The sequence below is a fragment of the Allobosea robiniae genome, assembly GCF_900102525.1.
GTDB classification, from domain to species: domain Bacteria; phylum Pseudomonadota; class Alphaproteobacteria; order Rhizobiales; family Beijerinckiaceae; genus Allobosea; species Allobosea robiniae.
Map to the genome: position 1 here is coordinate 274,211 of NZ_FNBZ01000002.1, position 55,683 is coordinate 329,893.

The window sequence follows — 55,683 nt, forward strand, 5'->3', positions numbered from 1 at the left end:
ACCAGCAGGATCGGGCAGGGCGTCTCGGCCATGATCCGGCGCGTCGCTTCGATGCCGTCCATCTCCGGCATGTTCAGGTCCATCAGGATCAGGTCGGGCCGATCGCGCCGGCAGGCCTCGACCGCCTCGCGGCCGTTCATGGCGATCCAGGCGACCTCGTGCTCTGCCGTGGAAGCGATGACGCGTCGCAACAGCTCGACCGCCATCGGCAGGTCGTTGACCAGACCGATTCTCATGAAACGCCCCCACAGCGGATGCCCGGATTCATGGCTCGCCAATCAGGTCGACGACCGCATGGATCAAAGTTTCGTCGTGGAAGCTCCCCTTGGTCAAATAGTAATCCGCTCCGGCATCGAGGCCGCGGCGGCGATCCTCCTCGCGGTCCTTGTAGGAAACGATCATCACCGGCAGGTTCCGCAGGTTGGGGTCGCGCTTGATCAGGGTGACGAGCTCGATGCCGTCCATGCGGGGCATGTCGACATCGGTGACGACGAGGTCGAACGGATCGGAGCGCACCGCGTTCCAGCCGTCCATGCCGTCCACGGCGACCTCGACCTCGAAGCCGTGATGGTCGAGCAGCTTGCGCTCCAGTTCGCGCACCGTCAGCGAATCGTCGACGACGAGGACGCGCTTGCGCCGTTTCTGGCCGGCGCGCGACACGCTGCGTTCCAGCGTCCTGAGGCGCCCGCCCGAGACCAGCTTGTCCATCGAGCGGATCAGGTCCTCGACATCGAGGATCAGGACCGGCGAGCCGTCGTCCATCAGGGCGGCGGCGCTGACATCCTTGACCTTGGCGAGGCGCGGATCGAGCGGCCGGACCACGAGCTCGCGCTCGCCGAGAAAGCGGTCGACCACCAGCGCATAGAGATTGTCGCCCTCGCCGACGACGACCGTCGGCAACTCCGCTTCGCCGATTGCGGCTTCGCCCCGGCCGAGAACCTCATGGGCAGTGACGAGACCGACCTGCTGCTCGCCATGGCGGAAATGCGGGCGGCCTTCGAGCAATTCGATCTTGTCGCGCGGCAGCCGCAGGGCGCGGGCGATCGTGGCGAGCGGCAAGGCATAGGGCTCGCCGTCGATCTCGACGAGCAGGGCGCGGATCACCGAGAGGGTCAGCGGGAGCTGAAGCTGGAAACGCGTTCCGATGCCGGGCTCGGAGGCGACGGTGACCTGGCCGCGGACCTGCCGGACCATCGCCTGCACGGCGTCGAGGCCGACACCGCGGCCGGAAATGTCGCTGACCGTCGCCTTCATCGAGAAGCCGGGCAGGAAGAGGAATTCGAGCAGCTCCTCCTCGCTGAGGTCCCAGACGGTTTCGGCCATGGTCAGACCGCGGGCGAGCGTCGCCTGGCGGAGCGCCTCGATATCGATGCCGCCGCCATCGTCCGAGACGATGATCTGGAGCAGGCCGGCATTATGCCGGGCTTCGAGCCGGACCAGGCCCTCCGCTGACTTGCCGGCGGTGCGGCGCTGCTCGGGCGCCTCGATGCCGTGATCGACCGCGTTACGAAGGAGATGGCCGAGGGGCGCGTCGAGCTGGTCGAGGATATCCCGGTCGATGCTGGTGGCGCCGCCGACGATGTCGAGGCGCACCGTCTTGCCCAGTGCGCGACCGATATCTCGGACATTGCGCTCGAAATGCCGGACTCCGTCCTCGAAGGGGCGCATCCGGCTTGCCAGCGTCTCGTCGTAGAGCCGGTTGGCGAGATCGGTCGCACGCCGGTCGACCGTGTCCATCTCGTCGAGACGCTGGGCGAGGAGCGCCTGGCCCTCAGCGAGCTTGAGCTGTGCGGTCGCCAGTGCCTGTGCCGCCCTGCCGGCGCCATCGGCGGGCATTGCGGCCTGCAGGTCCTCGAAGCTCTTGGCGAGCTCGGCCTGGACGCGCCGCAGCCGCAGCAAACCGTCATTGAACGGGCGCAGCCGGCGCGCCGACATCAGCGATTCACCGGCAAGGCCGAGCAGGCGGTTCAGGCTGTCGGCGGTGACCCTGACCATGCGCTCGCCGGTCGCGGAATCTCCGATCGGCGCAGGCGTTTCGGGGAGGGCAGCAGGCTGGGGAGGCGGCTCTGCGCCGGGTGCCATGCCGGCCGGGTTGGCGTCTGGATCGGATGCGCCCGGCGAGGGTGCGTCGCTCGTCTGGGAAGCGCCGCGCAAGGTCTGTGCGAAGGCCTCGATCCGTCCTCCGGTCTGAGTGTCCGGCTCCCCTGATCCGGAAGCGATTTCGCCGAGCAGGTCGATGCCGGCGAGCAGCGCGTCGATATGCCTGCGGTTCAGCCGGATCTTGCCGTGCTGGGCGGCGACGAGGCATTCCTCCATCTCGTGCGCGACCTGCACGGCCGGCGCGAGATCGATGATGCGGGCGGCGCCCTTCAGCGAATGGGCGGCGCGCATGCAGGCTTCGAGATGGACGGCGGCGGCCGGATCACGTTCCAAAGCAAGCAGGCCGGTCGTGAAGGCCTGCGACTGCGCCGCAAGCTCCGCCCGGAACAGTTCGAGCATCGAGAGGTCGCTGAGATCCTCGCCGCTCATGCGATGCTCCGGTCGATCAGGTCGAGCAGGCGCTTGGCATCGAGGCAGCCGACCGCGCGTCCGTTCCACGGGATCATCGTCTCGACGACGCTGGCCGCCGCGCGGCCGACCGTCGCCGGCACCGCGCCGCGCTCATGGGCGCGATAGGCGTGCAGGCCATGGACTTCGTCGACCTCGAAGGCGACGTGCCTGGTCTCCTCGCCGGTGACGACGAGGCGCGGGAAGATCGCGATCCGCTCGGCGCCGCGCGTTGCGGCCGCGGCTCCGATGCCGAGCAGAGCGGGCAACGAAACGCAGATGAGGAGTTCACCCCGGACATTGACGATGCCGCGGACAGCCTCGCTGCGGCGATGAGGCAAGGAATGGACCGGGCGCGGCTCGGCGATCTCGCGGCAGATCCCCGTCGGGAGGCCGAGCCATTCCTCGCCGATGCGGAAGATCAGAACGCTGTCGACCTCTTCGCCTTCGGGCCCCTTCTCGTCGGGCCTGGCGAAATGTCGTGTCCATTCGTCACGATAGCCCGGCGGTAAGGGACGATCGAGCAGCTTGCGGGCGATCTGCGCATGGGTCGGGCAGTTACGACAATGGAGATGCTCGTCCAGCTCCGGGCAGGAGCGGTCGCCGCTGACGCCGATCTCGCGCCAGCATTCGGCGATGTCGTCGGTCGTCATCGGATCGGTATCGGCGGACATCAGGTGCCGCTCCGCTTCGTCAGCCGGTCGAGCCGGTCGGCCAGGGCCTTGGCGCCGCTATGATCGCCTCGTCGCTGCTGGAGCAGTCTGAGCTGGGCCAGAGCCCGCTGGTGGTCCGGGGCGAGATAGAGCGCCTTGCGGTAGTTCCGCATGGCGTCCTCCATCGCATCGGCCGCGTCATGGGCAAGCCCCAGCCAGTAGAACGCATCCGGCGAGGGGCCGAATTCGGCGATATGGCGCTCGGCGGCTGCGCTCACCTCGGCGAGGCGCCCGGCATCGGCGGCGCGCTCGATCCCGGCCAGGCTGGCTGCTGCCCGATCCGACGCGGGCGCGGACGGCGCGGCGAGCGGCGCCTTCTGGGCGAAGGGACGTGGCGTCGGCGGCGGTGCGGCCGGTTTGGCCTGGAGCAAGGGGGCAGCCTTCGCCGGAGCCGGCGGCGGCTTTCGCGCAGCCGGCGGTTCGGCGGGTTTCACGCGAGCGGCCTGTGCCTTCACGAACGCGAATGCTCGCGGAAAGCGTACCGATGCGAAGCCGAGCAGGGGCGGCAGGCCGGATTCGGCCGGGCCGACCAGCAGCAGACCGTCATCGGCCAGCATCTGCCGGAGCCGGATCAGCGCCGCACCTTGTGTCTCGCGGTCGAAATAGATCAGCAGGTTTCGGCAGAAGGCGACGTCATAGGCCTCCTGGCCGGCATTCGTTGCCGTGGCCAGCACATTGCCGAGGCGGAAGCGGACGTGCCGGCGGACGATGTCATGTGGTCTGAAACCACCGTCACAGGCCTCGAAATAGCGATCGCGAAAGGCGATATCGGTGCCGCGGAAGGAATTCTTGCCGTAGATGGCGCGCTCGGCATGGACGAGGTTGCGGGTGCTGATGTCGATCGCATCGATCTGGAAGCTGCCATCCGGAAAGCCGGCATCGAGAAGGGCCATCGCGATGGAATAGGGCTCCTCGCCGGTCGAGCAGGGCAAGCTGAGCAGCCTCAGCGGGCGATTGCCGGTCCGGTGCTCGCGCAGATGCCTGACCATCGCACCGAAGGCCTCACGATCGCGAAAGAACCAGGTCTCGGGGACGATGACCGCGTCGACCAGTTCCTGCCGCTCGGCCGGGCTCTCGGTCACGAAGGCCCAGTAAGCGTGAAGGTCGGGGATGGCGCAGGCGGTCATCCGCCGCTTGAGGGCATGGCGGATCACGGAGGCGCCGACCGTCTCCATGCTCAGGCCGATGGTTTCCCTGAGCAGCTTCTCGAAATCCCGGATCGGAGCGGTCTCGTCCATCACGGCTCTGCCGCTTGCTGACGGAACAGGATGTCGCGGATTTCGGGCGTGAGCAGGGCCTCGCCCCGGACCCATTGGATCAGGCCGCGCTCATCGCTGGCGACCGGGCCGAGATAGGGCGGCATGCCGGCCTCGACGCCGGAGGTGGTGAAATCCGCCGCATCGCGCGCGATGGTCTCGACCGCCTGCTCGACCAGCAAACCGAGAAGGTCGTCGCGGCCGGGACCGGAGGGGTAGCGCAGGAGGATGATGCGGGTGCTCAGGCGCGGCTCGGCCGGGCGCCCAAGCGCCAGCACTGCGAGATCGATGACCGGCACCGGCCGGCCGCGATAGCTGATCGCGCCGGCCACCCCTGCGGGCGCGCCGGGCAATTGCTTGGTCGCGAGCAGCGGCAGCACGGCCTCGACCTGCCCGGTCTCGAGCACGTAGCGATCCCGCCCCAGCTGGAACATCAGAAACAGCATCGTGCGGTTCCGTTCCGCCCTTCCTGTCAGGCGCGCAGCTTGAAGCGCGAGATCGAGCTGCGCAGCCCGTTCGAGACCTGGTTGAGCTCGTCGATGGCGAGCGTCGACTGCTGCAGGGATTCGACCGTCTGCTGCGCGGCCTCGCTGAGCTGGGAGAGCGCCTCGCTGATCTGGCCGGCCCCGGTCGCCTGCGCCTGCATGCCTTCATTGGCACCCTCGAAGCGCGGCACCAGCCCCTGGACCTGCTCGATGATCTCCGAGAGCTGGCCGCCGACCTGCTGGACCTCCTGCATGCCGCGCCGCACCTCCTCGGAAAACTTGTCCATGCCCATCACGCCGGCGGCGACGGCCGACTGGATGTCCTTGACCATCTGCTCGATGTCGTAGGTCGAGACGGCGGTCTGATCGGCGAGGCGGCGGATCTCGGTCGCGACCACCGCGAAGCCGCGGCCATATTGCCCGGCCTTCTCGGCCTCGATCGCGGCATTGAGCGAGAGCAGGTTGGTCTGGTCGGCGACCTTGGTGATGGTGGTGACGACCTGGTTGATGTTGCCGGCCTTCTCGCTGAGGATCGCGAGCTTGGCGTTGATCGCGCCTGCGGCCTCCATCACCTGCCGCATCGTGCTTTCCATGCGCGCGAGCCCGGCCTGCCCGCCATTGGCGAGCGTCGCGGTCTGCTCGGCGACGGCGGAGACCTCGTCCATCGTGTGGGCGAGTTCGTTGGAGGTGGCGGAGATCTCCTTGGCAGTAGCGCCGATCTCGGTCGTGGTGGCGGCGATCTCGTTGGCGGTCGCCTGCTGTTCCTTCGAGGTCGCGGCAACCTCGGTGATCGAGGTGTTGACCTGGATGCTCGACTTCTGGATCTGGCCGATCAACCCGGCGAGATCGTCGGCCATGGCGTTGACGCCGTCGGCGACCGTGCTGAATTCGTCGCGCCGGGCGAGCGTCAGGCGCTCGCTGAAATCGCCGCGCCGCATCGTGTCGACGATGCCGAGCAGCTTGCCGAGCGGCACCGTGACGGCCCGGAACAGCAGATAGCCGCAGAGAATCGCGAGGATGAATGCGATCACGAAACAGACGATCAATCCGAGCTCGGCCGCCTCGACGATGGCGACGATCTTGCGGGTCGAAGCATCGGCTTCGGCCTTGTTGAACGCGATCATGGCCTTGGCCACGGACTGAATCCGGGCTGCGATCGGGTCCAGGTCTCGCTTCGCTGTTGCGCTCTGGTTGAGTGCCGGTTCATTGGCGCCTGAGAGCCTGCCCGCTGCGATGATCGGGTCCGCAGCCGCGGTGAACTGGTCGAAGAGGTCTTTGAAAAGCGTGTGATTCTTCCGGTCTTCAGCGGTGGTGACGGCTGCGTCGTAGCTTCTGAGAAGCCCGCGCATGGCTTCGCGATTGGCGGCGACGGCTTCCGCGACCTGTCGCTTCTCCTCCGGGGTGTCGGCCAGCACGAACTCGCGGATCAATCCGCGCGTCTCCGTCCAGCTCGCCAAGAGCTGCGCGCTGATATCGAGGCCGGGAATGGTCTTGGCCTCGACCTCGATGGCCTGCCGCTGGGCCTGGAGGAACCAGAGATAGCTGGCGCCGGCCATGGCGGTCATCACTGCGAGGATCGCAGCGAAGCTGATCAGGATGCGGCGGCGTATCGTCAGGCTCTTCATCGCTCAATCCATCGTTGCGGCGCGCCGGTCGCTTCGGGCTGCTGCATGAGCCAAATCGTTCGCAGATCATTGTTAGCGAGGAGTTATTGCGTCTCCGTTGCGGAAACGCTTCGCAATGATAGCTGTGCAGCGTCGCGGCCGTGCCGTCAGGCGCTGCGGGCCTGCGGCAGGAAACGTTCGGCCGCGAAGGGCGCAGGGTCACACAGGGGCGGCGCGCCGGTCATCATTTCCGCGAGCAGGCGGCCGGTCGCGGGTCCTAAAGTGAAGCCGTGATGGGCGTGGCCGAAAGCGAACCAGAGGCCGCGATGGCGTGGCGCCGCTCCGATGATCGGCAGCATGTCGGGCAGGCAGGGACGGGCGCCGCGCCAGGGCTCGGCATCGAGGCGGCGGCCCAGAGGCACGATCTGTCGTGCGATGCGCTCGGCCCGGTCGAGCTGCCAGGAATCCGAGGGCTCGTCGCGGCCGGCGAGCTCTATCCCGGTGGTCAGACGGATGCCACGCTGCATCGACGTCAGCACGAAACCGGCCTGGGCATCGCAGAGCGGATGCCGCGGCGCGGCGCCGTGGGCGCTGTCGTAATGCATGTGGTAGCCGCGCTTGAAGCCGATCGGGAAGCGATAGCCGAAGCGCTCGATGAGGTCGCTGGACCATGGTCCCAGCGCGACGACGGTCTCCGGCGCGCGCCATTCCGCGCCGTCCACTGACAGGCGCCACTGCCCGTCCTCCTGATGCAGGCCGGTCGCGTCGGCCGGTTTCAGCAGGCCGCCGCGCGCGACGAAGAGTGCTGCATAGGCGCGCGTCACCGCGCCGGGGTCGCTGACCGTGACCGGGTCACGCCAATGCACCGCGCCGGCAACGCTGCCGGCGAGCAGGCCGGGCTCCAGGCGGCGCAGCGCGGCGTCATCGAGCAGATCATAGCTGAGGCCGTAGGCAGCCAGTTCGGCCGCCCCACGGGTCGCCAGATCGAGGCCTTTCTGCGTGCGGTAGAGCTCGATCCAGCCTTCGCCGCGCATCAGGGCCTCGGTGCCGGCCGCTTGCGTCCAGCGCCGGTGCTCATCGATGCAGCGCTCGATCAAGGGCAGGATGGCGCGGCCGAGCCTGTCGAGCCGGTCAGGGGCCGAGTTCCACCAGTAGCGCGCGAGCCAGGGCGCCATCCGCAGCAAGGCCGCCGGGCGGTAGCGCACGGCGATCGAGCGGTTCGAGGCGAGGCTCGCCAATGTCGCGAGATCGCGCGGGAAGGCATAGGGCACGACGGAGGAGCGCTCGATCAGCCCGGCATTGCCATGGCTGGTCTCGGCACCCGGCTCGCCGCGATCGACGAGCAGCACGCGCCGCCCACGCTCCTGCAGATGCAGCGCCACGCTGACGCCGACGATGCCAGCGCCGAGCACGATCACATCGGCCTGTCCTGTCGCGGTCGTCATCGTCGCTGGAATCCGTCGCATCTGCCCCAAGCCGGGCATAGCGGAAGCGAGCCTCACTTGAACAGGTTTTGCAAGAAAATAAAAACTGTTTGACAGCTTGAAAGAAAAATTTCTTGATCTCCTGAAGCGCGGGAGTGCCGATGTCGCAGACGCTTCGCCAGAGATTGCAGGCTTGCCTCGCCAGCGGCTCGAAAGCCGACAAGGCGCTGGCGAGCTATATGCTGGCGCAGATGCCGAGCCTGCCCTTCGAGACGGCGGCGAGCCTGGCCGAGAAGGTCTCGCTCAGCGAGCCGACGGTCGGGCGCTTCTGCCGGACGCTCGGCTACAGGAGCCTGAAGGACCTCAAGGCCAGCCTCGCCGAGGAGATCGGCGACAGGCCCTGGCTGATCAGCGACCGCCTGCGCGATTTCCAGCAGCGCAGCCTTGCCGGCGACGATCAACTGGCGCGCAGCCTCCAGCTCGAGATCGCCGGTCTCGTGCGCATCTATGAGCTCGCCCAGAGCGAGGAGTGGAAGCGAGTGGCCCGCCGTCTGGCGACGGCGCCTTCCGTCCATGTCACGGGATTCCAGACCGAGCGCGGCCTCGCGCAATACCTCGCCAACCAGCTCCAGTATCTGCGCGACGGCGTGCATCTGGCCGATCTCGCGGCAGGCAATTTCTCGGAGTTGCTGCTGTCCGGGGAGGAGGGGCGCTGCCTCGTGATCTTCGAGGCGCGGCGCTATTCGCGCATGGCCAAGGTGCTGGCCGGGCAGGCCAAGGCAGCGGGCATCAGGACCACGCTGATCACCGATTCCTTCTGCGACTGGGGGCAGGGGCTCGTCGACGAGATGCTGGTCGTCTCGACCGAGTTCAACCTGTTCTGGGACTCGACCGCGCAGATGGCGAGCCTCAGCAACCTGCTGATCAACGCGGTCTTCGTCGAGCTCGGCCCGCAGGTCGAGACGCGCCTGAACCGGATGGCCGCGCTCTACGGCCATTTCACCGGCCATGCCGGGGACAGTTCCGGCCCGCTCGACTGACGGCCGGGACCTAAGCCGTTCGCAACATCTCGAAAACAAAGGGGAAGCGGGATGAAGACGATGATCAAGGGGAGCCTGCTGGCGCTGGGCCTGTCGGCGCTCGCCGCCACGACGGCGCTGGCGCAGGAAGCCACGTTCGTGATGACCGCGCGCCTTGTCGGCGCGCCGACCTACAACCCGATCAAGGCGACGAAGCTCAACACGGCGACGACGCTGATCTTCGACCGGCTGGTGGTGCAGGATGCCGACCAGAGCTTCCACGGCCAGCTCGCGACCTCCTGGGAAACGAGCCCGGACGGCATGCTCTGGACCTTCAAGCTGAAGCCCGGCGTCAAGTTCCACAATGGCGAGCCGTTCAACGCCAAGACGATCGAATGGTGGGTGCCGCAGTTCAAGGGCACCGAGAACGCCTTCACCGTCGAGGCCGTCGACAAGGTCGAGGTGGTCGACGACCTGACCGTGCGCTTCCAGATGAAGCACCCCGACCCGAACCTGCTGTTCAACCTCGCCAGCTCGTTCATGTGCGTGCCGGAGCCGAAATCCTACGAGGCGCTGGGCGACAAGTTCGGCGTGACCGAGGCAATCGGCACCGGCCCCTACAAGATGCAGCAGTTCACGGTCGGCCAGCAGACCGTGCTCGTCCGCAATGACGACTACAAATGGGCCTCCGACCTCTCGAAGAACCAGGGGCCGGCCAAGTTCAAGAAATTGACCTTCCGCGAGATCGGCGAGGAATCGACCGCCTATCTCGAACTCAAGACCGGCGGAGCGGATCTGCTCGTCAATGTCCCCACCGACTTCCTGCCGCGCATCCAGGCCGACAAGGCGGTGAAGCTCGTGACCATCCCCGGCAACGAGCTGGTCTACATGCCGATCAACACCAGCGTCGAGCCGTTCACCGACATCAAGGTGCGCGAGGCGACCGCCTTTGCCGTGAACCAGAAGGAAATCCTGACCAGCCTCTACGGCGGCAACGGCGCCGTCGCCGACACCTTCCTGATCTCCTCGCTGAAGGAGGCGCAGGTCGATCCGAAGTACAAGATCTCCTACGATCCGGAGCGCTCGAAGAAGGTGTTCGAAGCAGCCGGCTGGAAGCCGGGACCCGACGGCATCCGCATCAAGGACGGCAAGCGCCTCGAGGTGAAGCTCTGGGCCCAGAACGGCACCGAGTTCAAGCGCCTCGCCGAGATCGTCCAGGCGCAGCTCAAGGCCGTCGGCATGCAGGCCGAGATCAGCATCATCGATGCCGGCTCGATCAATGCGCAGTACCGCAAGAAGACCGAGCACCAGCTCGCGGTGCGTGCCTATCAGTGGACCAATGCCGATATCGTCGACTGGTTCTTCGCCGCCAAGCGCGCGGGCTACCCCAATGTCTCGATGTTCAACGATCCCGAGGCGGAGAAGTTCAACGACATCGCCATGAACAAGTCCAAGACCTGGGACGAGCGCGTGGCGAACTTCACCAAGTACCACGAGTACGTGCTGTCGCAGTATCCGTTCGCGCCGATCTACCAGCCGGTGCAGAGCGTGGCCTATGGCAAGCGCATCACCGTGCCGGAGACGATCCGCGGCACCGGCTTCTACGGGCCGACCATGCTCGACATCGCGCCGGCGAACTGAGCCGGGACGACGTATCACGCGGGAGATCGATCCTTGCTGCGCTTCGCGATCCGGCGCCTCGCCATGCTGGTGCCGGTCTTCCTCGCCGTCTCGCTGGTGATCTTCATGATCATCCATCTCGTGCCGGGCGACCCGCTGGAGCATCTGATCCAGGTCGGCTCGTCGCCCGAGCAGCGGGCGCAGATGATCGCGCGCTACGGGCTGGACCAGCCGCTGCTGGTCCAGTACGGGCGCTGGCTCGCCAAGGTCGTCACCGGCGATTTCGGCGACGCCATCGTGATGCGTCAGCCGGTCTCGCATCTCATCGCCGAGAATATGCCGCATAGCCTCGCGCTCGGCGGCACGGCGCTGCTCTTCTCGACGGTGGTCGGGATCGTCACCGGCGTGCTCGCCGCCTCCTTCCGCGACAGCCTGTTCGACCGGGCGGTGATGGGCTTCATCCTGCTGGGGTCGACGCTGCCGAGCTTCTGGCTGGCGCTCCTGATGATCCTGATGTTCGCCGTGCAGTTCGAATGGTTCCCGGTCTCGGGCGCGCGCACTTGGGACGCGCTGGTGCTGCCGGCGCTGACCATCGGCATCGGCGGCACGGCGTTGATCGCCCGCGTCACCCGCGCCGCGATGGTCGAGATCTCGCAGCGGGATTTCGTGCGCGTCCTACAGGCCAAGGGCGTGCCGTTCTGGCGCATCCAGCTCCGGCACGTGCTGCAGCAGGCGATGCTGCCGGTGATGACCATTTTGGGCCTGCGCATCGGCTGGATTCTCGGTGGCGCGGTCACGGTCGAATATGTCTTTGCCCGGCCGGGGCTCGGCTCGCTGCTGATCACGGGCCTGGGCCAGCGCGACTATCCGCTGGTGCAGGGCTGCCTCTTGATGCTCGCGATTGCGGTGATGCTCGGCACGCTGATCGGCGACCTCGCCCAGGCGGCGCTCGATCCGCGCCTGCGTGAAGCGATGGGTGCGCGATGAGCCGCAAATCCCTTGCTGGCCGCATCCTCCGCTCGCCACGCGGCGCCATCTGCGCGCTGTTCCTGCTCGCGCTCGTGCTCTGTGCGATCTTCGCGCCCTGGATCGCGCCTTACGATTACGCCGCGCAGAAGCTCTCCGTGGCCAACACGCCGCCCTCGGCTGCGCATTGGCTCGGCACCGACGAGTTCGGGCGCGACCTGCTCTCGCGCATCATCCAGGGCGCGCGCACCTCGCTCAGCGTCAGCGTGCTCTCGATCGCCTTGTCGGTGCTGATGGGCGCGACGCTGGGCGCCGCTGCAGGCTATTTCGGCGGCATCTTCGACAGGATCGTCACCGTCTTCGTCGACCTGACCTGGTCCTTTCCGGACATCCTGCTGGCGCTGATCCTGATCGCGATCCTTGGACCCGGACTGCATTCGACCGCGATCGCCATCGCGATTGCCTATCTCGCGCAGTTCACGCGGCTGACGCGGGCGCAGGTGATGGCGCTGAAGGGCGAGCTCTTTGTCGATGCGGCAGTGACGGCCGGAGCACGGCCGGCGCGCGTGCTCTTCCTGCATCTCCTGCCCAATGCGATGACGCCGGTCATCGTCGCCGGCATGCTGGCGACGGGCGATGCCATCGTGCTCGAAGCGACGCTCGGCTTTTTCGGGCTGGGCGCGCAGCCGCCGGTCCCGAGCTGGGGGGCGATGATGAGCTCCGGCACCGCGCAGATCTTCATCGCGCCCTGGATCATCATCTTCCCCGGCCTCGTCATCGCCACCACCGTCATCGCCATCAACCTGTTCGGCGATGTGCTGATCGAGGCGCTCGATATTCGCCGCCCGCTGCGGGACGGCTGACGACCACCATCGGACAAAGAGAGAAAACCGCGAGGAACGCCATGAGCTTCACCGTTCTGACCGCCGAGTTCTCGCATGAGAGCAACACCTTCAGCCGCTGCCCGGCCGATTACGCCGCCTTCACCGATCGCGGCATCCAGCTTGGCGATGACGCGATCGCTGCGCGAGCCGAGGCCAACACGCCGATCGCCGGCTTTCTCGATATCGGCCGCCCGGCAGGGTGGAAGGTCATCCACGCGATCAGCGCCGCCGCCCAGCCTTCCGGGCCGGTGACGCGCGATGCCTTCGACCGCATCGCCGGCGTGATCGTCGAGACCGCGAAGGCGCATGCCGGCAAGATCGACGGCGTGCTGTTCGGCCTCCACGGCGCCATGGTCACGGAGTTCTGCGAGGACGGCGAGGGCGAGTTGCTGGAGCGGGTCCGCGCCGTGCTCGGGCCTGACGTTCCGATCGGCATCACGCTCGATCCCCATGCCAACGTCACCCGCAAGATGACCGATCTCGCCAATATCGTCGTCTCCTACAAGACCTACCCGCATGTCGATGTGCGCGAGACCGGCAAGCTTGCGGCCGGCATCATGCAGCGGACCATGAAGGGCGAGATCAGGCCGGTGACGCTGCGGGCCGAGCGGCCGATGCTGGAGGAGGTCAATGGCGGGCGTACCGATATCGGCCCGATGGTCGAGCGCATCGCCAAGGCCAGGGCCTATGAGAAGGAGGCGAATGTCTTCGCCGTCAGCGTCAATGGCGGCTTCGGCAATGCCGATATCCACGAGGTCGGCCCGACCGTGCTCGTCACCTGCGACGGCGAGCGCGAGAAGCATCAGGCCTTCGCCGAGGCGATGGTCGAGGACATGTGGCAGCGCCGCTTCGAGAAGGTCACGGAATTCCTCTCGGTCGAGGACGCCGTGGCTGAAGCGAAGTCCTACGTCGCGGCCTCCGGCCCGCTGATCATCGCCGACTACGCCGACAATCCCGGCGGTGGCGGCTATGGCGATGCGACGGGCCTGCTCAAGGGCATGATCGCAGCCGATCTCAAGGATGCCTGTTTCGGCCCGATGGTCGATCCGGAGGTCGCCGCTGAACTGCGCAAGGGCAAGCCGGGCTCGACGGTCTCGGTCAAGCTTGGCGGCAAGGTCGATCCCGAGATCGGCGGCGGGCCGCTTGAGCTGACCGGCACGCTCGTCAGCGTCAGCGACGGCGATTGGGTCGGCGACGGCCCGATGATGGGCGGGTTGCAGGCGAGCTGGGGGCCCTGTGCCGTGCTGCGCGTCGGCGATGTCGAGATCCTCGTCACCACCATCCGCGCTCAGATGAACGACCTGCAGCAGTTCCGCGCCTTCGGCATCGACCCAGCCGCGAAGCGTGTTGTCGGGCTGAAGTCGATGCAGCATTTCCGCGCCGCCTTCGAGCCGATCGCTGGCAAGGTCATCGTCTGCGACAGCGGGGCGCTCTGCACCCCGGATCTCAGCAAGCTGCCCTATCGCCGGGTGCGCCGGCCGCTCTACCCGCTCGACAAGGTGGCGTGAGGCCGCGAGCAGACCAGTGAAATTGACAGGGCCGGCGCGGCGACGCGCCGGCCCTGTTCGCATCGGCGCGGGAGTGCGGTACCCTATCTAAATTTTGAGATTCGATTGCCCTGCGAGAGGCCCGATGTCCATCCGCTTCGATGAGATTGGCAAGCGCCTCAAGGCCTATCGGCTGGGGCGTGGGCTTCCGGCGGAGGACGTCGCGGAGAGCCTGGGAATTTCGCGGGCGGCCGTCTACCGGATCGAGAGCGGCGGCGTCGTCAAGATCGAGACGCTGGAGCGGCTGGCTGCCGTGCTGGAGACGACGGTCGCGTCGCTGCTCGGGGCCGGCGTCGAGTATTATTCGAGCCCGGTCAGCTATTTCGAGCGCATGCGGCAGATCGAGGAGCAGTCCGACCAGGTCGTCGCGCATTTCCCGCCGCTTTCCTACCTGCTGACCTCGGCGGCCTATTCGGACTTCCTCCGGGCGACCCTGATCGAGGCCCTGCCGGCCCATCTCGCCGACCGCGACGGGGCTGTGGCCGAGATCGACGCGATCATCGCAATCCTCGACGAGCGCAAGGCGACCCGAAAGCGCCGGCGGCTCAGCGTCGTCAACTTCGTCAATGTGCTGGAGATCGAGCGCTGGCTGAAGCTCGGCATCGTCGGCCGTTTCAGCCTGCCGCCGGAGGAGCAGGCGCGCCGGCGCCGTGCCGCCCGCCACGAGGTCGAGCACCTGATCGCGCTGATCGAGGCCGAGCCTATGGGTGTGCAGATCGGCCTGATCGAGGAAACGCTGCCCAATATCACCTTCCAGCTCTTCCGCAGCGAGGAACGGACGCTGCTCGGCCTGAGCCCGTATCGGCTGGGCGGGGAACTGCCGAATGTCCGCTCCGGCATCGCCATGCTGACCGCCGACGAGCAGCCGGTGCGCCTCTACGAGCAGTTGAGCGAAGACCTCTGGAGCCGCGCTCGCAAGGGCGGCGAGGCCGGCGCCGCGTTGCGGGCGGTGGTCGAGCGATCGGGCATCGCGCTGGGCTGATTTTCCGGTTTGCACCGAAACACGCGGTCATCGCGGATATTCGCTTCGCTGCGTCCGGGATGACCCGCGTGGAAGAGAACCGGAGGCTTCCGGTCGACGCCGCATTTTCTATCTGTCGCAAAATTGAGATTTGATCTTGTAATTGAGATTTAGCTGTGCGACGGATTCGCATGGCGCCGGGCGCGGCTATGGTCCGGCGGCTTTCAGAATTCTCGTGGCGGGGCCGGAGCCCAGGACCACCAAGCGGCGCGCAAAGCGCCCCGAGAATGAGGGCCCGAGGCCCGAACTCATGAGCATGATCTGCGCAGGGGCGGACGCGCGCGCGTCCGCCGGCTCACTGTTTTCCGGTGCCCGGCGACGGTTCGAGACAACAAAAAGGGGACGTCATCATGAGCGATATCCAGGCATCGAGCGCGGGCTCGATCGAGGGCTCCGGCCCGACCGAGGTCGACGGCAAGGCTCGCAAGGCCTTGTGGGGGGCGGCGATCGGCTATGCGATGGACGGGTTCGACCTTCTGATCCTCGGCTTCATGCTGCGGGCGATCTCGGCCGACCTCCAGCTCAGCCAGGCCCAGGCCGCCTCGCTGGTCACCGCGACGCTGGTCGGCGCCGTGCTCGGCGGCATCGGCTTCGGCATGCTGTCGGACCGGATCGGCCGCGTCCGCGTGCTGACCTGGACGATCGTCCTCTTCGCCGTCTTCACCGGCATGTGCGCCTTGGCGCAGGGCTACTGGGACCTGCTGATCTACCGCACCATCGCCGGCCTCGGGCTCGGCGGCGAGTTCGGCATCGGCATGGCGCTGGTCGCCGAGGCCTGGCCGGCCTCAAAGCGGGCGCGCGCCTCCTCCTATGTCGGCCTCGGCTGGCAGGTCGGCGTGCTCGCCGCGGCAATAGCCACCCCGATCCTGCTGCCCACGATCGGCTGGCGCGGCATGTTCGCCATCGGCATCCTGCCGGCGGTCGCGGCCTATTTCATCCGCCACTCCCTGCACGAGCCCGAGGTCTTCGTCGCCCGTTCGAAGGACCGGCCGAAGGAATCGGCGCTGCGCCTCTTGGTCAAGGACCGCGAGACCGCCAAGCTCAGCCTCGGCATGGTCATCCTCTGCTCGGTCCAGAACTTCGGCTATTACGGCGTGATGATCTGGCTGCCGAACTATCTCGCCACGCGGTTCGGCTTCGCGCTGACCCAATCGGCGGTGTGGACCGCGGTAACCATCGGCGGCATGGCGCTCGGCATCTTCGCCTTCGGCCATATCGCCGACCGGATCGGGCGGCGCCCCGCCTTCTTCGGCTACATGATCGGCGCCGCCGTCATGGTCGTGGTCTATTCGCGGTTGACCGATCCGATGCAATTGCTCGTCGCCGGCGCGGTGATGGGCTTCTTCGTCAACGGCATGCTCGGCGGCTATGGCGCGCTGATCAGCGAGCTCTTCCCGACGGCGGCCCGCGCCACCGCCCAGAACGTGCTGTTCAACATCGGCCGCGGCGTCGGCGGCTTCGGCCCGGTCGTCGTCGGCGCCATCGCGGCGGCTTACGGCTTCCAGACCGCCATCGCGCTGCTCGCCGCACTCTACATCCTCGACCTCCTCGCCATGTGGCTCCTCATCCCCGAGAAGCGCGGCGCGGAATTGACGTGAGGCAGGCATGAGCCAGCAGCCCATCATCGCGGCCGGCGGGTGTTCCGCCGGCTGGAAGCCGAGCATCGTCGCCGAGCTGGCGCGGGTCGTGCGCCACGCGGCGGTCAATGCCGAATACCGCCATCTCGTGCTCGATTGCAGCGAGGAGGCGGCTGCGGCGCAGCCCGGCCAGTTCTTCCAGTTGCTCTGCCCGCATCCGGTGGGCGAGCAGCCCTTCCTGAGACGGCCGATGAGCCTCTATGGCGCCGATCCGGACAAGCGCCAGGTCGAGTTCCTCTACAAGGTCACCGGGGCGGGTACGCGCGGCCTCGATACGCTCGAGCCGGGCGACAGCCTCGACATCATGGGCCCGCTCGGCACCGGCTTCACGCTGGACGAGAGCATGAGCCATATCATCGCCGTCGGGCGCGGGGCGGGGCTTGCGACGCTCGCACCGCTTGCCGCCGCGGCGAAGGCGAAGGGGATCAAGGTCACCGCCATCCTCAGCGCAAGGCGGCCGGAATTGCTGGTCTCGGTCGATCTGTTCCGGAGCAAAGGCGCGGAGGTCATCGCGGTCACCGATTCCGAGCAGACGAGCGGGCCGGCCAATGTCGAGCGCATCCTGCGCCGCGAGATCGCCGAGGGGCGCTGCGATGCCTTCTTCACCTGCGGGTCGAGCCGCCTGATGCGCGTGCAGCAGCGTCTCGCCCGCGAATTCGGCCTGTCCGGACAGGTTGCGATGGAGCAGCAGATGGCCTGCGGCATCGGCCTTTGCTATTGCTGCGTGCGCGACTTCAACGTCGATGGCGAGATCGTCAACCGCCGCGTCTGCTGGGACGGGCCGGTCTTCGACCTGATGGAGGCGCTGCCATGAACGCCGCCGCCGTGAGGCCTGCGATCGATCTCTCGGTGAAGGTCGGCGGGCTCACCCTGCGCAATCCCGTCATGCCGGCCTCGGGCACCTTCGCCGAGGGGCTGGAGAAGGTGATGGACTTCAACCGGCTGGGCGCCTTCGTCACCAAGACGATCACCCGCGAACTGCGCGCCGGCAATCCGCTGCCGCGCGTGGTCGAGCGGCCCGGCAGCCTGATCAACGCGATCGGCATCCCCTCCAAGGGCGTGCCCTATTTCATCGAGAAGACGATGCCGCATTACGCGGTCTACGACACGCCGCTCGTCGTCTCGATCTCTGCGCCGACGGCGGAAGGTTTCGCCAGCCTCGCAGCCGAACTCTCGATCCCCGGCATCGCCGCGATCGAGGCCAATATCTCCTGTCCGAATATCGAGGAGGACGGCAAGGCCTTCGCCATGCGGGCGGAATCGACGGAGAAGGTGACGCGCGAACTGCGCCGGGCGACCGATCTGCCGCTCTGGGTCAAGCTCACGCCCAATACCGGCGACGTGCCGGAGGTGGCGCGCGCGGCGGAAGCAGCCGGCGCCGATGCTGTGGTCGTCGCCAACACCATCCTGTCGATGGCGATCGACCTCAAGACCTTCAAACCCTGCCTCGGCAACATCATGGGCGGGTTGTCCGGTCCGGCGATCAAGCCGATCGTGCTGCGCCAGGTCTTCCAATGCGCCAAGGCGGTGTCGATCCCGGTGATCGGCTGCGGCGGCATCTCGACCGCCGAGGACGCGATCGAATACATGCTCGCCGGCGCCACCGCCGTGCAGGTGGGCACCGCGACCTTCCTGCAGCCGGCAGCGATGACGACGATCATCGACGGGCTGGAGACGTTCTGCCTGCACCGCGAGATCCCGCGCGCCGCCGACCTGATCCGCGGTGTCGTGATCGAGGAGGCGGACGAACCCGAGCTCTCCTGGCTGGACCCGGTGTCATGAGCGTCGCCGCGATCGAACGCCCGAACGGCTTCGTCGGGAATGTCGAGGACCGGGCGCTGGCCGAGGCATTGTTCGATGCGCTGAAACAGGCGACCGGGGACGGCATCGGCATCACCCGCGAGGCCTATGGCCCCAAGGAGAGCGAGGCGCTCGACATCGTCGAGGCGCGGGCGCGCGAATTGGGCCTCGCGACCGAGCGCGATGCCGGGGCCAATCTGGTGGTGACGCTCGAAGGCAGCGAGCCGGACCTGCCCTTCCTCGCCTGCGGCTCGCATCTCGATTCGGTGCCGCAGGGCGGGAATTTCGACGGTGCGGCCGGCGTCATCGCCGGACTTGCCGTCATCGCCGGCTTCCGGGCCGAGGGTTTCGTGCCGCGCCGGACGATCAAGGTCTATGGTCTGCGCGGCGAGGAAAGTTCGCGCTTCGGCCGGGCCTATATGGGTTCGAGCGCGCTGTTCGGGAAACTCTCGGCCGCCGATCTCGCGGCGAAGGATGCAAGGGCCGGGCGCACGCTGGCGCAATGCATGGCCGATGTCGGCGTCGATATGGGCCGCGTCAGCAAGGGTGAGCCATTGCTCGACCCCACTGCGGTCTTCGCCTGGATCGAACTGCATATCGAGCAGGGGCCGGTGCTGGTCGCGCGGGATTTGCCTGTCGGCATCGTCACCGGCATCAGGGGCAATATCAGGCATCGCACGGTGGAATGCGTTGGCGAGGCCGGCCATTCCGGCGCCGTGCCGCGCTGGCTCAGGCGCGATGCGGTCTTCGCCACGGCCGAGCTCATCACCCATCTCGACCGGCACTGGCGCACGTTGCTGGAGCGCGGGCGCGACGTCGTCGTGACCTCCGGCGTCTTCGGCACCGATCCGCAGGAGCATGCCATTGCGCGCATCCCCGGCAGGGTGAACTTCTCCTTCGAGGTGCGCAGTCAGAGCCGCGAGACGCTGGAGGCCTTCTACGACCTGTTCCTCTCGGAATGCGGGATGATCGGCGAGGAGCGCGGCGTGGACTTCAAGCTCGACCGCCGGCTGGAGGCCGAGCCCGCCGTGATGGATGCGGGCTGGATCGCCAGGCTCAAGAGCGCGGCGCGCGATCTTGGCCTGCCGGACGAGGAGATCCCGAGCGGGGCAGGGCATGACTCGGCGGTTTTCGCCAATGCCGGCATTCCCAGCGCCATGCTCTTCGTGCGAAACGAGCACGGCTCGCACAACCCGCACGAGGCGATGGAGATCGATGATCTCCTGGCCGGCATCGCGGTGATGCGGGCGGCGATCCGGGAGGCGGTGCGATGACGGTGACTCAGGCGATCCGCCCCGAGCGGGAGATCAGCCACGCGGTCGCGCGGCTGCTGCTGCGCGCCGGCGCCGTCCATGTCAGCCGGCAGCAGCCCTTCGTGCTGGCGGCCGGCTGGGCGAGCCCGGTCTATGTCGATGTCCGCCTGTTGCTCGGCGAACCGGACCTGCGCCGCGCGGTCACCGAACTGGCGGCTAGGCATCTCCGCGCAGGCTTTCCGGATGGCGGCTTCGATGCGGTCGTCGGTGCGGAGACGGCCGGCATTCCCTTCGCCGCCTGGCTTGCCGACGCGCTGGACCTGAAGCTTCGCTATGTCCGCAAGCGCCCGCTCGGCGTCGGCCGCAATGCCCAGGTCGAGGGCGGGCCGGTCGATGGCTTGCGCGTCCTCCTGATGGACGATCTGACCACCGATGGCGCGAGCAAGCTCAATTTCGTGCGCGGCCTGCGCGCGGCGGGGGCCGATGTCGGCGACGTGCTGACGATCTTCTATCATGACGCCTTCCCCGGAGCCGGCGAGCGCCTGACCGAGGCGGGACTGAGCCTGCATGCGCTGGCGACCTGGGCCGATGTGCTCGCGGCGGACGACGAGAATCGGCTGGCGCGCGAGGATCGCGCCGAGATCGAGCGCTTCCTCGCCGATCCCGTTGCCTGGTCGATGCGCCATGGTGGCCGTGCCAGCCTGACGCCGCGCCTCTGAGAGGAGGGCGGCAGGCCGCCGGCCCATGCGGTGAGTGCAATGCCGTGACGCCGGCTTATGAAATTGTGCGCGGGCCGGCGATCATCTAGAGCCTTCAACCGCGTCACGAGGCAGGAATCGGCCTGCCGGAGACGCCGCGGGACTAAGCCCAGATGACCGTCAGCGCGCCGACTGCCTCCCTGCCGCAACGCGCCATGATGCCGGTGCTGATCGCGCTGAGCTTCACGCATCTGCTCAACGACATGATCCAGTCGCTGATCCCGGCGATCTATCCGATCATCAAGGAATCCTACCGGCTCGATTTCGGCCAGATCGGCCTGATCACGCTGACCTTCCAGGTCTCGGCCTCGCTGCTGCAGCCGGCGGTCGGGCTCTACACCGACAAGCATCCGATGCCCTATTCGATGGTGGTCGGCATGGGCTTCACGCTGTCCGGCCTGATCGGCCTCGCCTATGCCGGCAGCTACGGCTTCCTGCTGCTCTCTGCGGCCTGCGTCGGCATCGGCTCCTCGATCTTCCATCCCGAGGCGACGCGGATGGCGCGTAACGCCTCCGGCGGGCAGCACGGGCTGGCGCAGGGCATCTTCCAGGTCGGCGGACAGACCGGCGGGGCGCTCGGGCCGCTGCTGGCGGCCTTCGTCATCGTGCCGCGCGGGCAGGGCAGCCTCGCCTGGTTCTCGGTCGCCGCGCTGGTCGCGATGATGCTGATGGTCTGGACTGCCGCGAGCTACGCGCGGCTCGACAAGGCGAGGCCCCCGAAGGCCGCAGCGGCTGCGGCACCGGCCCGTCCGGGCAAGCGCTCCGTCGCCTTCGCGATCACCATCCTGATCATCCTGCTGTTCTCGAAGAACGCCTATTCGGCGAGCTTCACCTCGTTCTACACCTTCTACCTGATCGGCAAGTTCGGCATCTCCGTGCAGAATTCGCAGGTGATGCTGTTCCTGTTCCTCGGCTCCTCGGCGGTGGGCGCATTGGCCGGCGGCATGCTGGGCGACCGGATCGGCCGCAACAAGATCATCTGGTTCTCGATCCTGGGCGCACTGCCATTCACGCTGATCCTGCCCTATGCCGACCTGTTCTGGACCGGCGTGCTGACGATCCTGATCAACCTGATCATGTCGAGCGCCTTCGCCGCGATCCTGATCTATGCGCTGGAATTGCTGCCCGGCCGCGTCGGACTGGTCGGCGGCTTCTTCTATGGGTTGTCCTTCGGGCTCGGCGGGCTCGCCGCAGCGCTGCTCGGCGAGTTCGCCGACATTCTCGGCATCGAGATGGTCTACAAGATCTGCTCGTTCATTCCGCTGATGGGCCTGCTCGCCTGGTTCCTGCCGCGCCTCAGCGAGGGCACGCGAGGCGCCAGGGTCGGGCATTAGGCGGCTCGTGTCGTCATGCTCGGGTTCGACCCGAGCATGACGCTAAGGGCAATGCCCCTCAGAGCGCCAGCTTGCCGGCCTTGGCGGCGGCATAGCGCTCGTTGACCTTCTTCCAGTCGACCACGTTCCACCAGCCCTTGAGGTAATCGGCGCGGCGGTTCTGGTACTTCAGGTAATAGGCGTGCTCCCAGACGTCGTTGCCGAGCAGGACCATCTGCTTGTCCATGATCGGGCTGTCCTGGTTCGGCTTGCCGAGCAGGGCGAGCTTCCCGGCCTTGTCGACCGTGACGAAGACCCAGCCGGAGCCGAAGACGCGCAGACCCGCCGCCTCGAAATCCGTCTTGAACTTGTCTAAGCCGCCGAGATCGCGCGTGATCGCCTCGGCGACCTCGCCGGTCGGCGCACCGCCGGCAGCCGGCGCCATGATCTCCCAGAACATGCTGTGGTTGGCATGGCCGCCACCATTGTTGCGGACGAGGGTGCGGATGCTGTCCGGGAGCTGGCCGAGATCGGCGATCAACTCTCCGACCGAGGCCTTGGCGATGACGCCATTGTCCTTGGCCGCATTGTTCAGCGCTGCGACATAGGCGGCGTGGTGGCGGTTGTAGTGGATGTCCATGGTGGCTGCGTCGATATGGGGCTCCAGCGCATTGGCCTCATAGGCGCGCTTCGGCAGCGAAAACGGACCGGCCGGTGCTGCCGGCGCGGCGGCCTGCGCCCAGACCTTCGGGGCGGCAGCGACGGCGAGCGCTGCGGCACCCAGGCCGATCAGGTTGCGGCGGGAGACGGCGGACATTGCGGTCATGAAATTCCTCCGGAAAGCGTTGGGGCGTGTCGGCTTCCTGCTCAACGCGCGTGTCCCGTTGCGGGTCCGTCGTCGATCGCTCCGACTATAGCACGGCCCGGCGCAGCGGTTGACCCAAGGGCAACATCACAATCCCGGCGCCTGTATCGAAAGTGGTAAACCGTCCGATCGCGCTCTTAACCGGCGATTTACCGCGTTTCTCTACGGTTCTGGCAAGAAATCCTCCCGGGTTGAAGGGGCGCCCCGCCATGCATGCACTGGCTCGCAAGCTCGACCTGCCCGTTGACGAGGCAGGGCAGGACCTTGCCGGCGAGCCGACAGGGGTCGGTGCGGAGCGCGCGGTGCGCGAAATTGCCGCCCGTTTCGGCAAGCTCAGTGCCGAGATCACCGATATCGCCGGGCGCGTCGGCGACGTGACGCAACAGTTCGACCAGCAGACGGCGGGGCTGCGTCGGGTGGTCGGCGCGGTCGAGCAGGTGTCGCAGGCGAACAATGCGATCCGGCAGGCGGCCGAGGGTGCGCAGGCTGCCGCGTCCGGTGTCCGCAACGGCCTCGAGCGCGTGACCAAGTCGGTGCGGCTCGGGCTCAATGCAGCGCAGGCTGATATCGAGACTCTGTCGCAGGAAGCCCAGTCGATGTCGCAGGTGCTGGCGCAGGCCGTCGGCGATGCACACAAGGCGCGGGCGTCGAGCGATGCGATCCAGTCGATCACCCGCGAGATCCAGCTCCTGTCGATCAATGCCGGCGTCGAGGCGGCGCGCAGCGGCGAGGCCGGCAAGGGCTTCGCGGTCATCGCCGCCGCCGTGAAGGCGCTTGCCGAGCAGACCCGCGCGGCGACGGCGGCGAGCGCCGCGCAACTCGACCTGCTGGTCAAGGCGGTCGATGCCGTCGCCCGGCGCAGCCAGGAGAACGCGCAGACGGCACAGCGCGCGCAGGCGGGCAGCCAGACTATCTCGCTGCAGATCGGCGAGTTTGACAGCTTCGGCCGCTCCGTCGTCGAACTGATCGGCGAGATCGAGGCCGTATCACGCCCGACCCGGGAGAATGCCGAGGCCTGCGCCAAGGCCGGGCAGGACCTCGCCGGCCTCGTGGCCGGGGTCGATGCATCCACCGACAATCTCGAGCAGGCGGGGCAGCGCACCGAGGCGCTGGTCGCGATCAGCGAGGGCATCCTCGGCTCGATCGCGGCCTCGGGCGTGCGGACGGCGCAGTCGGAACTGATCGCGACCGTCATGGAGACGGCCAGCCGGATCAGCGGGTTGTTCGAGGGGGCGCTGGCGCGCGGAGAGATCGGGCTCGCCGAGCTGTTCGACGAGACCTACCGGCCAATTCCGGGCTCGGACCCGGTCCAGCACATGACCCGTTTCGTCGCCTTGACCGATCGGTTGCTGCCGCCGCTGCAGGAGGAGCTCCTGACCTCGAACGGGCGGATCGTGTTCTGCGCGGCGGTGGACCGCAACGGCTTTCTGCCGACGCATAACCGCAAATATGCGCAGGCCCAGGGCTCCGATCCGGTCTGGAACAACGCCAATTGCCGCAACCGGCGGATCTTCGACGACCGGACCGGCCTCGCCGCCGCCCGCAACCGCAAGCCCTTCCTGCTGCAGAGCTACCGGCGCGACATGGGCGGCGGGCAGTTCCTGGTGATGGAGGATCTGTCGGCGCCGATCATGGTCAAGGGCCGGCACTGGGGTGCCTTCCGCTTCGGCCTCAAGGTTTAACGCTTCGTCCGTGCCTGCCCTGTCGAGTTGAGTGAGCGAGTTCCCGAGTCAGCGCCATGCATATCGCGCCATCCTTCCCCAACCTGTCGGTTCTGCTCATCGATCCGAGCCCGCATTACCGCCGCATCGTGCGCACGATGCTGTATCAGGCGCAGCTCAACCGCATCTTCGAGGCGGCCGATCTCTCATCGGCGGCTTCGACCTTCATCCAGAAGCAGCCGAACATCGTCATCCTCGACTGGGACATGCCCGAGGGCAACAGCATCAAGTGCCTGGCGGCGATCCGCTCGTTCAAGACCTCGCCCTTCGCCAAGGCGCCGGTGCTGGTGATGATGGAACGGCCGGACAGGCGCTCGGTCGTCCAGGCCGCAAAGCTCGGTGCGCATGAGATCATCACCAAGCCGATCTCGCCCAACAATCTCTGGCTTCACCTGTCGGGCGTCATCAACGTGCCGCGAAAGTACCGGGAGGCGACGGGCAAGATCACGCTGGTGCCGCGCGCGATCAGCAACAACATGTTCTGACGCTCGTGGCTGGGCACCGCAATTGCCACGAAAGCGCCAAGAGTATTGATAGGCGCGTCCCTATTTAGCGAAGTTTTTACCAGTTTGCCGCGATGCTCCAGGCGCAATCCTGGGTCGCCCTCCATGCTCATCACCGTCTCGCTTCCCCCTTTCCTCGGCCGCTCCGAGGCTGCGACGTTCCGCAACCAGCTTCTGGTGGCACTGGAACAGCGGGAAAGCATCGCCGTCGAATGCGCCGAGGCGGGCGCCTTGCCCAGCCTCTGGATCCAGCTTCTTCATTCCGCAGCCACCAGCGCCGCCGAGCGGGGGCTTTCGGTCACGCTCAAGGCGGCTTCCGAGGAATGCCGCGAATCCTTGCGGGCGATCGGCTTCGATGCCGCTCACAGCGCTCTCGTTCTGGAGTGACAGGCATGAAAATCCTGGCGATCGACGATACCAAGACTTTGCTCAGTCTGCTCAGCCTGACGCTGCGCAATGCCGGCCATGAGGTGGCCGAGGCCGAGAACGGCGAGGACGGCCTCAACAAGTTCGAGCAGTTCAAGCCCGATCTCGTGATCACCGACCTGAACATGCCGATCATGGACGGCATCGAGTTCACCCGTGCCTGCCGCTCGCGCCCGGCCGGGCAGAACACGCCGATCATCGTGCTGACCACGGAGAACGGCGCCGAGATCAAGGCGGAAGGCCGCCGCGCCGGCGCCAGCGCCTGGATGGTCAAACCTTTCGAACCCAACACGCTGCTCGGCCTCGTCGCGCGCTACCAGAACTGAAGGTCGGCCGATGGATCCGTTGGCAGAACTCAAGCAGACCTTCTTCCAGGAATGCGAAGAACTCCTCGGCGCGCTGGAGCAGAAGCTCCAGGCCCTCGACGAGGGCTCCGTCGATCCCGAGGACGTCAATGCCGCCTTCCGCGCCATTCATTCGATCAAGGGTGGCGCGGGTGCCTTCGGCTGCACGGAGCTGGTCGGCTTCGCGCATGTCTTCGAGGCCTCGCTCGACCATCTGAGATCCGGCCGCGTCGCCGTCGAGGATGCGCCCTTTACGCTGTTCCTGCGCTGCGCCGATGCCGTTGCCGATCTCGTCTCGGCCGCCCGCAACGACGAGCCCGCGACCGAGCGGCCGGATCTGCTGGCCGCGCTTGAGCAGGTCGGCAAGGAGCCGCAGCCGCCCATCGCCGCGGCGCCCCCTCCCGCTTCTGATCCGGTAGCTCCTGCCGCCGACAACGACGCACCCATCGGCATCGCCGCGCTCGGGAACCTGCTCGCCATGGTCGAGGCGAAGACGGCGGCGCCGGCCGCTGCCGCCGACGATGGCTGGGACGACGAGCCCGCTGCAGCCTCTGCCCCTGTCGCGGGCAAGCCAGGCCGCGACGTGCAGTTGCGCATCGCGCCGGAAACGGACCTGTTCCGCCGGGTGATCGAGCCGCGTGTCGTGCTCGGCTCGCTGCCGGCCGCCGACATTGTCTCGATCCGTTGCGACATGAGCCAGGTGCCGCCGCTGGAAAGCCTCGATGTCAGCGATTGCTGGCTGCGCTTCGACGTGGCCTTGCGCACCGAATTGTCGATCGAGGACCTGCATGGCCGCTTCGACTTCAGCCTGGCGAACGAGGAATTCGAGATCACCTTCGCCGAGGAGGCCGTGACCGAGGCCCTTCCGGCGAGCGGGCCGGAGGCGGCTGAGCCCGAAGTCTCCAGCGCGGTTGCCGCCGACCTCTCGGCGATCCTGGCCATGCTCGGCCCGGCACCGGAAGCGGCGAACGAGCCCGATATCAAGCCCGAGCCGGCCCCGGTTGCCGTCGCTGCTCCGGTCGTCGTCGCCGAGCCGGCGGTCGCCCGCGCTGCGCCGCGTGCTCCGGCGGCTCCCGATGCCTCCGCACGGCAGCGCCAGGCGGTCAGCGTCCGCGTCGATCTCGACCGCATCGACAAGCTGATGAACCTCGTCGGCGAGATCGTCATCACCCAGTCGATGCTGGTCGAATGCGTGCGCTCGCTGCCCTACGACGTTCATGCCAAGACCGCCGAGGGCATGCTGACCCTGTCGCGCCAGACGCGGGAGCTGCAGGACCATGTCATGGCCGTGCGGGCGCAGCCGGTGAAGGCCGTGTTCCAGCGCATGCCGCGGCTGGTGCGCGAGCTCGCGCAGACGCTGGGCAAGGAAGTGCGTCTCGTGCTCGAAGGCGAGAACACCGAGGTCGACAAGACGATCATAGAGGAACTCGCCGATCCGCTGACCCATATGATCCGCAATTCGATGGATCACGGATTGGAGACGCCTGACGAGCGCATCGCGGCGGGCAAGCCGCGCGAGGGCACGATCAGGCTCATCGCCGAGCATCGCGCCGGCCGCATCGTCATCTCCGTCACCGATGACGGGCGTGGCATCGGCCGCGACCGGCTGCTCGCCAAGGCACGCTCGCGCGGCCTCGTCGGCGCCGACGAGCGGCTGCAGCCGGAGGAGATCGACCAGCTCATCTTCGCCGCCGGCCTGTCGACGGCCGAGGTCATCAGCGACGTGTCGGGCCGCGGCGTCGGCATGGACGTGGTGCGCCGCAACGTCGAGTCGCTCGGCGGGCGCATCAGCGTCGATTCCGAGCCGGGCCGGGGCTGCAAGTTCACGCTCGCCCTGCCGCTGACGCTCGCTGTGCTCGAAGGCATGGTGATCCGCTGCGGCGACGACCGCTACGTCATCCCGATCGCCTCGGTCATCGAGACGCAGCATCTCGCCTCGACGCCGATCGAGCGTCTGCCCTTCGGCCAGGAGGTGCTGCGCTGGCGCGGCGAGGTCACGCCGCTCTACCGGCTCGGCGACGTGATGGGTTCGATGGGCACCACCAACGAGAACATCGTCATCATCGCCGAGACCGAGCGCGGCAACAATGTCGGCATCGCCGTCGACGAGATCGTCGGCCAGCAGCAGGTCGTCGTGAAGAGTCTCGAGGCCAATTACGGCGCGGTCAACGGCGCCTCGGCGGCGACGATCCTCGGCGACGGCCTCGTCGCCCTGATCCTGGATATCGACTCGATGCTGCGGCTGGCCGCTTCCGCCAGCCGCTCCCCCCAATCTGACCTCAAGATGGCTGGATGACCATGAGCCTCCAACTCGGCGAAAAGCACTTCTCGTCGGCGCAGCCGGAATCGGCGGCGCGCCGCATCGTGACCTTCAAGGTCGGCGACCGTACCTTCGGCATCGATGTCGGCATGGTTCGCGAGATCAAGGGCTGGCAGGCGACGACGCCGCTGCCGCATGCGGCCCCGCATGTGCGCGGCGTGCTCAACCTGCGCGGCGTCATCCTCGCGGTCTACGATCTGCGGACCGCGATCGGGCTCGGTGCCACCGACGCCACCGCGACCCATGTCATCGTGGTCGTCGATGTCGAGGACAAGACCGCCGGCCTGCTGGTCGACTCAGTCTCGGACATCGTCGATGTGCCGGTCAGCGCGGTGCGCCCGGCTCCGGAGCTGGAACGTGACGAGCACGGCCTGATCGAAGGCCTCGTCCTGCTCGACACCGACATCGTCGCACTGCTCGACCTTGCGGCGGTGATCCGCGACGGCGGCGCCGAGGCCCAGATCAAGACCAGCCGGGCCGCCTGACCTTTTCGAGACCAGCCCGAGCGTAGCGTTCAAGAAGCGGGCGAGAACAAGAAACGATCGACCCCTATGGGCAGCGCGCTCGGCCCCTTCTCACGTCTCTCGGTCAGCCAACCGCTGCTCGCCGCCGGTTCGGCGGCGCTCGCCGGCAGCGTGGCGTCCTATGCGGCACTGGTCGGCGCTCCCGCGCTGGGTGCCGCCGCTGTTGCGGGCGTCGCATTGCTCGGCGGCTTTGCCGCCTGGGGCGCGGCCCGTCCGCTCGCGCGCAGCGCGGCGGCTGCGGCGCGCCTGGCCGAAGGCGGCGAGGTTACGCTTCCCGACGCATCCGGATCGGGTGAGGGCGCGGAGCTGTCGCGCGCGCTTGCAGCCATTCGCGAGCAGGGCCAGGAAGCCGAAAGGCTGCGCGCCGCGCTCGATCAGGGTCGCGCCAGCGTCATGCTCTGCGATCCCGATAGCCGGGTGGTCTATGTCAGCAAGGCGCTGCTGCGCTTCTTCGGCGAGGCGCAGGAGGATTTTCGCGCGGCCTTTCCGGGTTGCTCGGCCAAGGACATGCTGGGCCGCGTCATGGAGCGCGTGCAGGGCGAGCACCAGCCGGTCGGCGGCCAGCCAGTGCGCCTGATGCTCGGCCGCCGCACGATCTGCCTGACCTTGACGGCCATGGTGCGTAGCGATGGCCGCAGCCTCGGCACCGCCGTGGAATGGCGCGAGATGACCGGGGATCTCAAGCTCGCGGCCGAGATCGTGGAACTGGTCGAGGCGGCCGAGGCCGGCGACTTTTCCCGCCGCCTGTCGTCGGAAGGGCAGCCGCTGCCGCTTGGCCATGCGGTCAAAGGCCTGAATCGGATCAACGCGGCGCTCGAAGGCACGCTCGACGAGATGGCCCATGCTGTCGCCGGGGTGGCTCAAGGCGATTTCAATCGGCACGTTCCGGTGACCAGCCAGGGCAGCCTCGGCTTCCTTCAGGACAGCCTCAACGAGGCCTTCGGACATGTCGGCGCGACGCTTGCGACCATTCGCGATAGCGCGGGCCGGGTTTCGCATGTCGCAGCCGAGGTCGATGCCGCGACGACGGAGCTTGCAGCGGGAGCCGGGCGGGCGGCTGCAGAGCTCGGTGAAGCCTCTGCGGCAGCCGAACAGGTCGCGGCCTGCGTCGGGCGCAGCAGCATCCGCACGCGCGAGGCCGGCGAGCTCGCCGGCGAGACGATGAGCGTCGCGCAGCAGGGGCAGGGCGTCGTCACCCGCGCTGTCGCGGCGATCGAGCGGATCGAAAGCTCGTCGCTGAAGATTTCCGAGATTGTCGGAGTGATCGACGAGATCGCCTTCCAGACCAATCTGCTGGCGTTGAACGCCGCCGTCGAGGCGGCGCGCGCCGGCGATGCCGGCAGGGGTTTCGCGGTGGTCGCCTCCGAGGTGCGGTCGCTGGCGCAGCGCTCGGCGGGGGCCGCCAAGGACATCAAGGGGCTGATCGCCTCGTCGAACGGGCAGGTCGCGGAGGGCGTCGGCTTCGTCCGCGAGACCGGCACGGCGCTGGAACGCATCGTCACTGCCGCGGGCAAGGTCGCGACAACGGTTTCAGAGATTTCCACGGCTGCGGCCGAACAGGCACAGGGCGCCGGCGAGATGGGCCGCAGTGTGGCGAAGATGGACAAGGGTGTCAGGCAGAATGCCGCCCTGGCCGAGCGCAGCGCCGCGGCGGCTGTCGAGCTCGCCGACCGGGCAGCGGCGCTGCATGCCACGATCGAAGCATTCAGCGGCGGCCATGCCGCGGTCGGCGGCGCGCTGCCGCCGCGCCGCGCCCCGGCCGCTGCGCAGCCGCCGCGGACGATGCCGCAGCCACAGCATCGCCGCGTCGCCGCCGGCGGCCGCACGGGGATTTGAGATGACCAGACCTGCCTCGTCGAATCCCTTTGCCATGATCCAGCCCGGCATGGCCGATGTCACGCTGACGCGCGACGACATGAAGTTCATTGCGACGCTGGTCTATGAGCAGGCCGGCATCGTCATCCGCGAGCACAAGGAGGCAATGACGCGCGGGCGCCTGGCGCGGCGCGTCAAGGCGCTCGGCATGGGTTCGGTTGCCGAGTACTGCGCCTTTCTCAAGACGCCGCAGGCGGCGGGCGAACTGCCGGAGCTGATCAATGCGGTGACGACCAACCACACCGCCTTCTTCCGCGAGCGCCACCATTTCGACCATCTGCGCAAGGATGTGATGCCGCGACTGCTGCAGGAGCGGGGTGGGCGGCGCGGCCGAATACGCATCTGGTCGGCGGCCTGCTCGTCCGGCGAGGAGCCCTATTCGATCGCCGCGTCCTGCCGCGACGTGATGGGTCCGCGCAGTGATGTCGATTTCAAGATCCTGGCGACCGATATCGATACCGATATCCTGGTGCGGGCCGAGGCCGGCCTCTATCCGGCGGAGCTGTTCGAGCGCCTGCCGGGCGATGTGAAACCCTTGCTCAAGCTCGAAGGCGGGGCAGGGCGGGGCGAGGCCCGCATCGTCGAGGAGCTGCGTCGCATGATCGCCTTCAAGCGGCTGAACCTGATCGAGAAATGGCCGATGAGCGGCCCGTTCGACGTGATCTTCTGCCGCAACGTCTTCATCTATTTCGACACGCAGACCAAGGCCTCGATCCTCGACCGTTTCGTGGCGCTGCTGGCGCCCGGCGGCTTCCTCTATCTCGGGCATTCGGAATCGCTGCCGCAACCGCATCCGAAGCTGCGCCTGATCGGCCGTACCATCTACGAGAGGACCGCATGAGCGTTTCACGGTCTTCCCGCCGTTATTTCGATCCGCGTTTCCAGGCGACGATCATCACGGTCGCGCCCGGCGAGCACGAGATCACCTCCGCCAAGGACGAGATCGTGGCGACGGTGCTCGGTTCCTGCGTCTCGGTCTGCATGCGCGATCCCATCGCCGGTGTCGGCGGCCTCAACCACTTCCTGCTGCCGAAGAACAACGGCAATGCCGATCCCAGCGCTGGCGAGCGCTATGGCGACACGGCCATGGAAGTGCTGATCAACGACCTGCTCAAGCGCGGCGCCAAGCGCAACAATTTCGAGGCGAAGGTGTTCGGCGGGGCGCGCGTGCTCTCGGGCGCGACGATGCTGGCGATCGGCGACGGCAACATCGCCTTCGTCAACGAGTTCCTGAAGGTCGAGGGCATCCCGGTGGTCTCGCGCGATGTCGGCGGCACGCGCTCGCGGCGCATCCATTACCAGCCCTCCACGGGCCGGGCCTGGGTGCAGCACGTCCAGCCCACGGCGCGCGACAGCGGCCACGAGCAGGAAATCGCCTATCTCAACCGGCTCAAGACGCAGCCGGTGGCCGGTGAAGTGGAGGTCTGGTGATGAACATGCCGCTATCCTCCGCCACTCCGGTCAAGGTCCTCGTCGTCGACGATTCCATCCTGATGCAGAAGCTGATGACGCAGATCATCGACTCCGCGCCGGGCTTCAAGGTGATCGGCGTCGCGGGCAGTGCCGAAGAGGGCTGGGACGCGATCCAGGAGTTGCGGCCCGACGTCGTGACGCTTGATCTCGAACTGCCGGGCCGGCACGGCCTCAAGCTCCTGGCGCGCGTCCTCAAGCAGGATCCGCTGCCGGTGCTGATCGTCTCGGCCTTCGGCGGGCCGGGCGCCGACAACACCATTCAGGCGCTGGAGCTCGGTGCCATCGACTTCATCGAGAAGCCCGATGGCACGACCCATACGCTCGACGGCTTCATGAAGCATCTCGTCGCAGCGCTGCAGCGCGCCGCGGCCAGCCGCAAGATGCTCGCCGCCGCACGGCAGGTGGCCCAGGCCGCCGTTCCCACCCGCCCTGCCGCGCCCCCGCCGCGCGAGCCAGCCCGCGCCGGCAAGACCTCGCTGATCGCGATCGGCGCCTCGACCGGCGGCGTTCCCGCCGTGCAGACGGTGATGCGGGACCTCGCGCCGCTCAGGTTGCCGATCGTCGTGGTGCAGCACATGCCGCCGGGCTATACGGCGAAATTCGCGGCCCGGCTCGCGACCGCGACCGGTCTCGATGTCCATGAGGCCGTCGACGGCGACAGGCTGAAGCCAGGGATGGCGGTGGTGGCGCCCGGTGGCTCGCGCCATCTCGAGATCGAGGAGCGGCGCGGCGAATTCGTCTGCGCGCTACGCGAAGGGCCGCTGGTCAGCGGCCACTCGCCGTCGGTCGACGTGATGTTCCATTCGGTGGCGCGCAGCGCCGGCAGCCACGCGGTCGGGATCCTGCTCACCGGGATGGGGCGCGACGGCGCAGACGGTTTGTTAGCCATGCGCAAAGCCGGCGCCGAGACGTTAATCCAAAGCGGTGAGACCTGCGTGGTAAACGGGATGCCGAAAGCGGCCTATGAACTGGGAGCGACCGAGCGGGTCGTTCCGCTTACCCAGATTGGTACCGCGGTCAGCCAGTTGATCGGCGAGAGGCCGAACCTGCGCACCGCGTAAGGAGATTGTGATGTCAAAGGCCAGAAGCGAATACCGCATCCTGGTGGTCGACGACCAGAAGAGCATGCGTGGCCTGGCGACCTATTTCCTCAAGCAGATCGAGTTCCAGGACATCGACGAGGCGGAGAACGCCCGCGAAGCCCTGATGAAGATGCAGACCAAGCGCTACGACCTGCTGCTGCTCGACTGGAACATGGACGGCATGAGCGGCATCGACCTGTTGCGCGCGATCCGCTCGGTGCCGGAGCTGAACCAGATCAAGATCATCATGGCGACCTCGGAACGCTCGGTCGACAAGATGGACGAGGCGACCAGCAACGGCGCCGACCATTACGTCGTGAAGCCCTATGAATTGCGCGATCTCGAAGTGCGGGTGAAGAAGGTCCTCGCCTGCTGAGGCTTTCTCCGGTCTCGCCATCGTGAAGCGAAGCCCCGTAGCCGTTGGCTGCGGGGCTTTCTGCTTTCGGGCATGATGCGCCGGTTCGGTTGTCGGATCGGAGAGAAGCCATGCTGCCGTCACGCCGCCAGATCGTCGCCGGGATCGCCGGAGCGGCTTCTGCTGGCCTCATCTCTCGCGAGGCTGTGGCGCAGGCTCTCACCGGCGCCCATGCTTTCGGCTTCGACAAACCGGGGGGCGGGCGCCTGCCGCTGGCCGATTATCGCGGTCGGCCGATCCTCATCGTCAACACGGCGACGCGCTGTGGCTATGCCGGGCAGATGGCGACGCTGGAGCAGCTCTGGCAGCGCTACCAGACGCGCGGGCTGATGCTCGTCGCGGTGCCGAGCAATGATTTCGGCGGGCAGGAACCGCTCGACGGCACGGCCATCGCCGAGGCCGCCCGGCAGAGCCATGGCGCGACCTACACCTTCGTCGAGAAGAGCGTGGTGCGCGGACCGGAGGCGCATCCGTTCTATCGCTGGGCCGCGTCGGAGAAGCCGGCCGACACGCCGCGCTGGAACTTCCACAAATACCTGGTCGGCCGTGACGGCGCGCTGCTCGGCGGTTTCCCGGCCGCGACCGATCCACTCTCGCCGCAGCTCGTGCAGGCGATCGGGCGGGAACTGGCGGCGGGGTAGTCGTTCAGGCTTTTGGCTTTGCGCCCGGCCGGAACGCCGCAATGACAGCCGGATCGGTCTCCAGCCAGGGCCCTTCGATCAGGTCGATGCAATAGGGGATCGCCGGCATCACCGCGTCCAGGCATTCGGCGATGGCGCGGGGGCGGCCGGGCAGGTTGACGATCAGGGACTTGCCCCGGATGCCGGCCGTCTGGCGCGAGAGGATCGCGGTCGGGACCTTGGCGAGGCTGACCTGGCGCATCAGTTCGCCGAAACCGGGCATCGGCTTCTCGACGACATCTTCCGTCGCCTCGGGGGTGACGTCGCGCGGGGCGGGGCCGGTGCCGCCGGTGGTGACGATCAGGCAGCAGCCTTCGCGGTCGGCGAGATCACGCAGCGTTTCGGCAATCACCGCGCGGTCGTCGGGGATGACGCGTGCCACCGCTTCCCAAGGCGAGGTCAGGACCTTCGCGAAATAGGCCTGGATCGTCGGCCCGCCCTCATCGGCGTAGATGCCGGCCGAGGCGCGGTCGGAGACCGTGACGATTCCAATCCGGGCGGTCGCGGTCATCGGCTCTCTCCTGCGGGCGGGCCTGCTCTATCGGTGGCGTGGATGAATGGTCAAGCGGGCCTCTCGCCAGCTCCGGAGCGATCTGGTAGCGCAGCGCCATGCGCTCTGCCGCCTCGGCCCCATCTCCCACCGGCAACGGCTTCGCCGCCAGCTTCGCGGCGACGGTGATGCTTGTCGTTGGGCTTCTGACAGTGCTGACCCTTTGGCGCGACCCCTATTGGGTGTTCCGCGACAGCCCGCCCTGGACCCGTGACGGCGCCGGCGCGAGCCGCCTGCTCGATGTCGAGATGCGCCTGATCAAGCCGCTCCAGATTGCGAGGCTGAAGCCGCAGACGCTGCTGATCGGCTCGTCGGTGGTCTATCGCGGCCTCGATCCGCGCGATGCCTCCGGCGTCGGGGGCCAAGTCTACAATGCCGGCGTCTCCGCCCTGATGGCGCGCGAATTGCCGACGCTCGCGGCTTTGGCCGTCGATGTCGGCAGCGTCAGGCAGGTCGTGATCGAGCTCGACTATTTCATGTTCACCGCCTGGCCGCCGCCACCGCCGATCGACCGGCAGCTCGCGACGGCATCGGGGCGTCGGGAAGCCCTCGTTTCGATCGTGCTGAATCCGAAGGCGATCGACAACCTGCGCGGGCGGCAGTCCCGAAGGACGGAGCCCGGCCTCTGGCATGGCGACGGCTACAAGGCGACGCCGGATTTCGATGCGGAGCTGGTGGGCAGGATCACCCGCGAGCAGAACATCGCGGCGATGGTCTACCGGCCGGGCGATCTGACCCATCTCGAACGCGCGCTCGATCTGCTTCGGACGCGGAAGGTCACGATCGTGCTGTCGCCGATGAGCGCGGCCCAGCGGCAGCTCGTCATGGATGGCGGGCGCGGCGCCGAACTGGCGGCCTGGCGGCGGGACGTCGCCGCGTTGGCGGCGGCGCGCGGCCTGCCGTTCCATGATCTTGTCTCAGGCCATCCGTTCGAGGATTTCGATCCCGCCAAGGCGTCGTCGCGCTACTGGCTCGACACCCTGCATTTCAAGCCGGAGGTCGGCCGCTGGCTGCTCGGGCGGATCGGGCTCGGACGGCTTCCCGCAGGCGCCTGAGCCACATCCGGCTGAGGGCCGCGGCCTGCGCTGCGCCGGAGCGGCCGGGGCCGACGCGGATGATGGCATTGGCCATCTCGCGGCGCTCGCCCCAGACATAGGTGCCGGCATCGACACCTTCGCCGGCGCCGCTGTCGAAGAAGGCCGGCGGTGTCCCGTTGAAATCGGCCTGCAGCATGGCGATCGTCAGGGTCCGGCCGGGCGAATGGCGGCTTTGCGTCTCGTCATAGGCGATCTTGAGGAAATGCCGGCGGTTGCCGCTCTCGACCAGCAGGCCCATGGCGATGGCGCGGCCGTCATGCAGCAGGGTGTCGATCAGCAGCGTGTCGTCGTTGGCGCAAAGCTCGGCCAGGCGGCGGATATAGGCGGCGTCGGCCGGCAGGCAGGCGATGGCGGTGCCGGCTTCGCCTTTCCACCCGGACGCTTCGAGCGTGAGGAAGGCGTCGAGCGCCTCCAGCGCGCCGCGACCCCGGTTACGCCGGAAGGTGAGGGCGCCCTGCTTCGCCACGGCCCGGAACTGCTGCATCCGCTTCTTGTAGGCGGAGCCGAGTGCGCGGCGCAGATAGCTCTCGAAGCTGTCCTCCGGGCGCGGGATCATCACCGGGCGGACCCAGCGCTCATAGGTCGAGATCGCGCTGCCGGTCTGGCGGCAGGCTTCGGCGAGGGCGGCATGACAGGGGCCGTCGAGCGGCAGCAGCGGCAGCAGCAAACGGTGCGGCAGGTCGCGCGAGGCGCGCAGATAGCGCATCAGGGCGCGGGCCGCTTCCGCCGCGTGGTCGCGGTCGAGCACCGGCAGCGAAGACACTTCGTAGAGCGGCACGAGTGGCGCGGCGAGAGCCGGGGCGAAGCCGCTGCGCCAGCCCTTCACGCGCCGGAAGGCCCAGATTCCGACGAGCTGTTCGAAGTCGAGCGCTTCGCTGAGCCAGGCGCAGAGCACGACGATCTCGTCCTCCGGCACCAGCGTCGTCGCGGCCGAGACCGCAGCCGGTGCCATATGCGGATTGGGCTCGAGCGCGTGGCGGGCGAGTTCCGCGAAAACCGGCCCCAGCTCCGCGTAAGCGGCGGGGCCGAGGCGCCTGACGACGATTCCCGTGCTCAAGACCGATGGCCGTTCCGGTTCGGCAGGCGCCATTCGCCGCGCAGGGCGAGGACGAAGGCGATCACCTGCGCCGTGGCGCGGTAGAGTTCCTCGGGAATCTGGTCGTCGAGTTCGACCGCCGAGAGCGCCTGGGCGAGGAGCGCGTTCTGCTCGACCTCGACATCGTGCTCCCTGGCTGTCTCGACGATGCGCTCGGCCAGTTCGCCACGGCCCTTGGCGGTGACGCGCGGCGCACCATGTCCGTCATATTCCAGCGCGACGGCGATGCGGGGCGGTCGCGGCGTGCTCATGACAGACGGTCCAGGAACTGGCCGGCGGTCGGCTGCATCACGCGGGGCTGGCCGGTGTGGATGTCGATGACACCGCTGGCGAAATCGGCATCGAGCAGCGCGCCTTCGAGGCCGGGCGCGGCGCCGCGCAGGAGCTGGCTGGTCTCCTCGCGCTCGGCCCAGATCGAGACGCCGACATCGCGGCCCTGCAAAGTGACGACGCCTTGCAGCGGCCCCATCGGCTCGACATCGAGCGCGAAGCGGATGCGCCAGAGCGGCGGGCTCACCCCTTGCGCGTCGCGGCGCGGGGCGTCCCGCTCGACCTGGAGCGGCAGGATCGCGGTGCCCTGATGGAAGGCGATCGGGATCTCGGCGAGCCAGCGCTGCGCTGCTTGCGTGCCGTCCTGCCGGGTGGGCTCGAGCGGCAGCGAGGCGTATTGCGCAAGCTTGATCCGGTCGAGCGCGGCTTCGGTCTGGTCGAGCAGCGTCTCGGCGATGACGAGCGGCTTCTCGGCCGGGTGGAGCGTTGGCTCGACGGCGGGTTGCAGCGCGAGCGGGCCGTCCCGGCGCGGCGGGGCGAGGCGGGCGGGCTGGTCGGTGGAAGCGAGCTCCGCCGGCCGATCCACCGCCTGACCATTGTCGTGCTCATGTCGGCCCGCCTTCGGGTCCAGCGACAGGGCGTCGATGATCGGCAGCAAGGTCTCGCGCAGCGCCTGCAGCCCGGCCTTGAGGTCGCCCTGCCGGGGCTGCGGCAGGCCCGCGGCCTGCCGCGTGTCGAGGAAGAGCCCGGAGGCCTGGAAGGCCTGCTTGAGGCCTGCCGCCGTCGGCGCCTGCCGCTCGGCCGGAACGGCCTGAGCGAGCACCTGCTGGATCGCGGGCGGCAGCGTTTTCGGCAGGGCCAGCGAAATCGTTCCCTGTGCCAGCGCACGCAGATTGGCGAAGAGCGGGGCGAGCCCAGCCTGCCGCTGCAGGACGGGGCCGAGCAGCGGTCCGGCGATCGCGCGGGCGATCACCGCTGTCGGTATGGCGGGGAAAGCGGCTGCGGTCGCTGCCGAGGTTGCCGGGGACGTGCTGGCAGGAGCCGGACCGGTGAGCGCCGCAGGTGCGTGCGCCACCGCGGCCGGTGCTGGTACGGGCACTTGGGCCGCAGGAGGGCCGAGCGTCTGCAGGGCCTGCTGCAGGAAGGCCTGCTGCATCGCCACCGGGGAAGGCGGGTGCGCGGCCTGTGCGGCAGCCGGCGCAGCCGGCGTGGCAGCCTGTGGAACAGGAGAAGGCACAGACGCCATCGGCGGGCGGACCGAAGCCGGTGATGCCGGGGCTGCATCCGGCTGCGCAGGCGTGGGCGCTGGGGCTGGTTGCGCCTGGGCTTGCCCGGGCGCTGGCGCATTGGGCGGGCGCACTTCGACCAAGGTAGCGCGCAGATCGCCGCCTTGCTGTTCGGGCGGATCGAGGCGCAACAGCAGGGTGGCGCCTGGCTGCAGAGCCGCCTGCCTCGCCTGCGGACCGGCGAGGATGAGCGCGACCCTGGTTTCGCCGATCATGGCGGTCGCGGTGCCATCCGGCTCCAGCGAGGCGAGCCTGGCCTGCACCGTCCGGCCAGCCGTCAGCTCTCCGCCTGCGTCGAGCGCCTGCAGCAGAGTGGCGAGGGTCTGGCTCTTGAAGAGCTGGGCGAGATTCATCGGGCGACCACGTGAGGACGCAGTACCCTGTCATGAAAGATTAAGCGTTTCCTTGCCGACCGGCCGCGTCATGCAGGGCGTGCCTGCGCGCCGGGCGCTGGCCTCGGGCGCGCCGCTGCGGCAGGGTTGGCCATCGCGTTCGAGGATTTCAGCCATGGATTACCGCCGTCTCGGCCGTTCCGGCCTCAAGGTTTCGCCGCTCTGCCTGGGCACCATGATGTTCGGCGGCCCGGCCGACGAGGCGACCTCGCGCCGGATCATCGACAGCGCGCACGAAGCCGGTATCAATTTCATTGATACGGCCGATGTCTATAACGAGGGCCAGTCCGAAGAGGTCTCCGGCCGCGCCATTGCCAACCATCGTCATGACTGGGTGCTGGCGACGAAGGTCGCGAACCCCATGGGCAAGGGGCCGATGAATGGCGGGCTGTCGCGGCGCTGGATCATGCGCGCCTGCGAGGACAGCCTGCGCCGGCTCGGCACCGGGACCATCGATATCTACTACCTCCACAAGGAGGATCACACGACGCCGCTGGAGGAGACGGTGCATGCGATCGCCGATCTCGTGCGCCAGGGTAAGATCCGGCATTTCGGCGTCTCGAACTATCGCGCCTGGCGATTGGCCGAGATCTGCCGGCTTTGCGACGATCTCGGCATCGACCGCCCCGTCGTCAGCCAGCCCTACTACAACGCGATGAACCGCATGCCGGAGGTCGAGCACCTGCCGGCCTGCGGCTATTTCGGGCTGGGCGTCGCCTCCTACTCGCCGCTGGCGCGCGGCGTTCTGACCGCGAAATACGCGCCGGGGCAGGCGCCGGCGGAGGGCACGCGCGCCGGGCGCGGCGACCGCCGGATGATGCAGGCGGAATGGCGCGAGGAGAGCCTGGTCATCGCCCAGACGATCAAGGACCATGCGGCGCGCAAGGGGCTGACGCCGATCCAGTTCGCGGTGCGCTGGGTACTGAACAACGCCTTCGTCACGGCGGCGATCGCAGGGCCGCGAACCTTCGAGCAGTGGGAAGCCTATCTCGCGGCGCTCGATGCCGGCTTCGACGCGGAGGACGAGGCGCTGGTCGACCGGTTGGTGCCGGCTGGTCACCCCTCGACGCCGGGCTACAGCGACCCGGCCTATCCGCTGGAAGGGCGCGTCAGCCGCGCCTGAGATCGATCCCTCAGTTCATCATGCAGAAGCCGTTGACCACGACATCCGTCTGGCACCACGGCTTCTTGGCCTCGCTGTTCGCGGTGAGGCGCAGTGGCACGGGTTCCTCGCGCTGGGCGGTTGCCGGCGGGAAGGGGACGCGCTGGGGCTGGCCAGTCGCGGCCTGTGAGCGGCTAGCGCCGGCGGCGATGCCGGGCACGACGACGACGCTGCGACTGGTCTTGGCTGGCGCGGCCGAACTGCGCCCGCCGACGCGGAACTTGGCGGCCTCGGCCTGAACGGGCAGCAAGGTGGCGGTCGCGAGCAGGCAGGCAAGGGCGGCGATGCGGCGCATGAGAACGGTCTCCCGGTTGCCGAGAGGATGCCGCGATCTGCCGCAACGGCAAGGAAAGCCTGAAATCAGCCTCAGCGAGGCGTTAACGCCGGCGCTCAGGCGGCTGCGCGTGGCCGTGTGAGGCTGTCCCAGGCCGCCATCGCGCCCTGGGCGATCGTCTCCAGCATTGTTCGCGAAGCACCGTCGCGCGCCTGGATCGACATGCCCTGCTGGACGGTGACGTAGTAGCTCGCAACCGGATGCGGATCGAACGCGGCCGGCAATTCGCCCTCGGCGCTCGCCCGCCGCAGCCGTTCCTCGATCATGCCGACGCTACCGGCGCGCATCTCGCGCAGGATGCGGCTGGTTTCGTCGCCGACGCCGATGGCATTCACCGCCGAGAGCACGACCATGCAGCCCGGCGGCCGGCCGGGCCGGGTGAAGGTCCGGGCGCTGGCCATCAGATAGCCTTCAAGCGCCGCGCGTGCCGTCGGTTCGTTCTGTAGCGGCGCGAGGATGTCGTCGCTCTCGGTCGCGGCGAAATGGTGGATGGCCTCGCGGTAAAGTTCCTCTTTGCTGCCGAAGGCGGCGTAGAGGCTGGGCGAATTGATGCCCATTGCTTCGGTGAGGTCGCTCATCGAGGCGGCCTGGTAGCCGCGCTCCCAGAACACCTCCATGGCGCGCTCCAGCGCCGCCAGCCGGTCGAAACTGCGTGGACGGCCGCGTTCGGCCATGGCTCGCCTCTCTCACAAATATTCTGTTACGATCACTATATATTTGACTTGACGCCCGCAGGCAAGCGCGCCAGTTATTATGTATCGATCATCACATAAATGGAGTTTGCCATGTCACGCCTTGCCGGAAAGCGCGCTCTCGTCACCGGCGGCAGCCGCGGAATCGGCGCCGCCATCGCCCGCAGGCTCGCTGCCGAGGGCGCCGATGTCGCGCTGACCTATGAACGCTCCGCCGACAAGGCAGCTGCGGTCGTGAAGGAGATCGAGGCGCTCGGTCGCAAGGGCTTCGCCATCGCTGCCGACAGCGCCGATCCTGCGGCGGTGACGGGCGCGGTCGACCAGGCCGCGAAGGTGCTCGGCGGGCTCGACATCCTCGTCAACAATGCCGGGATCTATCGCGGCGGCCCGGTCGCGGACTGGAGCCTCGCCGATATCGACGCGACGCTTGCCGTCAATGTCCGCGCCGTGGTGCTCGCCTCGCAGGCCGCAGCGGCGCATCTCGGCGAGGGCGGGCGGATCATCTCGACCGGCTCCTGCCTCGCCGACCGGGTCGTCGAGCCGGATGTCACGCTCTACGCGATGAGCAAGGCGGCGCTGATCGGCTTCACCAAGGGGCTGGCGCGCGATCTCGGGCCACGCGGCATCACCGTCAACATCGTCCATCCCGGCTCGACCGATACCGACATGAATCCGGCCGGCGGCCCCGGTGCCGACGCCCAGCGGGCGCGCATGGCGATCCCGCGCTATGGCCAGCCGGAGGACATCGCCGGGCTCGTCGCCTATCTCGCCAGCGAGGAAGCGCGCTTCATCACAGGCGCCGGCTTCGCCATCGACGGCGGCGTGAACACCTGACGCCGCTGGCCTAATGCCCGGGCAGGACGATCATGGTGGGCCTGGCCGGCAGCGTCGCCTTGCTCAGCGTGATCGTCGCCTGGTCGCGGCGCTCGACCGGCCAGATATCCTGGGTGCGGGCGAGGAAGCGTGAGAGCGTGCCGCCGCCGAAGAAATGCATGGGGATCATCACCCGCGCCTGGATCGATTTCAGGACATCCAGCATGCCGGACTGGTCGAGCGTGTAGCTGCCGTCGACTGGGAAGAGCACGATGTCGACCCGGCCGAGCGCCCGCAGATGGCCGGGCTCCAGCGGGTGATGCAGATGGCCGAGATGGGCGATGCAAAGCTCGCCGATCTCGAAGACGAAGATCGAGTTGCCGTCGTAATCGGTGCCACCCTCATAGGTTCGGATATTGGTCGGCACGTTGCGGACCCGGACATCGCCGAGCGTGAGGTCGTGCCGCGCCGCGCCTTGGCCGGATAGGCCCCAGCCGGGCAGGACATGCTTGATCGCGGGATCGGGGCTGCGCGAGTTATGCGTCGAATGCGCCTTGTTCATCGTGGCGATGTCGGGCGTCACCGGCGGGCGGACATAGTCGTTGTAATCGGTTGCGATCTTCACGCCGCCCGGCGTCTCGATCAGGAAGGTGGCGTGGCCGACGAAGGTGAGCCTCGCCTCGTCCTTCGCCAGTTGCACCCGCTGGATCGGCAGGCGCAGGCTCGCCATTTCCGGCCGGCAGCCGGGTTCGTTCGACTGGGCGCGGGCGGGCAGCGTGGCCAGCAGCGCCAGGGTCAGACTCACTAGAATACGCAACAGGACGGCGGGCAGGCTCATCGGCGGGCTCCGGCAGCGTTCAGGCCATCAGAGCTTCCGGCAAAAGCCGGGCCGGGGGAAGGGTGCCCGGATCGCTCTGCCGGTTTTGTGAAAGGCACCTGCTCCACCGGCAGGCGGTTGCGGGCGGCGCGCCCGGTCGCTACATAGCGGCCAGATTTCCCGACATCCCGTGTCGCAGCCCCCGAAAGCGGAGCCCGCTCGCCTCATGTCCCGCCAGTTCATCTATCATATGCGCGGCCTGTCCAAGACCTATCCGGGCGGCAAGCAGGTGCTGAAGGACATCCACCTGTCCTTCTACCCGGATGCCAAGATCGGCGTGCTCGGCGTCAACGGCGCCGGCAAGTCGACCCTGCTCAAGATCATGGCCGGGTTCGACAAGGAGTGGACCGGCGAGGCCTGGGTCGCCGAAGGCGCGCGCGTCGGCTACCTGCCGCAGGAGCCGAAACTCGACGAGACGCTGACCGTCCGCGAGAACGTCATGCTCGGCGTCGCTCCCCAAAAGGCGATCCTCGACCGCTACAACGAGCTCGCCATGAACTATTCGGACGAGACCGCCGACGAGATGACCAATCTCCAGGACGAGATCGAGGCCAAGGGGCTGTGGGATCTCGATTCCAAGGTCGACCAGGCGATGGACGCGCTGCGCTGCCCGCCGGATGACTGGCAGGTCGACAAGCTCTCGGGCGGCGAGCGCCGCCGCGTCGCGATGTGCAAGCTCCTGCTGGAGCAGCCTGAACTGCTGCTGCTCGACGAGCCGACCAACCATCTCGACGCCGAGACCACCGCCTGGCTCGAAGGCCATCTGCGGACCTATCCGGGCGCGATCCTGATCGTCACCCACGATCGCTATTTCCTCGACAACGTCACGAGCTGGATTCTCGAGCTCGATCGCGGCCAGGGCATCCCCTACGAAGGCAACTACTCGGCTTGGTCGGTGCAGAAGCAGAAGCGCCTGGCCCAGGAAGGCCGCGAGGACGTCTCTCGCCAGAAGACGCTGGAGCGCGAAGCCGAATGGATGGCCGCTTCGCCCAAGGCCCGCCAGGCCAAGAGCAAGGCCCGCATCCAGCGCTATGACGAGCTCGTCCAGAAGGCCAACAACAAGGGGCCGGACACCGCCCAGATCATTATCCCGATCGCCGAGCGGCTCGGCAACAACGTCGTCGATTTCGAGGACCTGTCGAAGGGCTTCCAGGACAAGCTCCTGATCGACGGGCTCTCGTTCAAGCTGCCGCCCGGCGGCATCGTCGGCGTGATCGGCCCCAACGGCGCCGGCAAGACGACGTTGTTCAAGATGATCACCGGGGTCGAGAAGCCCGATGCCGGCACGATCAAGGTCGGCGAGAGCGTCCAGCTCGGCTATGTCGACCAGAGCCGCGACTCGCTCGACGACAAGAAGAACGTCTGGGAGGAGATCTCAGGCGGCAACGACATCCTCTATCTCGGCAAGCGCGAGATCAATTCCCGCGCCTATTGCTCGGCCTTCAACTTCAAGGGCGGCGACCAGCAGAAGAAGGTCGGCTCGCTCTCCGGCGGTGAGCGCAACCGCGTCCATCTCGCCAAGATGCTGAAGTCCGGCGCCAACCTGCTGCTGCTCGACGAGCCGACCAACGACCTCGACGTCGATACCCTGCGCGCGCTCGAAGAGGCGCTTGAGGACTATGCCGGCTGCGCCGTGATCATCAGCCACGATCGCTGGTTCCTCGACCGCATCGCGACCCATATCCTCGCCTTCGAGGGCGACAGCCATGTCGAGTGGTTCGAGGGCAACTTCGCCGATTACGAGGAAGACAAGAAGCGCCGCCTCGGCATCGACTCGACCATTCCGAAGCGCATCCAGTACAAGAAGTTCTCGCGCTGAGTGCTTGATATCTGAATAAAAAAAGCCCCGCGGTGCCGCAAGGTCCGCGGGGCTTTTTCATGTCTTGCTTCAAGATGAGGCAAGGCAGGGCTACGCCCGGGCTGGACTGCCGCCGCGCCCCGGCTTCAACTGACGGCATGCTGACCCTCGACCATCTCACCGTGATCGCTCCGACGCTCGCGGAGGGCGTCGCGCATGTTCGTGACTGCCTCGATCTCGACGTCCCCTTCGGCCAGCGGCACGGCTACATGGGGACCTGGAACCATCTGCTTCAGCTCGGCGACATGATCTATCTGGAGATCGTCGCGCGCGATCCCGATGGGGCGCCTCTCGGGCGGGCCCGCTGGTTCGGGCTCGACGACGAGAAGCAGGTCAAGCGGGACTGGGATGCCGGCCGCCGTTTGCGCGGCTGGGTCGCCCGAACCGACGGGATCGACGCTGTCCTTGCGGGCCGGGAGGCGATCTTCGGGCGAAAGGTTGCGCTGCCGATGGACGCTCCGGCCTTCGATTTCGCCATTCCCGATGACGGCTCGTTGCCCTCGGGCGGGGCGGTGCCTTCGCTCATAGACCGGCGCGGCAAGGCGCGTTCGATGGCGTCGATCGCCGATCTCGGCGCCCGATTGCGCGGGTTCTCGCTGGAGCATCCGGAGGCCGAGGCAATCAAGGCGCTGTTGCTGGAGCTTGGGACGGAGCGGGGACCCGTCGTCAGCCATGGGCCAGAGTTGCGCTATCGCGCACAGATCGGCACGCCCGGCGGGCTGAAGGAATTGTCCTGACCGTCGCGTCCGGCCGACGATGGCGGGCTACATCCGTTCGCCGGGTATCCGGCTCGCCTGCCTGATCCAGTCCGAGAACTGGGCTTCGTCGAAGGCGTCATTCTCGTGGATGTCGAGATAGCGCACCTCCTTCTGCTTGGACGGGCCGGGCGGGATCGGATCCAGCGAGGCGCCCTTGAAGAAAGACACTTTCACATAGCGCGTGAAGCAGTGGAGGCCGAGAAACCATTCACTGTTGCCCATGCCGTAGAATGGCGAGTTCCATTTCACGGCCTTCTGCACATCCGGTATGGCCTTGACGATCAGCGCATCGATACGCTGGCCGATCGCGCTCTTCCAGCCGGGCATGGCGGCGATATAGGCCTGCACCGGAGCATCGCCGGCGCCCTTCGGGATCTGCGGGTTGCCGCCCGATAGAAGGCGCGGCCTGTCGTCTTCGCTCATGCTGTCGCTCCTGCCGGGCGTGCCCCGGCGCGGCCATGGTAGGGAGGCGGGCAGGCGGTCTGCAACCGCCGCTTGCGGCGCTGGGGAACGCCCCGGCGTCGACTGCGACGCTGTGACATGGCTCCCGATTAGTCCGGCGGGCAGCGCTTTTCCCTTGGGAATCAGCGTATTTCGGCGGGGGCTACGAGTGGCAAGCAGGCCCGGTATGCGGCTCTCTTCTGGCGACTTAAGTTATGATTAAGCCAGCGGCTCCTAGGAGCAGAGTCGCGCCCAAGGCTATTCTACGCCTTGGATCTGATAAATCCGATCTGGAACTGGTCAAGTTGTTGATCGTGTTCTTGCTGCCATGACGTGAAGGTTGATTATGACTAGCCAGTATATCCAGGGTATGGTGCAGGACGTGAAGAAGGGCGGCCTGTCGCGGCGCTCCTTCATCCAGAAGATGGCGGCGCTCGGCATCACCGCGCCGATCGCGACCCAGATCCTCTCCTGGAACGATGTCGCGATGGCCAATGCCACGCTCGAATACAAGCCGACCAAGGCCGGCGGCGGCGGCCCGCTCAAGATGCTGCTGTGGCAGGCCCCGACCCTGCTCAACCCGCATTTCGCCTCGGGCACCAAGGACCAGATCGCCTCGCGCGTGTTCTACGAGCCGCTCGCCGGCTGGGACAAGGAAGGCAACCTGATCCCGCAGCTCGCGGCCGAGGTTCCCAGCAAGGCCAATGGCGGCCTGTCCGAGGATGGCACGACCGTCACCTGGAAGCTGAAGAAGGACGTGAAGTGGCATGACGGCAAGCCGTTCACCGCCGAGGACGTCGTCTTCACCTGGGAATATGCCGCCGATCCGGCGACCGCCGCCTACACCACCGGCGCCTACAAGGACATCAAGGTCGAGAAGGTCGACGACTTCACCGTCAAGGTGATCTTCGCCAAGCCGACGCCGTTCTGGGCCGACCCCTTCGTCGGCGTCGCCGGCATGATCATCCCGAAGCATCATTTCGGCGAGTACAAGGGCGCCAAGTCGCGCGAGGCTCCGGCCAACCTGAAGCCCGTCGGCACCGGCCCCTACAAGTTCGCCGAGTTCAAGCCGGGCGACATCCTGTCGGGCACCCGCAACGAGAGCTATCACGTCGCCAATCGTCCGCATTTCGACACGTTCGAGATCAAGGGCGGTGGTGATGCGGTCTCGGCGGCCCGCGCCGTCCTGCAGACCGGCGAATATGACTACGCCTGGGATACGCTGGTCGAGGACGAAGTCCTCAAGCGCATGGAGATGGGCGGTCGCGGCAAGATCAGTGCGGCCCCGGCCGGTGACATCGAGTTCGTCACGCTGAACACGACCGACCCGTGGACCGAGGTCGATGGCGAGCGCTCGAGCGCCAAGACCAAGCACCCGACCCTGTCGGACCCGGCCGTGCGCCAGGCGATCAACCTGCTGATCGACCGCGACTCGATCCAGAAGTTCATCTATGGCCGCGCCGGCGCTGCCACGGCGAGCTTCGTGAACGAGCCCAAGCAGTTCAAGTCCGAGAAGCTCAAGTACGAGTTCAGCATCGAGAAGGCCAACAAGATCCTCGACGATGCCGGCTGGAAGAAGGGCTCGGACGGCATCCGCGAGAAGGATGGCAAGAAGCTCAAATACGTCTTCCAGACCTCGATCAACGCTCCGCGCCAGAAGGTGCAGGCCATCATCAAGCAGGCCTGCCAGCGCGCCGGCATCGATATCGAGCTGAAGTCGGTGACGGCCTCGGTGTTCTTCTCGTCGGACGTCGCCAACCCCGACACCTACACCAAGCTCTATACCGACATCGAGATGTACACGACCACGCAGCCGCAGCCCGATCCGGAGCGTTTCCTCAACCAGTTCACCTCCTGGGAAGTCGCCAGCAAGGAGAACAAGTGGCTGGGCCGCAACGTCTCGCGCTACACCGACCCGGCTGCGGACGAGGCCTACAAGGCCGCGCAGAAGGAGCTCGACCCGGCCAAGCGCGCAGCGCTGCTGATCAAGGTCAACGAGATCTTCTGCGAGGCCAACGTCATCCTGCCGATCCTGTCGCGCAAGAAGGTCGTCGCCGCGTCGAACACCCTCTCGCATGACCATTCGGGCTGGGACGTCGACACCTGGAACCTCTCGTCCTGGTATCGCGCCTGATCTGGAAATCGGTCCCTTGCGGAGAGCGATCTCTGCAAGGGTGATGCAATGAAGAAGGCCCGGCGGAGCTGCTCCGCCGGGCCTTTTCGATGGTTGTTGGCTGTTTGGCCGGAGGAGCTGTGTCAGCTCGCCAGCCGCTTGATCGCTCCGGCGCGGCCGCCGACGAGGATGCGCTCGTCGACATCCTTGATGTCGCGCAGGCCGCAGAGCGCCATGGTGGTGTCGAGCTCCTTGCGGATGATGTCGAGCGCGGCGGTGACGCCTTGCTCGCCCATGGCGCCGAGCCCATAGAGGAAGGCGCGGCCGATGAAGGTGCCGTGCGCGCCGAGCGCGATCGCCTTGAGCACGTCCTGGCCCGAGCGGATGCCGCCATCGAACAGGACCTCGACGCGGTTACCGACCTGCTCGACGATGCCGGGCAGGGCCTCGATCGAGGAGAGCGCGCCGTCGAGCTGGCGGCCGCCATGGTTCGAGACGATCAGCGCGTCGGCACCGCTCTTGGCTGCCATCTCGGCGTCTTCCGGATCAAGGATGCCCTTGAGGATCAGCTTGCCGCCCCATTGCTCCTTGATCCACTGGACGTCGTCCCAGTTCAGCTGCGGGTCGAACTGGCTGGCGGTCCAGGAGGAGAGCGAGGACATGTCGGCGACGCCGGTGACATGGCCGACGATGTTGCCGAACTGTCGGCGCGGCGTGTCCAGCATCTTCAGGCACCAGCGCGGCTTGAAGGCGAGGTTGATCAGGTTGGCAAGGGTCGGTTTCGGCGGGGCGGAGAGGCCGTTGCGGATATCCTTGTGGCGCTGGCCGAGGATCTGCAGGTCGAGCGTCAGCACGAGAGCCGAGCAGCCGGCCGCCTTGGCGCGCTGGATCAGGCGCGAGATGAAGTCGCGATCCTTCATCACATAGAGCTGGAACCAGAACGGCGCCTGAGTGTGGTTCGCGACATCCTCGATCGAGCAGATGCTCATGGTCGAGAGGGTGAAGGGCACGCCGGCCTTGGCCGCGGCCTTGGCCGCGAGGATCTCGCCATCGGCGTGCTGCATGCCGGTGAGGCCGGTGGGGGCGAGCGCGACCGGCATCGCGACCGGCTGGCCGATCATCTCCGAGGCGAGCGAGCGGTTGGTCATGTCGACGGCGACGCGCTGGCGCAGCTTGACCTTGGCGAAATCGGTCTCGTTGGCGCGGTAAGTGCCCTCGGTCCAGGCGCCGGAATCGGCGTAGTCGTAGAACATGCGCGGCACGCGGCGCTTGGCCAGAAGGCGCAGGTCTTCGATGGTCAGGGGCTGGGCCATGTCTCGTCTCGCCGTTGGCGTCCCGTCTTGTCCTTCCGGCTTGCTCGCATGCTGGCCGGCAGGGCGCAACCGTTTGCCGCGCAAACGGGCCTGCGTCAGGAGACCGCCCTGTGCCAAGACACGGATCACGCTGACGAAACCTTGACGAAAGGCGGCAGGGCTTGCCTGAGCTTTCATCTCGACAAGGATCGGTTTTCGGTCAATCCTACCTTGCCGGCATAGGGGCCATGCGTTCAGTGCCGGTGAGAGACGCTTTGGCTTCGAGGGATGTGGCGATGGCGACCGGAACCGTGAAATGGTTCAACACTGAGAAGGGGTTCGGCTTCATTCAACCGGCGGAAGGCGGCAAGGATGTGTTCGTTCACATCACGGCCGTGAAAGAGGCCGGCATGATGACGCTGACGGAAGGGCAGCAGGTTTCGTTCGAGTTGAAGACCGAGCGCGGCAAGACGGCCGCGGGCGATCTGAAAGTACTCTGAGACTGCTCTGTCGCCGTGAGGTTCGCCTGCCGCGCGCGGCGGGATGCTGGCGAGCGCGTGCCTGAAAGATGACGACCGGATCGGCGTTGTCGCCGTATGTCCGGCGCTGTTCCTTTGATACGACATGATGCGCCGAAAGCCCCGTCCAGGTCTGGCCTGCGGGGTTTTCTTGCTTGAGAATCCGTGGGATGCGCGGAGCCGGACGCACCAGGCGGCCCTCTGGTTCTTTCGCTCACGCAGAAGCGCCGCGCGGCTGACGCGGGAAGATCGCGCGCCCATCCGCCTCAGCTTCGCCGAGCCACCTTATCCCGGCGGGAGAAGGAAGAGTCCGTCCTATCTTCCGCACGACAATCCGCTTGCACGAACGGTGCGTTCGATATAAAGATATCTTTATATCTTTTTCCTTGTCGACAGAGGACGCCAGCGCGTGCGGCAGCCGACGACATTGTCTTCCGATGTGCTTCTCGCGGGCCTCAGGGCCGCCGGCGAGGAGACGCGGCTGCGCATTCTCGCTTTGCTCTCCGAAGGCGAGCTCTCGGTGTCCGATCTCACCGACATCCTCGGCCAGTCGCAGCCGCGCATCTCGCGCCACCTCAAGCTGCTCGCCGAGGCCGGGCTGGTCCGGCGTTCACGCGAGGGGGCCTGGGCTTTCTTCCGCCTCGACGAGACCGGGCCTGGCGGCGCCTTTGCCGCGTCGCTCGCCGCCTGGCTCGACCTGAGCGACCCGGTGCTCGCAGCCGATCGCGAGCGCCTCACCGCCGTCCGGACAACGCGGGCCGAGGCCGCGCAAAACTACTTCGCCAGCGTCGCGCGCGACTGGGACCGGCTGCGCGGCCTGCATGTGCCCGACCATGCTGTCGAGGCGGCGGTCGAAGAGGCGGTCGGCGAAGGCTCGCCCGGCGCGATGCTCGATCTCGGCACCGGCACGGGGCGGATGCTGGAGCGGATCGCGCCGAAATTCGGCCGCGCCGTCGGCGTCGATGCCAATCATGCGATGCTGGCGGTGGCCCGGGCCAATCTCGAGCAGGCGGGGCTGTCGCGCGTCGAGCTCCGGCAGGGCGACATCTATGCATTGCCCTTCCCGCGCGGCTCCTTCGATCTCGTCGTGATCCATCAGGTGCTGCATTTCCTTGACGATCCCGGCCGGGCTGTGCGTGAGGCGGCCGCGATGCTGGCGCCCGGCGGGCGCCTGATCGTCGTCGATTTCGCCCCGCACGAGATGGAATTCCTGCGGACCGAGCATGCGCATCGCCGGCTCGGCTTCTCCCGCCAGCAGATCGCGGCCTGGTTCGCCGAGGCGGGCCTGTCCTGCGATCTTTCCCGCGAAGTCACCCTTGCCGATGGCGGCTCGGGCCAGCTCCCGGTCATGCTCTGGCGTGGCCGCGACCGGCGCGTCCAGGCCGATCCGCCGGTCCGCACGATCAATCTCGAGGTTGCGTGATGAATGCTTTCCGCCCCAGCCGCCACGGCTCGCGCCGTCCGCGCGTGTCCTTCGAGTTCTTTCCGCCCAAGACGGAGGAGATGGAGGTCGCGCTGTGGGACAGCGTGCGCCGGCTCGAGCCGCTCGGTCCCAGCTTCGTCTCGGTGACCTATGGCGCCGGCGGCTCCACCCGCGAGCGCACCCACGCCACCGTCAAGCGCATGGTCGACGAGACCGGGCTGAAGCCGGCGGCGCATCTCACTTGTGTCTCGGCCTCGAAGGCGGAGGTTGACGAGGTTATCCGATCCTATTGGGACGCCGGCGTGCGCCATGTCGTGGCGTTGCGCGGCGACCCGGCCGGCGGGCTCGGCACGATCTATGAGCCGCACCCGCAGGGCTATCATCAGACCTCGGACCTCGTCGCAGGCCTGAAGCGCATCGGCGATTTCGAGGTGACGGTCTCGGCCTATCCGGAGAAGCACCCGGAGGCCGCCTCGCTCGATGCCGATATCGATGCGCTCCAGAAGAAGGTCGATGCCGGCGCGACGCGGGCGATCACCCAGTTCTTCTTCGATAACGACGTCTATTTCCGCTATCTCGACAAGGTCCGGGCGCGCGGCATCGAGATCCCGATCCTGCCCGGCATCGTGCCGGTCCAGAACTTCAAGCAGACTGCGAATTTCGCCCGCAAGACCGGCGCCAGCGTGCCGCAATGGCTGGCCGACCGCTTCGAGGGGCTGGAAGACGACGTCGCGACGCGCCGCCTCGTCGCGGCTGCCGTCTGCGCCGAGCAGGTGCTGGACCTGATCGATCGCGGCGCCACCGACCTGCATTTCTACACGATGAACAAGGCCGACCTCGTCTATGCCATCTGCCATCTCGTGGGGTTGAAGCCCGAGAAGCCGGCGGCGCAGGCCGTGGCGGCGGAGTAAGCCTATGTCCGACTTCATTCCCGCTCCCGTCGACGGCGCCGAGATCGAGCGCTCTTTGCGCAAGGCCGCGCGCGAACGCATCCTCGTGCTCGACGGCGCGATGGGCACGCAGATCCAGAACCTGAAGCTCTCGGAAGCCGATTTCCGCGGCGAGCGCTTCAAGGGCTTCAATCACGACCTCAAGGGCAATAACGACATCATCGCGTTGACCCAGCCCGAGGCGCTGCGCGACATCCATCTCGCCTATTTCCGGGCGGGTGCGGATATCGTCGAGACCAATACCTTCTCGGGCACCTCGATCGCCCAGGCCGATTACGGCATGGAGGCCTATGTCTACGAATTGAACGTCGCCTGCTCGCGGCTCGCCCGCGAGGCGGCCATGATCGCCGAGAAGGAAGACGGGCGCCGCCGTTACGTGGCCGGCGCGATCGGCCCGACCAACCGCACGCTCTCGATCTCGCCCGACGTCAACAATCCCGGCTTCCGCGCCGTGACCTTCGATCAGGTCCGCGATTCCTATGCCGAGCAGGTGAGGGGCCTGATCGACGGCGGCTCGGAGCTGCTGCTGATCGAGACGATCTTCGATACGCTCAACGCCAAGGCCGCGATCGTCGCGATCGAGGAGGTGTTCCGCGCCAAGGGCATCCGCCTGCCGGTGATGATCTCCGGCACGATCACCGATCTTTCGGGCCGCACGCTGTCGGGCCAGACGGTCGAGGCCTTCTGGAACGCCGTGCGCCACGCCGCGCCGCTGACCATCGGCCTCAACTGCGCGCTCGGCGCGCGCGAGATGCGGGCGCATATCAAGGACATGTCGCGCATCGCCGGCACGCTGGTCTGCGCCTATCCGAATGCCGGCCTGCCCAACGAATTCGGCCTTTATGACGAACGGCCGGAAGCGACCGCCCAGATGCTGGCGGAGTTCACCGATTCCGGCTTCGTCAACATGGTCGGCGGCTGTTGCGGCACCACGCCGGACCATATCCGCGCCATCGCCCAGGCCGTCGCCGGCAAGGCGCCGCGCCAGATTCCCGAGCCGAAGCCCTGGCTGAGGCTCGCCGGGCTGGAGCCGTTCACGCTCGACGAGACCATTCCCTTCGTGAACGTCGGCGAGCGCACCAACGTCACCGGCTCGGCCAAGTTCCGCAAGCTGATCACGGCCGGCGACTATGCTGCGGCGCTCGATGTGGCGCGCGATCAGGTCGCCAACGGCGCCCAGGTCATCGACATCAACATGGACGAGGGCCTGCTCGATTCCGAGAAGGCGATGACCGAGTTCTGCAACCTGATCGCCTCCGAGCCGGATATCTCGCGCGTGCCGATCATGGTCGACTCGTCGAAATTCCCGGTGATCGAGGCCGGTCTCAAGACGATCCAGGGCAAGCCGATCGTCAACTCGATCTCGATGAAGGAGGGCGAGGACGCCTTCCTCGAGCAGGCGCGCATCTGCCGGCAATACGGCGCGGCGGTGGTCGTGATGGCCTTCGACGAGGTCGGGCAGGCCGACACCTTCCAGCGCAAGATCGAGATCTGCACCCGGGCCTACAAGCTGCTGACTGAGACGATCGGCTTCCCGCCCGAGGACATCATCTTCGACCCGAACATCTTCGCGGTGGCGACGGGCATCGAAGAGCACGACAACTACGGCAACGATTTCATCAACGCGACGCGCGCCATCCGCGAGAGCCTGCCGCATGCCCATATCTCGGGCGGCGTCTCGAACCTGTCCTTCTCGTTCCGTGGCAACGAGAAGGTCCGCGAGGCGATGCATTCGGTCTTCCTGTACCATTGCATCAAGGCCGGCATGGACATGGGCATCGTCAATGCCGGCCAGCTCGGCAGCTATGACGATCTCGACCCCGAACTGCGCGAGCTCTGCGAGGACGTCGTCCTCAACCGCCGCAAGGATTCGACCGAGCGGCTCCTGGAGGCGGCTCCGCGTTTCAAGGGGGACGGCTCCGTCGCGGCTTCAGGCAAGGACCTCGCCTGGCGCGAACTGCCGGTCGAGAAGCGGCTGGAGCATGCGCTGGTCGCCGGGATCACCGAGTTCATCGAGGCCGATACGGAAGAGGCCCGCCAGCGCGCCGAGAAGCCGCTGCACGTTATCGAGGGCCCGCTGATGGCCGGCATGAACGTGGTCGGCGACCTCTTCGGCGCGGGCAAGATGTTCCTGCCGCAGGTGGTGAAATCCGCCCGCGTGATGAAGCAGGCTGTCGCCTATCTCATGCCCTATATGGAGGAGGAGAAGCGCCTCAACGGCGGCTCCGAGCGCTCGGCCGCCGGCAAGGTGCTGATGGCGACGGTCAAGGGCGATGTCCACGACATCGGCAAGAACATCGTCGGCGTCGTGCTCCAGTGCAACAACTACGAGGTGATCGACCTCGGCGTGATGGTGCCGACCCAGAAGATCCTGGAGACGGCGCGCAAGGAGAAGGTCGACATCATCGGCCTCTCCGGGCTGATCACGCCCTCGCTCGACGAGATGGTGACGGTCGCCTCCGAGATGGAGCGCGAGGGCTTCGACATCCCGCTGCTGATCGGCGGGGCGACGACCAGTCGCGTCCATACTGCTGTGAAGATCCATCCAGCCTATAACGCCGGCCAGGCGGTGCATGTGAATGACGCTTCGCGCGCGGTCGGCGTGGTTTCGAGCCTGCTCTCGCAGGAGCAGAAGCCGGGTTATGTCGCCGGCGTGCAGGCGGAATACGCCAAGGTCGCCGAGGCGCATCGCCGCTCGGAAGCCGACAAGCAGCGCCTACCGCTGGCCAAGGCCCGCGCCAATCCCTTCAAGACGGATTGGACAGCCTACCAGCCGCCGAAGCCGAGCTTCCTGGGTACGCGCACCTTCCGCACCTACGACATCGCCGATCTCGTGCCGGTGCTCGACTGGACGCCGTTCTTCCAGACCTGGGAACTGAAGGGCCGCTTCCCGGCGATCCTGCAGGACGAGAAGCAGGGCGAGGCCGCGCGCGCGCTCTGGGACGATGCGCAGTCGATGCTGAAGCGTATCGTCGAGGAGCGCTGGTTCAATCCGAAGGCGGTGATCGGCTTCTGGCCGGCGAATGCGGTCGGCGACGACATCCGCCTCTATACCGGCGAGAGCCGGGCCGATGAGCTCGCGACCTTCCACGGCCTGCGCCAGCAGCTCCTGCGGCGAGACGGCAAGCCCAATCTCTGCCTGTCGGACTTCGTCGCGCCGGAAGGCGTCGCGCCCGACTATATCGGCGCCTTCGCCGTCACGGCCGGGGCGGAAGAGGAGCGCATCTCCGAGAAATTCGCGCGCGACAACGACGACTATCGCTCGATCATGGTCAAGGCGCTGGCGGATCGCTTCGCCGAGGCTTTCGCCGAGCGCATGCACCAGCTCGTGCGCAAGGAGTTCTGGGGCTACGCACCGGACGAGGCCTTCTCGAACGAGGATCTGATCCGCGAGGAATATCGCGGCATCCGCCCGGCGCCGGGTTATCCGGCCCAGCCCGACCACACCGAGAAGGCGACCCTGTTCCGGCTGCTGGAGGCCGAGCGTCGCGTCGGCGTGAAGCTGACCGAGAGCTATGCGATGTGGCCGGGCTCCTCGGTCTCGGGGCTCTATTTCTCGCATCCGGAGGCCTATTATTTCGGCGTCGCCAAGGTCGAGCGCGACCAGGTCGAGGATTATGCCGCGCGCAAGGGCATGACGATCGAGGAGGTCGAGCGCTGGCTGGCGCCGATCCTCAACTACGACA

The 55,683-nt window shown here is 67.3% G+C and carries 52 protein-coding genes (2 of these 52 only partly in view); 34 read left to right on the forward strand and 18 right to left on the reverse strand.

The genetic code is table 11. The annotated features are described in order from the left end of the window. The 7 genes from cheB (BLQ70_RS06970) to BLQ70_RS07000 form a co-directional block, all read right to left on the reverse strand. Positions 1 to 236 carry the 5' portion of a chemotaxis response regulator protein-glutamate methylesterase gene (gene cheB, locus BLQ70_RS06970; protein WP_091856663.1) on the reverse strand. The gene continues 784 nt to the left of window position 1, outside the view, so 236 of the gene's 1,020 nt are visible here — the first part of the coding sequence; the start codon lies at positions 234 to 236; the stop codon falls past the left edge of the window. 28 nt (positions 237 to 264) lie between these two features. Beyond that, positions 265 to 2,529 (reverse strand): hybrid sensor histidine kinase/response regulator, encoded by a 2,265-nt coding sequence (locus BLQ70_RS06975; RefSeq protein ID WP_091856386.1) that lies wholly within the window; start codon positions 2,527 to 2,529, stop codon positions 265 to 267. Next, positions 2,526 to 3,221: a chemotaxis protein CheW gene (locus tag BLQ70_RS06980; RefSeq protein ID WP_091856387.1), complete on the reverse strand. Its 696-nt coding sequence runs from the start codon at positions 3,219 to 3,221 to the stop codon at positions 2,526 to 2,528. Before BLQ70_RS06980 ends, BLQ70_RS06975 begins: the two co-directional genes overlap by 4 nt. Continuing rightward, positions 3,221 to 4,498, reverse strand: coding sequence for a CheR family methyltransferase (locus tag BLQ70_RS06985; protein WP_091856388.1), 1,278 nt, complete (start codon positions 4,496 to 4,498; stop codon positions 3,221 to 3,223). Before BLQ70_RS06985 ends, BLQ70_RS06980 begins: the two co-directional genes overlap by 1 nt. After that, complete coding sequence (locus BLQ70_RS06990; protein ID WP_091856389.1) at positions 4,498 to 4,962, reverse strand: chemotaxis protein CheW; 465 nt, start codon at positions 4,960 to 4,962, stop codon at positions 4,498 to 4,500. The genes BLQ70_RS06985 and BLQ70_RS06990 overlap by 1 nt, the downstream gene beginning before the upstream one ends. Before the next feature lie 26 nt (positions 4,963 to 4,988). Further along, positions 4,989 to 6,626, reverse strand: a complete 1,638-nt coding sequence (locus BLQ70_RS06995) for a methyl-accepting chemotaxis protein (protein WP_091856390.1) — start codon at positions 6,624 to 6,626, stop codon at positions 4,989 to 4,991. A 146-nt stretch (positions 6,627 to 6,772) separates the two neighbouring features. Continuing rightward, positions 6,773 to 8,050 carry an NAD(P)/FAD-dependent oxidoreductase gene (locus BLQ70_RS07000; RefSeq protein WP_091856391.1) on the reverse strand — a complete coding sequence of 426 codons (1,278 nt, stop codon included), beginning with the start codon at positions 8,048 to 8,050 and terminating at the stop codon, positions 6,773 to 6,775. Between the two features lie 140 nt (positions 8,051 to 8,190). On the opposite strand from BLQ70_RS07000, the gene BLQ70_RS07005 reads away from it, so the two are divergent. From BLQ70_RS07005 to BLQ70_RS07060, 12 genes are all read left to right on the forward strand, one after another. Further along, entirely contained in the window at positions 8,191 to 9,069 is an 879-nt protein-coding gene (locus BLQ70_RS07005) for a MurR/RpiR family transcriptional regulator (RefSeq protein WP_091856392.1), read from the forward strand. A gap of 51 nt (positions 9,070 to 9,120) precedes the next feature. Further along, complete coding sequence (locus BLQ70_RS07010) at positions 9,121 to 10,689, forward strand: ABC transporter substrate-binding protein (RefSeq protein ID WP_091856393.1); 1,569 nt, start codon at positions 9,121 to 9,123, stop codon at positions 10,687 to 10,689. A gap of 33 nt (positions 10,690 to 10,722) precedes the next feature. Then, positions 10,723 to 11,655, forward strand: a complete 933-nt coding sequence (locus BLQ70_RS07015; protein ID WP_091856394.1) for an ABC transporter permease — start codon at positions 10,723 to 10,725, stop codon at positions 11,653 to 11,655. Further along, positions 11,652 to 12,497 (forward strand): ABC transporter permease, encoded by an 846-nt coding sequence (locus BLQ70_RS07020; protein ID WP_091856395.1) that lies wholly within the window; start codon positions 11,652 to 11,654, stop codon positions 12,495 to 12,497. The genes BLQ70_RS07015 and BLQ70_RS07020 overlap by 4 nt, the downstream gene beginning before the upstream one ends. A 41-nt stretch (positions 12,498 to 12,538) precedes the next feature. Further along, a complete protein-coding gene (locus BLQ70_RS07025) occupies positions 12,539 to 14,026 on the forward strand; it encodes a M81 family metallopeptidase (RefSeq protein ID WP_091856396.1) in 1,488 nt (495 codons plus the stop codon). 124 nt (positions 14,027 to 14,150) lie between these two features. Next, complete coding sequence (locus BLQ70_RS07030; protein WP_061969187.1) at positions 14,151 to 15,047, forward strand: helix-turn-helix domain-containing protein; 897 nt, start codon at positions 14,151 to 14,153, stop codon at positions 15,045 to 15,047. Between the two features lie 389 nt (positions 15,048 to 15,436). Next, positions 15,437 to 16,684 (forward strand): MFS transporter, encoded by a 1,248-nt coding sequence (locus BLQ70_RS07035; RefSeq protein WP_091856397.1) that lies wholly within the window; start codon positions 15,437 to 15,439, stop codon positions 16,682 to 16,684. A 7-nt stretch (positions 16,685 to 16,691) separates the two neighbouring features. After that, a complete protein-coding gene (locus tag BLQ70_RS07040; protein WP_091856398.1) occupies positions 16,692 to 17,537 on the forward strand; it encodes a dihydroorotate dehydrogenase electron transfer subunit in 846 nt (281 codons plus the stop codon). Continuing rightward, the gene (locus BLQ70_RS07045; RefSeq protein ID WP_091856399.1) at positions 17,534 to 18,505 is read left to right on the forward strand and encodes a dihydroorotate dehydrogenase; all 972 of its coding nucleotides are present in this window, start codon (positions 17,534 to 17,536) and stop codon (positions 18,503 to 18,505) included. Before BLQ70_RS07040 ends, BLQ70_RS07045 begins: the two co-directional genes overlap by 4 nt. Then, positions 18,502 to 19,797 (forward strand): Zn-dependent hydrolase, encoded by a 1,296-nt coding sequence (locus tag BLQ70_RS07050; protein ID WP_091856400.1) that lies wholly within the window; start codon positions 18,502 to 18,504, stop codon positions 19,795 to 19,797. Before BLQ70_RS07045 ends, BLQ70_RS07050 begins: the two co-directional genes overlap by 4 nt. Beyond that, positions 19,794 to 20,495 carry an orotate phosphoribosyltransferase gene (locus tag BLQ70_RS07055; RefSeq protein WP_091856401.1) on the forward strand — a complete coding sequence of 234 codons (702 nt, stop codon included), beginning with the start codon at positions 19,794 to 19,796 and terminating at the stop codon, positions 20,493 to 20,495. The genes BLQ70_RS07050 and BLQ70_RS07055 overlap by 4 nt, the downstream gene beginning before the upstream one ends. Before the next feature lie 152 nt (positions 20,496 to 20,647). After that, positions 20,648 to 21,868, forward strand: coding sequence for an MFS transporter (locus tag BLQ70_RS07060; protein ID WP_091856402.1), 1,221 nt, complete (start codon positions 20,648 to 20,650; stop codon positions 21,866 to 21,868). 58 nt (positions 21,869 to 21,926) lie between these two features. Here the strand turns inward: BLQ70_RS07060 and BLQ70_RS07065 are convergent, their stop codons facing one another. Then, positions 21,927 to 22,664: a superoxide dismutase gene (locus BLQ70_RS07065; RefSeq protein WP_091856403.1), complete on the reverse strand. Its 738-nt coding sequence runs from the start codon at positions 22,662 to 22,664 to the stop codon at positions 21,927 to 21,929. Positions 22,665 to 22,921: 257 nt separating this feature from the next. Here BLQ70_RS07065 and BLQ70_RS07070 point away from each other — a divergent pair, with 257 nt between their 5' ends. The 12 genes from BLQ70_RS07070 to BLQ70_RS07125 all read left to right on the forward strand — a co-directional run bounded on the left by BLQ70_RS07070 (position 22,922) and on the right by BLQ70_RS07125 (position 34,036). Continuing rightward, positions 22,922 to 24,394 carry a methyl-accepting chemotaxis protein gene (locus BLQ70_RS07070; RefSeq protein WP_091856404.1) on the forward strand — a complete coding sequence of 491 codons (1,473 nt, stop codon included), beginning with the start codon at positions 22,922 to 22,924 and terminating at the stop codon, positions 24,392 to 24,394. Positions 24,395 to 24,450: 56 nt separating this feature from the next. Next, on the forward strand, positions 24,451 to 24,918 hold the full coding sequence (locus BLQ70_RS07075) for a response regulator (protein ID WP_061966736.1): 468 nt from the start codon (positions 24,451 to 24,453) through the stop codon (positions 24,916 to 24,918). Between the two features lie 123 nt (positions 24,919 to 25,041). Then, entirely contained in the window at positions 25,042 to 25,323 is a 282-nt protein-coding gene (locus BLQ70_RS07080) for an STAS domain-containing protein (RefSeq protein ID WP_091856405.1), read from the forward strand. 5 nt (positions 25,324 to 25,328) lie between these two features. Beyond that, positions 25,329 to 25,688, forward strand: coding sequence for a response regulator (locus BLQ70_RS07085; protein WP_091856406.1), 360 nt, complete (start codon positions 25,329 to 25,331; stop codon positions 25,686 to 25,688). Between the two features lie 10 nt (positions 25,689 to 25,698). Next, positions 25,699 to 28,002 (forward strand): chemotaxis protein CheA, encoded by a 2,304-nt coding sequence (locus tag BLQ70_RS07090; RefSeq protein WP_091856407.1) that lies wholly within the window; start codon positions 25,699 to 25,701, stop codon positions 28,000 to 28,002. After that, a complete protein-coding gene (locus tag BLQ70_RS07095) occupies positions 27,999 to 28,511 on the forward strand; it encodes a chemotaxis protein CheW (RefSeq protein WP_082617344.1) in 513 nt (170 codons plus the stop codon). Before BLQ70_RS07090 ends, BLQ70_RS07095 begins: the two co-directional genes overlap by 4 nt. A 66-nt stretch (positions 28,512 to 28,577) precedes the next feature. Next, positions 28,578 to 30,386, forward strand: coding sequence for a methyl-accepting chemotaxis protein (locus BLQ70_RS07100; RefSeq protein WP_091856408.1), 1,809 nt, complete (start codon positions 28,578 to 28,580; stop codon positions 30,384 to 30,386). Between the two features lies 1 nt (position 30,387). Further along, the gene (locus tag BLQ70_RS07105; RefSeq protein ID WP_244492787.1) at positions 30,388 to 31,266 is read left to right on the forward strand and encodes a CheR family methyltransferase; all 879 of its coding nucleotides are present in this window, start codon (positions 30,388 to 30,390) and stop codon (positions 31,264 to 31,266) included. Then, positions 31,263 to 31,856, forward strand: a complete 594-nt coding sequence (locus BLQ70_RS07110) for a hypothetical protein (RefSeq protein WP_091856409.1) — start codon at positions 31,263 to 31,265, stop codon at positions 31,854 to 31,856. Before BLQ70_RS07105 ends, BLQ70_RS07110 begins: the two co-directional genes overlap by 4 nt. Next, entirely contained in the window at positions 31,856 to 32,959 is a 1,104-nt protein-coding gene (gene cheB / locus BLQ70_RS07115; protein WP_091856410.1) for a chemotaxis-specific protein-glutamate methyltransferase CheB, read from the forward strand. The genes BLQ70_RS07110 and cheB (BLQ70_RS07115) overlap by 1 nt, the downstream gene beginning before the upstream one ends. A 10-nt stretch (positions 32,960 to 32,969) precedes the next feature. After that, entirely contained in the window at positions 32,970 to 33,356 is a 387-nt protein-coding gene (locus BLQ70_RS07120; RefSeq protein ID WP_047578914.1) for a response regulator, read from the forward strand. A 110-nt stretch (positions 33,357 to 33,466) separates the two neighbouring features. Continuing rightward, the gene (locus BLQ70_RS07125; protein ID WP_091856411.1) at positions 33,467 to 34,036 is read left to right on the forward strand and encodes a glutathione peroxidase; all 570 of its coding nucleotides are present in this window, start codon (positions 33,467 to 33,469) and stop codon (positions 34,034 to 34,036) included. A 4-nt stretch (positions 34,037 to 34,040) separates the two neighbouring features. Here the strand turns inward: BLQ70_RS07125 and mog are convergent, their stop codons facing one another. Continuing rightward, a complete protein-coding gene (gene mog / locus BLQ70_RS07130; RefSeq protein ID WP_091856412.1) occupies positions 34,041 to 34,586 on the reverse strand; it encodes a molybdopterin adenylyltransferase in 546 nt (181 codons plus the stop codon). A gap of 98 nt (positions 34,587 to 34,684) precedes the next feature. Here mog and BLQ70_RS07135 point away from each other — a divergent pair, with 98 nt between their 5' ends. Continuing rightward, positions 34,685 to 35,680 carry a hypothetical protein gene (locus tag BLQ70_RS07135; RefSeq protein ID WP_091856413.1) on the forward strand — a complete coding sequence of 332 codons (996 nt, stop codon included), beginning with the start codon at positions 34,685 to 34,687 and terminating at the stop codon, positions 35,678 to 35,680. Here BLQ70_RS07135 and BLQ70_RS07140 read toward each other — a convergent pair. The 4 genes from BLQ70_RS07140 to BLQ70_RS26120 are packed head-to-tail and all read right to left on the reverse strand — an operon-like array spanning position 35,613 to position 38,883. Further along, entirely contained in the window at positions 35,613 to 36,779 is a 1,167-nt protein-coding gene (locus BLQ70_RS07140; RefSeq protein ID WP_139163499.1) for a GNAT family N-acetyltransferase, read from the reverse strand. The genes BLQ70_RS07135 and BLQ70_RS07140 overlap by 68 nt on opposite strands. Further along, positions 36,776 to 37,069, reverse strand: a complete 294-nt coding sequence (locus BLQ70_RS07145) for an EscU/YscU/HrcU family type III secretion system export apparatus switch protein (protein ID WP_091856415.1) — start codon at positions 37,067 to 37,069, stop codon at positions 36,776 to 36,778. The genes BLQ70_RS07140 and BLQ70_RS07145 overlap by 4 nt, the downstream gene beginning before the upstream one ends. Continuing rightward, positions 37,066 to 38,727 (reverse strand): flagellar hook-length control protein FliK, encoded by a 1,662-nt coding sequence (gene fliK / locus BLQ70_RS07150; protein ID WP_091856416.1) that lies wholly within the window; start codon positions 38,725 to 38,727, stop codon positions 37,066 to 37,068. The genes BLQ70_RS07145 and fliK overlap by 4 nt, the downstream gene beginning before the upstream one ends. A gap of 30 nt (positions 38,728 to 38,757) precedes the next feature. Then, on the reverse strand, positions 38,758 to 38,883 hold the full coding sequence (locus tag BLQ70_RS26120) for a hypothetical protein (RefSeq protein WP_280140793.1): 126 nt from the start codon (positions 38,881 to 38,883) through the stop codon (positions 38,758 to 38,760). On the opposite strand from BLQ70_RS26120, the gene BLQ70_RS07155 reads away from it, so the two are divergent. Further along, complete coding sequence (locus BLQ70_RS07155) at positions 38,882 to 39,889, forward strand: aldo/keto reductase (protein WP_091856417.1); 1,008 nt, start codon at positions 38,882 to 38,884, stop codon at positions 39,887 to 39,889. The two genes, BLQ70_RS26120 and BLQ70_RS07155, sit on opposite strands and share 2 nt — an antisense overlap. A gap of 10 nt (positions 39,890 to 39,899) precedes the next feature. Here the strand turns inward: BLQ70_RS07155 and BLQ70_RS07160 are convergent, their stop codons facing one another. Further along, a complete protein-coding gene (locus BLQ70_RS07160) occupies positions 39,900 to 40,223 on the reverse strand; it encodes a hypothetical protein (protein WP_061966752.1) in 324 nt (107 codons plus the stop codon). Positions 40,224 to 40,318: 95 nt separating this feature from the next. Continuing rightward, positions 40,319 to 40,936 carry a TetR/AcrR family transcriptional regulator gene (locus BLQ70_RS07165; RefSeq protein ID WP_061966753.1) on the reverse strand — a complete coding sequence of 206 codons (618 nt, stop codon included), beginning with the start codon at positions 40,934 to 40,936 and terminating at the stop codon, positions 40,319 to 40,321. A 111-nt stretch (positions 40,937 to 41,047) separates the two neighbouring features. Between BLQ70_RS07165 and BLQ70_RS07170 the strand changes: the two genes are divergently transcribed. Then, complete coding sequence (locus tag BLQ70_RS07170) at positions 41,048 to 41,788, forward strand: SDR family NAD(P)-dependent oxidoreductase (RefSeq protein WP_091856664.1); 741 nt, start codon at positions 41,048 to 41,050, stop codon at positions 41,786 to 41,788. 10 nt (positions 41,789 to 41,798) lie between these two features. Here the strand turns inward: BLQ70_RS07170 and BLQ70_RS07175 are convergent, their stop codons facing one another. Continuing rightward, complete coding sequence (locus tag BLQ70_RS07175) at positions 41,799 to 42,605, reverse strand: MBL fold metallo-hydrolase (protein WP_091856418.1); 807 nt, start codon at positions 42,603 to 42,605, stop codon at positions 41,799 to 41,801. 205 nt (positions 42,606 to 42,810) lie between these two features. Between BLQ70_RS07175 and ettA the strand changes: the two genes are divergently transcribed. Together ettA and BLQ70_RS07185 are read left to right on the forward strand one after the other, a co-directional pair. Then, positions 42,811 to 44,463, forward strand: coding sequence for an energy-dependent translational throttle protein EttA (gene ettA, locus BLQ70_RS07180; RefSeq protein ID WP_091856419.1), 1,653 nt, complete (start codon positions 42,811 to 42,813; stop codon positions 44,461 to 44,463). A gap of 137 nt (positions 44,464 to 44,600) precedes the next feature. Further along, positions 44,601 to 45,239, forward strand: a complete 639-nt coding sequence (locus BLQ70_RS07185) for a VOC family protein (RefSeq protein WP_091856420.1) — start codon at positions 44,601 to 44,603, stop codon at positions 45,237 to 45,239. 27 nt (positions 45,240 to 45,266) lie between these two features. Here BLQ70_RS07185 and BLQ70_RS07190 read toward each other — a convergent pair whose 3' ends face one another. Beyond that, positions 45,267 to 45,683 (reverse strand): DUF1801 domain-containing protein, encoded by a 417-nt coding sequence (locus BLQ70_RS07190; protein ID WP_091856421.1) that lies wholly within the window; start codon positions 45,681 to 45,683, stop codon positions 45,267 to 45,269. A 364-nt stretch (positions 45,684 to 46,047) separates the two neighbouring features. On the opposite strand from BLQ70_RS07190, the gene BLQ70_RS07195 reads away from it, so the two are divergent. Beyond that, the gene (locus tag BLQ70_RS07195; protein ID WP_091856422.1) at positions 46,048 to 47,835 is read left to right on the forward strand and encodes a peptide ABC transporter substrate-binding protein; all 1,788 of its coding nucleotides are present in this window, start codon (positions 46,048 to 46,050) and stop codon (positions 47,833 to 47,835) included. Positions 47,836 to 47,957: 122 nt separating this feature from the next. Here the strand turns inward: BLQ70_RS07195 and BLQ70_RS07200 are convergent, their stop codons facing one another. After that, positions 47,958 to 49,127 (reverse strand): alpha-hydroxy acid oxidase, encoded by a 1,170-nt coding sequence (locus tag BLQ70_RS07200; protein WP_091856423.1) that lies wholly within the window; start codon positions 49,125 to 49,127, stop codon positions 47,958 to 47,960. A gap of 275 nt (positions 49,128 to 49,402) precedes the next feature. Between BLQ70_RS07200 and BLQ70_RS07205 the strand changes: the two genes are divergently transcribed. The 4 genes from BLQ70_RS07205 to metH form a co-directional block, all read left to right on the forward strand. Beyond that, a complete protein-coding gene (locus tag BLQ70_RS07205; protein WP_061966761.1) occupies positions 49,403 to 49,606 on the forward strand; it encodes a cold-shock protein in 204 nt (67 codons plus the stop codon). A 427-nt stretch (positions 49,607 to 50,033) separates the two neighbouring features. After that, the gene (locus BLQ70_RS07210) at positions 50,034 to 51,047 is read left to right on the forward strand and encodes an ArsR/SmtB family transcription factor (RefSeq protein WP_091856424.1); all 1,014 of its coding nucleotides are present in this window, start codon (positions 50,034 to 50,036) and stop codon (positions 51,045 to 51,047) included. Beyond that, complete coding sequence (metF, locus tag BLQ70_RS07215) at positions 51,047 to 51,958, forward strand: methylenetetrahydrofolate reductase [NAD(P)H] (protein ID WP_091856425.1); 912 nt, start codon at positions 51,047 to 51,049, stop codon at positions 51,956 to 51,958. Before BLQ70_RS07210 ends, metF begins: the two co-directional genes overlap by 1 nt. Before the next feature lie 4 nt (positions 51,959 to 51,962). Then, on the forward strand, positions 51,963 to 55,683 hold the 5' portion of the coding sequence (gene metH, locus BLQ70_RS07220) for a methionine synthase (RefSeq protein WP_091856426.1). It continues 32 nt past the right edge of the window; only the first 3,721 of its 3,753 coding nucleotides appear in the window; its start codon is at positions 51,963 to 51,965; its stop codon lies beyond the right edge, outside the window.

Excerpts from the sequence above, each read along its gene's own strand:
- BLQ70_RS06975 (WP_091856386.1), bottom strand. The coding sequence starts at position 2,529 with ATGAGCGGCGAGGATCTCAGCGACCTCTCGATGCTCGAACTGTTCCGG.
- BLQ70_RS06980 (WP_091856387.1), bottom strand. The coding sequence starts at position 3,221 with ATGTCCGCCGATACCGATCCGATGACGACCGACGACATCGCCGAATGC.
- BLQ70_RS06985 (WP_091856388.1), bottom strand. The coding sequence starts at position 4,498 with ATGGACGAGACCGCTCCGATCCGGGATTTCGAGAAGCTGCTCAGGGAA.
- BLQ70_RS06990 (WP_091856389.1), bottom strand. The coding sequence starts at position 4,962 with ATGCTGTTTCTGATGTTCCAGCTGGGGCGGGATCGCTACGTGCTCGAG.
- BLQ70_RS06995 (WP_091856390.1), bottom strand. The coding sequence starts at position 6,626 with ATGAAGAGCCTGACGATACGCCGCCGCATCCTGATCAGCTTCGCTGCG.
- BLQ70_RS07000 (WP_091856391.1), bottom strand. The coding sequence starts at position 8,050 with ATGACGACCGCGACAGGACAGGCCGATGTGATCGTGCTCGGCGCTGGC.
- BLQ70_RS07005 (WP_091856392.1), top strand. The coding sequence starts at position 8,191 with ATGTCGCAGACGCTTCGCCAGAGATTGCAGGCTTGCCTCGCCAGCGGC.
- BLQ70_RS07010 (WP_091856393.1), top strand. The coding sequence starts at position 9,121 with ATGAAGACGATGATCAAGGGGAGCCTGCTGGCGCTGGGCCTGTCGGCG.
- BLQ70_RS07020 (WP_091856395.1), top strand. The coding sequence starts at position 11,652 with ATGAGCCGCAAATCCCTTGCTGGCCGCATCCTCCGCTCGCCACGCGGC.
- BLQ70_RS07025 (WP_091856396.1), top strand. The coding sequence starts at position 12,539 with ATGAGCTTCACCGTTCTGACCGCCGAGTTCTCGCATGAGAGCAACACC.
- BLQ70_RS07030 (WP_061969187.1), top strand. The coding sequence starts at position 14,151 with ATGTCCATCCGCTTCGATGAGATTGGCAAGCGCCTCAAGGCCTATCGG.
- BLQ70_RS07035 (WP_091856397.1), top strand. The coding sequence starts at position 15,437 with ATGAGCGATATCCAGGCATCGAGCGCGGGCTCGATCGAGGGCTCCGGC.
- BLQ70_RS07040 (WP_091856398.1), top strand. The coding sequence starts at position 16,692 with ATGAGCCAGCAGCCCATCATCGCGGCCGGCGGGTGTTCCGCCGGCTGG.
- BLQ70_RS07045 (WP_091856399.1), top strand. The coding sequence starts at position 17,534 with ATGAACGCCGCCGCCGTGAGGCCTGCGATCGATCTCTCGGTGAAGGTC.
- BLQ70_RS07050 (WP_091856400.1), top strand. The coding sequence starts at position 18,502 with ATGAGCGTCGCCGCGATCGAACGCCCGAACGGCTTCGTCGGGAATGTC.
- BLQ70_RS07055 (WP_091856401.1), top strand. The coding sequence starts at position 19,794 with ATGACGGTGACTCAGGCGATCCGCCCCGAGCGGGAGATCAGCCACGCG.
- BLQ70_RS07060 (WP_091856402.1), top strand. The coding sequence starts at position 20,648 with ATGACCGTCAGCGCGCCGACTGCCTCCCTGCCGCAACGCGCCATGATG.
- BLQ70_RS07065 (WP_091856403.1), bottom strand. The coding sequence starts at position 22,664 with ATGTCCGCCGTCTCCCGCCGCAACCTGATCGGCCTGGGTGCCGCAGCG.
- BLQ70_RS07070 (WP_091856404.1), top strand. The coding sequence starts at position 22,922 with ATGCATGCACTGGCTCGCAAGCTCGACCTGCCCGTTGACGAGGCAGGG.
- BLQ70_RS07075 (WP_061966736.1), top strand. The coding sequence starts at position 24,451 with ATGCATATCGCGCCATCCTTCCCCAACCTGTCGGTTCTGCTCATCGAT.
- BLQ70_RS07080 (WP_091856405.1), top strand. The coding sequence starts at position 25,042 with ATGCTCATCACCGTCTCGCTTCCCCCTTTCCTCGGCCGCTCCGAGGCT.
- BLQ70_RS07085 (WP_091856406.1), top strand. The coding sequence starts at position 25,329 with ATGAAAATCCTGGCGATCGACGATACCAAGACTTTGCTCAGTCTGCTC.
- BLQ70_RS07090 (WP_091856407.1), top strand. The coding sequence starts at position 25,699 with ATGGATCCGTTGGCAGAACTCAAGCAGACCTTCTTCCAGGAATGCGAA.
- BLQ70_RS07095 (WP_082617344.1), top strand. The coding sequence starts at position 27,999 with ATGACCATGAGCCTCCAACTCGGCGAAAAGCACTTCTCGTCGGCGCAG.
- BLQ70_RS07100 (WP_091856408.1), top strand. The coding sequence starts at position 28,578 with ATGGGCAGCGCGCTCGGCCCCTTCTCACGTCTCTCGGTCAGCCAACCG.
- BLQ70_RS07105 (WP_244492787.1), top strand. The coding sequence starts at position 30,388 with ATGACCAGACCTGCCTCGTCGAATCCCTTTGCCATGATCCAGCCCGGC.
- BLQ70_RS07110 (WP_091856409.1), top strand. The coding sequence starts at position 31,263 with ATGAGCGTTTCACGGTCTTCCCGCCGTTATTTCGATCCGCGTTTCCAG.
- cheB (WP_091856410.1), top strand. The coding sequence starts at position 31,856 with ATGAACATGCCGCTATCCTCCGCCACTCCGGTCAAGGTCCTCGTCGTC.
- BLQ70_RS07120 (WP_047578914.1), top strand. The coding sequence starts at position 32,970 with ATGTCAAAGGCCAGAAGCGAATACCGCATCCTGGTGGTCGACGACCAG.
- BLQ70_RS07125 (WP_091856411.1), top strand. The coding sequence starts at position 33,467 with ATGCTGCCGTCACGCCGCCAGATCGTCGCCGGGATCGCCGGAGCGGCT.
- mog (WP_091856412.1), bottom strand. The coding sequence starts at position 34,586 with ATGACCGCGACCGCCCGGATTGGAATCGTCACGGTCTCCGACCGCGCC.
- BLQ70_RS07135 (WP_091856413.1), top strand. The coding sequence starts at position 34,685 with ATGCGCTCTGCCGCCTCGGCCCCATCTCCCACCGGCAACGGCTTCGCC.
- BLQ70_RS07145 (WP_091856415.1), bottom strand. The coding sequence starts at position 37,069 with ATGAGCACGCCGCGACCGCCCCGCATCGCCGTCGCGCTGGAATATGAC.
- fliK (WP_091856416.1), bottom strand. The coding sequence starts at position 38,727 with ATGAATCTCGCCCAGCTCTTCAAGAGCCAGACCCTCGCCACTCTGCTG.
- BLQ70_RS07155 (WP_091856417.1), top strand. The coding sequence starts at position 38,882 with ATGGATTACCGCCGTCTCGGCCGTTCCGGCCTCAAGGTTTCGCCGCTC.
- BLQ70_RS26120 (WP_280140793.1), bottom strand. The coding sequence starts at position 38,883 with ATGGCTGAAATCCTCGAACGCGATGGCCAACCCTGCCGCAGCGGCGCG.
- BLQ70_RS07160 (WP_061966752.1), bottom strand. The coding sequence starts at position 40,223 with ATGCGCCGCATCGCCGCCCTTGCCTGCCTGCTCGCGACCGCCACCTTG.
- BLQ70_RS07165 (WP_061966753.1), bottom strand. The coding sequence starts at position 40,936 with ATGGCCGAACGCGGCCGTCCACGCAGTTTCGACCGGCTGGCGGCGCTG.
- BLQ70_RS07170 (WP_091856664.1), top strand. The coding sequence starts at position 41,048 with ATGTCACGCCTTGCCGGAAAGCGCGCTCTCGTCACCGGCGGCAGCCGC.
- BLQ70_RS07175 (WP_091856418.1), bottom strand. The coding sequence starts at position 42,605 with ATGAGCCTGCCCGCCGTCCTGTTGCGTATTCTAGTGAGTCTGACCCTG.
- ettA (WP_091856419.1), top strand. The coding sequence starts at position 42,811 with ATGTCCCGCCAGTTCATCTATCATATGCGCGGCCTGTCCAAGACCTAT.
- BLQ70_RS07185 (WP_091856420.1), top strand. The coding sequence starts at position 44,601 with ATGCTGACCCTCGACCATCTCACCGTGATCGCTCCGACGCTCGCGGAG.
- BLQ70_RS07190 (WP_091856421.1), bottom strand. The coding sequence starts at position 45,683 with ATGAGCGAAGACGACAGGCCGCGCCTTCTATCGGGCGGCAACCCGCAG.
- BLQ70_RS07195 (WP_091856422.1), top strand. The coding sequence starts at position 46,048 with ATGACTAGCCAGTATATCCAGGGTATGGTGCAGGACGTGAAGAAGGGC.
- BLQ70_RS07200 (WP_091856423.1), bottom strand. The coding sequence starts at position 49,127 with ATGGCCCAGCCCCTGACCATCGAAGACCTGCGCCTTCTGGCCAAGCGC.
- BLQ70_RS07205 (WP_061966761.1), top strand. The coding sequence starts at position 49,403 with ATGGCGACCGGAACCGTGAAATGGTTCAACACTGAGAAGGGGTTCGGC.
- metF (WP_091856425.1), top strand. The coding sequence starts at position 51,047 with ATGAATGCTTTCCGCCCCAGCCGCCACGGCTCGCGCCGTCCGCGCGTG.